Origin of the sequence: Janthinobacterium sp. SUN211, from assembly GCF_030587315.1 — a bacterium.
In the GTDB taxonomy this organism is placed as follows: domain Bacteria; phylum Pseudomonadota; class Gammaproteobacteria; order Burkholderiales; family Burkholderiaceae_D; genus Janthinobacterium; species Janthinobacterium kumbetense.
Window position 1 is genome coordinate 631,678 of sequence record NZ_JAPWIC010000001.1, and the last position, 57,047, is coordinate 688,724.

General features: G+C 63.6%; 50 protein-coding genes (2 of these 50 only partly in view). 21 read left to right on the top strand and 29 right to left on the bottom strand.

What is annotated here, in order from left to right; all coding sequences use genetic code 11:
* Nucleotides 1-321: the 3' end of a 2-hydroxyacid dehydrogenase gene (locus O3301_RS02625; RefSeq protein ID WP_305055443.1), read on the top strand. Its footprint begins 630 nt before the window's first position; 321 of the gene's 951 nt are visible here — the last part of the coding sequence; its start codon lies off the left edge, out of view; its stop codon occupies nt 319-321.
* Between the two features lie 15 nt (nt 322-336).
* Here the strand turns inward: O3301_RS02625 and O3301_RS02630 are convergent, their stop codons facing one another.
* From O3301_RS02630 to O3301_RS02650, 5 genes are all read right to left on the bottom strand, one after another.
* A complete protein-coding gene (locus O3301_RS02630; RefSeq protein WP_305055444.1) occupies nt 337-10,875 on the bottom strand; it encodes a LysM peptidoglycan-binding domain-containing protein in 10,539 nt (3,512 codons plus the stop codon).
* A 67-nt stretch (nt 10,876-10,942) separates the two neighbouring features.
* Complete coding sequence (locus O3301_RS02635) at nt 10,943-12,442, bottom strand: hypothetical protein (protein ID WP_305055445.1); 1,500 nt, start codon at nt 12,440-12,442, stop codon at nt 10,943-10,945.
* On the bottom strand, nt 12,439-16,104 hold the full coding sequence (locus tag O3301_RS02640; protein ID WP_305055446.1) for a hypothetical protein: 3,666 nt from the start codon (nt 16,102-16,104) through the stop codon (nt 12,439-12,441). Before O3301_RS02640 ends, O3301_RS02635 begins: the two co-directional genes overlap by 4 nt.
* A 180-nt stretch (nt 16,105-16,284) precedes the next feature.
* Entirely contained in the window at nt 16,285-16,662 is a 378-nt protein-coding gene (locus tag O3301_RS02645; protein WP_251348792.1) for a hypothetical protein, read from the bottom strand.
* Nucleotides 16,663-17,122: 460 nt separating this feature from the next.
* Nucleotides 17,123-17,581, bottom strand: coding sequence for a hypothetical protein (locus O3301_RS02650; protein WP_289905018.1), 459 nt, complete (start codon nt 17,579-17,581; stop codon nt 17,123-17,125).
* Nucleotides 17,582-17,749: 168 nt separating this feature from the next.
* On the opposite strand from O3301_RS02650, the gene O3301_RS02655 reads away from it, so the two are divergent.
* The gene (locus tag O3301_RS02655) at nt 17,750-18,940 is read left to right on the top strand and encodes a low temperature requirement protein A (protein WP_305055447.1); all 1,191 of its coding nucleotides are present in this window, start codon (nt 17,750-17,752) and stop codon (nt 18,938-18,940) included.
* 13 nt (nt 18,941-18,953) lie between these two features.
* Here O3301_RS02655 and O3301_RS02660 read toward each other — a convergent pair whose 3' ends face one another.
* Nucleotides 18,954-19,484, bottom strand: coding sequence for a GNAT family N-acetyltransferase (locus tag O3301_RS02660; protein WP_305055448.1), 531 nt, complete (start codon nt 19,482-19,484; stop codon nt 18,954-18,956).
* 80 nt (nt 19,485-19,564) lie between these two features.
* Between O3301_RS02660 and O3301_RS02665 the strand changes: the two genes are divergently transcribed.
* Nucleotides 19,565-20,134 (top strand): XRE family transcriptional regulator, encoded by a 570-nt coding sequence (locus O3301_RS02665; protein WP_305055449.1) that lies wholly within the window; start codon nt 19,565-19,567, stop codon nt 20,132-20,134.
* A gap of 2 nt (nt 20,135-20,136) precedes the next feature.
* Here O3301_RS02665 and O3301_RS02670 read toward each other — a convergent pair whose 3' ends face one another.
* A complete protein-coding gene (locus tag O3301_RS02670; RefSeq protein ID WP_305055450.1) occupies nt 20,137-21,012 on the bottom strand; it encodes a LysR family transcriptional regulator in 876 nt (291 codons plus the stop codon).
* Between the two features lie 84 nt (nt 21,013-21,096).
* Between O3301_RS02670 and O3301_RS02675 the strand changes: the two genes are divergently transcribed.
* The 3 genes from O3301_RS02675 to O3301_RS02685 all read left to right on the top strand — a co-directional run bounded on the left by O3301_RS02675 (nt 21,097) and on the right by O3301_RS02685 (nt 24,604).
* A complete protein-coding gene (locus O3301_RS02675; RefSeq protein ID WP_369812163.1) occupies nt 21,097-22,593 on the top strand; it encodes an MFS transporter in 1,497 nt (498 codons plus the stop codon).
* A gap of 92 nt (nt 22,594-22,685) precedes the next feature.
* Nucleotides 22,686-24,254, top strand: coding sequence for an EAL domain-containing protein (locus O3301_RS02680; RefSeq protein WP_305055451.1), 1,569 nt, complete (start codon nt 22,686-22,688; stop codon nt 24,252-24,254).
* On the top strand, nt 24,251-24,604 hold the full coding sequence (locus O3301_RS02685; protein WP_289914959.1) for a hypothetical protein: 354 nt from the start codon (nt 24,251-24,253) through the stop codon (nt 24,602-24,604). Before O3301_RS02680 ends, O3301_RS02685 begins: the two co-directional genes overlap by 4 nt.
* A 3-nt stretch (nt 24,605-24,607) precedes the next feature.
* On the opposite strand, the gene O3301_RS02690 is transcribed toward O3301_RS02685, so the two are convergent.
* Complete coding sequence (locus O3301_RS02690) at nt 24,608-25,960, bottom strand: serine hydrolase (RefSeq protein WP_305055452.1); 1,353 nt, start codon at nt 25,958-25,960, stop codon at nt 24,608-24,610.
* Nucleotides 25,961-26,097: 137 nt separating this feature from the next.
* The gene (locus tag O3301_RS02695) at nt 26,098-27,006 is read right to left on the bottom strand and encodes a DUF535 family protein (RefSeq protein ID WP_289905011.1); all 909 of its coding nucleotides are present in this window, start codon (nt 27,004-27,006) and stop codon (nt 26,098-26,100) included.
* A gap of 188 nt (nt 27,007-27,194) precedes the next feature.
* Here O3301_RS02695 and O3301_RS02700 point away from each other — a divergent pair, with 188 nt between their 5' ends.
* From O3301_RS02700 to O3301_RS02715, 4 genes are all read left to right on the top strand, one after another.
* Nucleotides 27,195-27,803 carry a hypothetical protein gene (locus O3301_RS02700; protein WP_305055453.1) on the top strand — a complete coding sequence of 203 codons (609 nt, stop codon included), beginning with the start codon at nt 27,195-27,197 and terminating at the stop codon, nt 27,801-27,803.
* Nucleotides 27,804-27,850: 47 nt separating this feature from the next.
* Nucleotides 27,851-28,285 (top strand): DUF1801 domain-containing protein, encoded by a 435-nt coding sequence (locus tag O3301_RS02705; RefSeq protein WP_305055454.1) that lies wholly within the window; start codon nt 27,851-27,853, stop codon nt 28,283-28,285.
* Nucleotides 28,282-28,842 carry a hypothetical protein gene (locus O3301_RS02710; protein WP_305055455.1) on the top strand — a complete coding sequence of 187 codons (561 nt, stop codon included), beginning with the start codon at nt 28,282-28,284 and terminating at the stop codon, nt 28,840-28,842. Before O3301_RS02705 ends, O3301_RS02710 begins: the two co-directional genes overlap by 4 nt.
* Before the next feature lie 411 nt (nt 28,843-29,253).
* Nucleotides 29,254-29,751 carry a hypothetical protein gene (locus O3301_RS02715; protein ID WP_305055456.1) on the top strand — a complete coding sequence of 166 codons (498 nt, stop codon included), beginning with the start codon at nt 29,254-29,256 and terminating at the stop codon, nt 29,749-29,751.
* 282 nt (nt 29,752-30,033) lie between these two features.
* Here the strand turns inward: O3301_RS02715 and O3301_RS02720 are convergent, their stop codons facing one another.
* Complete coding sequence (locus O3301_RS02720; protein WP_305055457.1) at nt 30,034-31,056, bottom strand: DNA-binding protein; 1,023 nt, start codon at nt 31,054-31,056, stop codon at nt 30,034-30,036.
* A 284-nt stretch (nt 31,057-31,340) separates the two neighbouring features.
* Here O3301_RS02720 and O3301_RS02725 point away from each other — a divergent pair, with 284 nt between their 5' ends.
* Nucleotides 31,341-32,297 carry a site-specific integrase gene (locus O3301_RS02725; protein WP_305055458.1) on the top strand — a complete coding sequence of 319 codons (957 nt, stop codon included), beginning with the start codon at nt 31,341-31,343 and terminating at the stop codon, nt 32,295-32,297.
* A 67-nt stretch (nt 32,298-32,364) separates the two neighbouring features.
* Here the strand turns inward: O3301_RS02725 and O3301_RS02730 are convergent, their stop codons facing one another.
* The 7 genes from O3301_RS02730 to O3301_RS02760 all read right to left on the bottom strand — a co-directional run bounded on the left by O3301_RS02730 (nt 32,365) and on the right by O3301_RS02760 (nt 36,638).
* Nucleotides 32,365-32,736, bottom strand: a complete 372-nt coding sequence (locus tag O3301_RS02730; protein ID WP_289914942.1) for a hypothetical protein — start codon at nt 32,734-32,736, stop codon at nt 32,365-32,367.
* 82 nt (nt 32,737-32,818) lie between these two features.
* Complete coding sequence (locus O3301_RS02735) at nt 32,819-33,232, bottom strand: hypothetical protein (RefSeq protein WP_305055459.1); 414 nt, start codon at nt 33,230-33,232, stop codon at nt 32,819-32,821.
* Between the two features lie 74 nt (nt 33,233-33,306).
* Nucleotides 33,307-33,831, bottom strand: a complete 525-nt coding sequence (locus O3301_RS02740; protein ID WP_305055460.1) for a hypothetical protein — start codon at nt 33,829-33,831, stop codon at nt 33,307-33,309.
* 137 nt (nt 33,832-33,968) lie between these two features.
* A complete protein-coding gene (locus O3301_RS02745; protein WP_305055461.1) occupies nt 33,969-34,406 on the bottom strand; it encodes a GNAT family N-acetyltransferase in 438 nt (145 codons plus the stop codon).
* A complete protein-coding gene (locus O3301_RS02750) occupies nt 34,403-34,861 on the bottom strand; it encodes a PaaI family thioesterase (RefSeq protein WP_099668007.1) in 459 nt (152 codons plus the stop codon). Before O3301_RS02750 ends, O3301_RS02745 begins: the two co-directional genes overlap by 4 nt.
* A gap of 43 nt (nt 34,862-34,904) precedes the next feature.
* Nucleotides 34,905-35,396, bottom strand: coding sequence for a MarR family winged helix-turn-helix transcriptional regulator (locus O3301_RS02755; RefSeq protein ID WP_289909908.1), 492 nt, complete (start codon nt 35,394-35,396; stop codon nt 34,905-34,907).
* A gap of 45 nt (nt 35,397-35,441) precedes the next feature.
* A complete protein-coding gene (locus tag O3301_RS02760; RefSeq protein WP_305055462.1) occupies nt 35,442-36,638 on the bottom strand; it encodes a citrate synthase in 1,197 nt (398 codons plus the stop codon).
* A 76-nt stretch (nt 36,639-36,714) separates the two neighbouring features.
* Here O3301_RS02760 and O3301_RS02765 point away from each other — a divergent pair, with 76 nt between their 5' ends.
* Entirely contained in the window at nt 36,715-37,257 is a 543-nt protein-coding gene (locus tag O3301_RS02765; RefSeq protein ID WP_305055463.1) for a GNAT family N-acetyltransferase, read from the top strand.
* Nucleotides 37,258-37,279: 22 nt separating this feature from the next.
* The gene (locus O3301_RS02770) at nt 37,280-38,332 is read left to right on the top strand and encodes an FAD-binding oxidoreductase (RefSeq protein ID WP_305055464.1); all 1,053 of its coding nucleotides are present in this window, start codon (nt 37,280-37,282) and stop codon (nt 38,330-38,332) included.
* A 31-nt stretch (nt 38,333-38,363) separates the two neighbouring features.
* Here O3301_RS02770 and O3301_RS02775 read toward each other — a convergent pair whose 3' ends face one another.
* From O3301_RS02775 to O3301_RS02800, 6 genes are all read right to left on the bottom strand, one after another.
* Nucleotides 38,364-38,822, bottom strand: a complete 459-nt coding sequence (locus O3301_RS02775) for a hypothetical protein (protein ID WP_305055465.1) — start codon at nt 38,820-38,822, stop codon at nt 38,364-38,366.
* 4 nt (nt 38,823-38,826) lie between these two features.
* Nucleotides 38,827-39,444 carry a hypothetical protein gene (locus O3301_RS02780; RefSeq protein ID WP_305055466.1) on the bottom strand — a complete coding sequence of 206 codons (618 nt, stop codon included), beginning with the start codon at nt 39,442-39,444 and terminating at the stop codon, nt 38,827-38,829.
* Between the two features lie 117 nt (nt 39,445-39,561).
* Nucleotides 39,562-39,981, bottom strand: a complete 420-nt coding sequence (locus O3301_RS02785; RefSeq protein WP_305055467.1) for an NTF2 fold immunity protein — start codon at nt 39,979-39,981, stop codon at nt 39,562-39,564.
* A gap of 471 nt (nt 39,982-40,452) precedes the next feature.
* Nucleotides 40,453-40,824 (bottom strand): hypothetical protein, encoded by a 372-nt coding sequence (locus O3301_RS02790; protein ID WP_305055468.1) that lies wholly within the window; start codon nt 40,822-40,824, stop codon nt 40,453-40,455.
* A gap of 68 nt (nt 40,825-40,892) precedes the next feature.
* Complete coding sequence (locus O3301_RS02795) at nt 40,893-42,110, bottom strand: hypothetical protein (RefSeq protein ID WP_305055469.1); 1,218 nt, start codon at nt 42,108-42,110, stop codon at nt 40,893-40,895.
* Nucleotides 42,111-42,408: 298 nt separating this feature from the next.
* The gene (locus O3301_RS02800) at nt 42,409-43,290 is read right to left on the bottom strand and encodes a LysR family transcriptional regulator (RefSeq protein WP_152280983.1); all 882 of its coding nucleotides are present in this window, start codon (nt 43,288-43,290) and stop codon (nt 42,409-42,411) included.
* 97 nt (nt 43,291-43,387) lie between these two features.
* Here O3301_RS02800 and O3301_RS02805 point away from each other — a divergent pair, with 97 nt between their 5' ends.
* The 4 genes from O3301_RS02805 to O3301_RS02820 all read left to right on the top strand — a co-directional run bounded on the left by O3301_RS02805 (nt 43,388) and on the right by O3301_RS02820 (nt 47,593).
* Nucleotides 43,388-43,972 carry a GNAT family N-acetyltransferase gene (locus O3301_RS02805; protein WP_305055470.1) on the top strand — a complete coding sequence of 195 codons (585 nt, stop codon included), beginning with the start codon at nt 43,388-43,390 and terminating at the stop codon, nt 43,970-43,972.
* Nucleotides 43,973-44,100: 128 nt separating this feature from the next.
* A complete protein-coding gene (locus tag O3301_RS02810) occupies nt 44,101-45,579 on the top strand; it encodes an MFS transporter (RefSeq protein WP_289905585.1) in 1,479 nt (492 codons plus the stop codon).
* A 793-nt stretch (nt 45,580-46,372) separates the two neighbouring features.
* Complete coding sequence (locus tag O3301_RS02815; RefSeq protein WP_305055471.1) at nt 46,373-46,768, top strand: hypothetical protein; 396 nt, start codon at nt 46,373-46,375, stop codon at nt 46,766-46,768.
* A gap of 174 nt (nt 46,769-46,942) precedes the next feature.
* Nucleotides 46,943-47,593: a hypothetical protein gene (locus O3301_RS02820; protein ID WP_305055472.1), complete on the top strand. Its 651-nt coding sequence runs from the start codon at nt 46,943-46,945 to the stop codon at nt 47,591-47,593.
* 264 nt (nt 47,594-47,857) lie between these two features.
* Here the strand turns inward: O3301_RS02820 and O3301_RS02825 are convergent, their stop codons facing one another.
* From O3301_RS02825 to O3301_RS02835, 3 genes are read right to left on the bottom strand one after another with little or no spacing between them, the layout of a single operon-like run.
* Entirely contained in the window at nt 47,858-48,241 is a 384-nt protein-coding gene (locus O3301_RS02825; protein WP_305055473.1) for a cupredoxin domain-containing protein, read from the bottom strand.
* A gap of 3 nt (nt 48,242-48,244) precedes the next feature.
* Nucleotides 48,245-49,141, bottom strand: a complete 897-nt coding sequence (locus tag O3301_RS02830; RefSeq protein WP_305055833.1) for a metallophosphoesterase — start codon at nt 49,139-49,141, stop codon at nt 48,245-48,247.
* A 58-nt stretch (nt 49,142-49,199) separates the two neighbouring features.
* On the bottom strand, nt 49,200-49,598 hold the full coding sequence (locus O3301_RS02835; RefSeq protein WP_305055474.1) for a cytochrome c family protein: 399 nt from the start codon (nt 49,596-49,598) through the stop codon (nt 49,200-49,202).
* A 234-nt stretch (nt 49,599-49,832) separates the two neighbouring features.
* On the opposite strand from O3301_RS02835, the gene O3301_RS02840 reads away from it, so the two are divergent.
* Nucleotides 49,833-50,324, top strand: a complete 492-nt coding sequence (locus O3301_RS02840) for a sigma-70 family RNA polymerase sigma factor (RefSeq protein ID WP_305055475.1) — start codon at nt 49,833-49,835, stop codon at nt 50,322-50,324.
* Nucleotides 50,311-51,120 carry an anti-sigma factor gene (locus O3301_RS02845; RefSeq protein WP_305055476.1) on the top strand — a complete coding sequence of 270 codons (810 nt, stop codon included), beginning with the start codon at nt 50,311-50,313 and terminating at the stop codon, nt 51,118-51,120. Before O3301_RS02840 ends, O3301_RS02845 begins: the two co-directional genes overlap by 14 nt.
* 14 nt (nt 51,121-51,134) lie before the next feature.
* On the opposite strand, the gene O3301_RS02850 is transcribed toward O3301_RS02845, so the two are convergent.
* From O3301_RS02850 to O3301_RS02860, 3 genes are all read right to left on the bottom strand, one after another.
* On the bottom strand, nt 51,135-52,184 hold the full coding sequence (locus O3301_RS02850; RefSeq protein WP_305055477.1) for an alpha/beta fold hydrolase: 1,050 nt from the start codon (nt 52,182-52,184) through the stop codon (nt 51,135-51,137).
* A gap of 9 nt (nt 52,185-52,193) precedes the next feature.
* Nucleotides 52,194-53,651 (bottom strand): alpha/beta fold hydrolase, encoded by a 1,458-nt coding sequence (locus O3301_RS02855; protein WP_305055478.1) that lies wholly within the window; start codon nt 53,649-53,651, stop codon nt 52,194-52,196.
* 85 nt (nt 53,652-53,736) lie between these two features.
* The gene (locus O3301_RS02860) at nt 53,737-56,022 is read right to left on the bottom strand and encodes a heavy metal translocating P-type ATPase (protein ID WP_305055479.1); all 2,286 of its coding nucleotides are present in this window, start codon (nt 56,020-56,022) and stop codon (nt 53,737-53,739) included.
* A 99-nt stretch (nt 56,023-56,121) separates the two neighbouring features.
* Between O3301_RS02860 and cadR the strand changes: the two genes are divergently transcribed.
* Nucleotides 56,122-56,553: a Cd(II)/Pb(II)-responsive transcriptional regulator gene (gene cadR / locus O3301_RS02865; protein WP_034787498.1), complete on the top strand. Its 432-nt coding sequence runs from the start codon at nt 56,122-56,124 to the stop codon at nt 56,551-56,553.
* Between the two features lie 10 nt (nt 56,554-56,563).
* On the top strand, nt 56,564-57,047 hold the beginning of the coding sequence (locus O3301_RS02870) for a hypothetical protein (RefSeq protein WP_305055480.1). It continues 599 nt past the right edge of the window; the window shows 484 of its 1,083 coding nt (coding positions 1-484); it begins with the start codon at nt 56,564-56,566; its stop codon lies beyond the right edge, outside the window.

The following is a 57,047-nucleotide window of genomic DNA, read 5'->3' on the forward strand; positions in this document are numbered from 1 at the left end:
GCCACGCGCAAGATCGTCGAGCGCAGCGTGCTCGACGCGCTCGGCCCGCAAGGCACGCTGATCAATATCGCCCGCGGCGCGCTGATCGACGAAGATGCGCTGATCGCCGCCTTGCAGGATGGCCGCCTGGGCGCGGCCGGCCTCGATGTGTTCGCGGACGAACCGCGCGTGCCAGCCGCCTTGCGCGCCTTGCCGAACGTGGTGCTCACGCCGCACGTGGGCAGCCTGACCGTGGAAACGCGGCACGCCATGGGCCAGCTGGTGCTGGACAATCTGCAAGCCCACTTTGCCGGCTTGCCGCTGCTCACGCCCGTGCCCTGACGCCGCGCCGCCGCGTCAGGGCCGCACCACCCAGCGCACGTCTTCGAGCGCCAGCAGCAGTTGCTCGGGCGCGCCGTCCGTAAAGAAGTTCAGGCGGAAATCCATGGCGGCGCCGCCATCCGTGGTCGGCTGCTGCGTGTCATACCATTGCTGCACCTGGGCCACCAGGGCCATGGGCGCGGCGGGAGGCTGGGCCGCATCGATGGGCGCGAGCACGGCCGGCAGCAGGCTGACCGGCAGCGAGGTGCGGGGAAAGCCCGCCACGGCCGGCATCACGCTGTAGGAATAGCTGCCATCCATGGCGATGCGCACGCTGCCCGAGGCGCCCGTGAAGAGGGCGTTGAAGAAGCCTCGCATATAGGCCGCCACATCGCTGCCGCCCACCGGTGCGACTTGCCGCAAATCATAGCCTTGCCAGCTCAGGCGTGGCAGGATGGGGTCGCTGAACTTGACGACCGGCGTCTGGTACAGGAAGGCGTGCATGGTCGACACCTGCGTCTGGCTGGGCGGGCACAGGTAGCGGTTGCGCTGCACGTACAGCGAAGCCTGGGCGTTCTTGTACACCATCACGTTCAGCCCCGGCATGCGCACCTCGCGGCCGGTATTGGCCAGCGCGGCGGCAAACGACAGGTCGGGCGCGTCGGCGGCGATGGCCGCGTAGCGGTAGGCCAGCAGCGCATCGGGTGGCGTGGGCGTGGCCGGCGTGGCCCGGTACTGCTGCGCATCGATGTCGAGCACGGGCACGGGCACGCTGACGGTGCCGTTGCTCAGGGTGCCGGACAGCGGGTCGTAGGTGGCGGGCGCGCCGCCGACGGTGACATTGAGCAGCGCATACCAGGCGTCGCCGCCATGGTCTTCCAGGCGCGCGTCGAATTCCACGGCCACGCTGGCCTCGCCTTGCGCCGCCGCCAGCCGCGCCGTGCCGAAATGCTGGCCATAGCTGGCCGCCACCTGGGTCACCAGCTGCTGGAAGGCGGTGGTGGCCAGTGTTGCCTTGGCGACACTATCGGGCGTATCCTGCTTGCCGTCGAGGGGCGCGAGGAAGGCGTCGAGGTCAGCCGAGATCAGCGGATAGTTGCTGACGAAGGCGGCCAGCGCCGTGAACAGGTCGGGACCGGTCGCCGCGGACAGCCTGGCTACCTGCGACGGCACGTTGAGCACGACGCTGACGTGCACGGCATCCTGCGCCGCCTGGCGGTAGGTATAGCTGAAGCCGTAATCCCACTGGGCCAGCTGGGCCGGCTGCAAGCCACCGGCGGCCAGGCGCATGCGGCCGCCCTGCGGCGCGGCGGACGCGGTGGCGGTCTGCCGGTTGACCGTGGGCGGCACGGGCAGGGCGCGGTTCAGCACGGGGATATATTGCGTGCCATTGCCCAGCGGTACCTCGAACGGACCGGTGATGAACAGCAGCCACTGGCTTTGCAGGTATTTTTCGATGCCGGGCACGGGGCGCTGGTCGAATTCCATGTGCGTGATCTGATAGCGCAAGTCCAGCGGCACATAGGCCTGGCCTTCGACGTTCTTCGAGATGAAGTTGAATGACAGCCGGCTCTGGTCCTGCGCGGCCGTGCCTAGCAAAGGCAGCCGGGTCGGGAACAAGGTGTAGTTCTGGTTGCCGTCGCCGGCCGCGCCGTCGGCTGTGCCTGCGCCGGCGGGCTGGCCGTACAGCGCTGGCGGCGCGCCCTCGTCTTCGTCGTCCGCGCCCGTGACCTGGTCCACGCCGTACACCACCACGGCGCCGGCGGCAAAGGCCGGCCCCAGGGTGGTCAGCAGCTGCTGCCGCATGGTGGCGGCCGCGCTGACGCGCGTGGCTTCGTCCCCGGCGCTGCTGCTGAGCACGGGGCTGACCGTGGCGCTGATGACGTCGGCCAGCGTCTGTTTCGCCTTGAGTACGAGGCCCAGCTGGCCGCTCTGCAGCGGATCGGCGACGCCGTTGAGGCGATCGAGGATGTAGGCGGGCGGCGCATAGGTGGCCGAGAGGAACTTGTCGATGGCGTCGAGACAGCTTTGCAGCCACAGGTTCAGGTCGACGCTATTGAGCGTCAGCGCATGCGGCGTATTGGTTGGATAGGCGTCGATGCTGACCGTGCGGCTTTCCAGCGAATTGGCGACGGGCAACGGCGCGTAGTAGCTGGCTTGCTGGCCCAGGCGGAAATGGATGCCCTGGCCGGGCGTGTTGCTGAAACGCACGGCGAACAACTGCTGCGTCTGCTGGCCGGCGCTGCCTATGCGCGTCAGCCCCGCGCCCGCGCGCATCGACCATTGCGGCGTCTTCAGGCACGCTTCGAGCGCCTTGGCAAACGTGGTGAAGCTGGACGCGCCGCCATTCGTGTCGGCCTGCGGCAGCACGGCGCTGACCACGCTGGCGCCGTCCGGCAGGGCCGCCAGCGCGGGATCGAGCAGGATGGCCTGGCGCGTCAGCACCAGCGCAACGTCGAGCGCGATGCGGTTGGCGCTGGCCAGTTGCGCCAGCGGCACCGGCACCGACAGCGTGGCGGCGGGCGCCGTGGCACTGCCGCCGCCGGCCAGGGCTTGCAGGTAGATGACGCAGGCGGCGGCGAAGTCGCGCACCTGGCGCGACCGGGCCTCGTCCAGCGGCTGCAGCGGCGTGGCCAAGAGCGAGTTGCTGAGGGAGATGCTCACCGCATTTCCGCTCAGTCCGGGCACGCCCAGGCCCGTATAGTCCTGGTGCAGCTGGAAGTACAGACGTTGATAGAAAGGCAAGTCTTGCGCCGCGTCGGCTGGCGTGGCGTAGGCCAGGCCATCCATGCGCAAGGTCAGCAGCAGCGCGGGCGCGCCGCCACCATCCGTGCCATACAGGTAGCTGGCCTGGACTTTCGGCCAGGCGGACAGGCCCAGCAGGCGATCCGTGTAGCGCAGCGGGGCGGGGGCCTGGTCCAGCGCTCCCGTGTAGCCGGCCGGCGGCGCTTCGAACGGCGTGACGGTGGTGTTGCCGAACAGGTCTTGCCAGCGCAGGGCCAGCGACGCATGGCCGCCCACGCCCAGGTAGGGATTGTCGGCGGCGGGCGGCAGGCCGGCCGGCGGATTGGCCGGCGCCGCATTGAGCGTGGCGAACGGCCGTCCCTGGCTGTTGTTGCCCAGGTAGCCCAGCGCCTGGCGGTAGTCGTAATCGGCCAGGGCCGCGGCCGCATAGCGCCGGCGGTGAGTTTCGCCATCGTCGCCATTGTCGCCGCCATCGCTGTCGTTCGCATGGTCTTGCGGTCCGAAAGGCAGGCTGTAGGGACTGGGCAGGAAGAACGGGTTGCGGCCCAGGCCGGCCGACAGCGTGTTGTACAGCGCGGACAGGGTCGCCTGCGCATATTGCTGCTGTTGCTGCGGCGTGGGATTGGGCGGCAGCACGGGCACGCCGTCGTTGGTGCGCTTGAGCTGGAACGACAGGTTGCCCGGCGCCAAGGTCGCTTGCGCATCGAGGGCCAGGCTGTCGACGTCGAGCACGGCGCCATCGGCGTACAGGCCTTCGGTGGCGGCCGCGCCCAGGGCCAGGGCGTCCACCGACAAGCCGTAGTAGGCGGCCAGGGCGGCGAAGGTATTGCCGGGACCGCCAGAGGCGGCGGGCACGCGGTAGACGAGCGGCGGAATGCGCATGGTCGCGCCCAGCGCCACCGTCACGCCGGGATTGTAGGCGGCGATCTGTGCCGCGCTCAGCGGGGTGGCGCCGGCCGAGTAGTACGCGGCCAGCTGCTCCAGCGCTTGCGCGGGCGCGGCCATGTCTTGCTGGTTCAGCTGGTGCAGGATGCCGGCCACGGGCACGCTGGCGCCGGCGCGCAGCGGCCGCGCGGCGTTTTGCCGCGCCAGCTGTCCCACGCCCATGCCGTACGTGGCGGCCACGGCGCTCAAGGTGCGCGTGGCGGCCAGGGCCAAAGGCTGGCTCTTGGCCGGCTTGCTCAGCGATTCGAACACCAGCACGTCTTGCTGCGGATCGATCGCTTGCGTCGTCAGCAGGGCGTTGACGAAGTTCGGCACGGTGTCGGCGGCGCCCGCCGCCTGGCGCGCCTGCGGCACCACCAGGGTCAGCGTGGCCGTGCCCGTGGCGTCGAAGACGGATGGGGGCAGGCCGGCGCCCGACACCATGTCCTCGAAATACAGATAGTAGCCGCCGCCGCGCACCACCGATTGCTCCCACAGCAGCTTGATGAATTGCGAGGGGCTGTTGGCTATGCCGCGCGGCAGGACCGTCCCCGCCGCGTCCAGCAGCATGCGGCTGGCCGGCGGATGGCTTTCCGTGGACAGATTGGTTTGCGTCAGGAAGCACAGGTAGTCGGCATCGGCCTGGCCCGTCAGCGCCACCTGGTCGCTTCCGCCTTCGCTATACAGCAGGAACAGGCCGGCCACCAGGGTTTCGCCCACGGCGGCCATGCCGCTCAGCAAGTATTCCAGGCGCTGGGCGTCGGCGGCCGACGGTCCCACCAGCTCGTATACGTGGGCCAGGGTGGCGGCGCTGGCCAGCGCGGTGCCGCTGGCGTCGTTGGTGGCCACGGTGGCGGCCGGCATGCGCGTGATCTGGAAGTCCACGCGCGTGGCATAGGCATAGCCGCTCAAGTCCTGGAACACCGTGCTGCTGCTGTTGGGCGGCGTGTTGCCGATGCGGGGACGATAGGCGGGCATCAGGGCCAGTATGTCCGCGTATGGCGCCTGGGGGTACAGCGTCTGCAGCGTATCCTGGCGCTGGGTGATGCTGGCCAGCATGGCGTCGGGCAATTGCCACAGATACGGCGCGGGCGTGGCCTGGCTGGCGGCGGCGCGCGCCCCTGGCGCGGCGCCGGACGTCACGGCCGTCAGGCGCGTCAGGTCGGCGGTGATCCAGGCGGCGTAGCCTGCCGCAGGGAACTGGCGCGGCTGCAAGGACGCCAGCGGCAGGATGTGCAGCGCAGGCGACGGCACGAAGTTGCCTGCCTGCGCATACGCCAGCACGCCCGACAGCAAGCCGTATGCGGCGCCCAGGTCGATGGGCAGGCTGGTGCCGGGCGCGCCGGCGAAGGTGATGAAATCGAGGGCGACGCCATGCGAAACGGCATTGCGTCCCAGGCCGATGCGGTAGCCTCCGGCGGCGCTGGCGGGCGTGGGGAATTGCTGGCCCGTCAGCTGGTACAGCGCGTAGTCGGTCTGCGTCTTGCTATACAGGAAGGATGGCGACAGGCTCAGGCCCGCCGCCACCGGCAGGCGCAAGCCATAGGTGATGAAGCGCGCGACCTGGCCGGCGGCCTGGGCCACGGCGCCGCTCGCCTGCACGCCGCTCCACAGCTGCTCCAGCGGCAAGGCGTCGAGGTGGGCGATGGCCAGCCGGCCCGGAGCCGCGGCGAACAGATTGGCGACGCCGGCATTGTCGCGCCCCAGCGCGGCCGTCGTGGCGGCGAAGCGGCTGGCGATGCCGGCCAGGGTGTCGCCGGCGACGGAAGTATAGGCCAGCGGCGGCACGGTGAGAATGGCCGTCGGCAGCAGCAGGTCGGCGCGCGCATACAGCGATGCCTGCTGCGCCAGGGTGGCCAGCGGCACGCCCAGCGCGGCGGCGATGGCGCCGAAGCTGTCGCCGGGCGCTGTGACGTGGCTGACGGCGCCGGCGCCGAAGTCGAAGACCAGCGTCACGCCCGTGCGCAGCGCGCGCGGTTCGGCATTCGCGCCGATGAGCTGGGCCGCGGTGGTTTGCCAGCGCCCGCCGGCGCCGGCCGGATCCGTGTAGCGGGCGGCGATGGCCGCCAGCGTATCGCCGGCCTGGATCACGGCGGACAGGCCGCCGACCTGCAGCGGCAACGCGCCGTTCAGCGGATACGCGGCATTCGGCAGCGACACGTCGTCCGCGTCGATGGCGTTGCCGGCCCGGTTGAAGGCGGCGACGATGCCGGCGATGCTGTCGCCCGGCTGCAGCGCATAGCTGTAATTGTCGAAGGCATCGATGGCCGATTGCAGCAGCGCGCGGCCGATCAGGCTGAAGACGTCGACGAAGATGAAGGCCGCCATCGATTCGGGCTCGGCGTCGTCCTGCGCCAGCAGCGCGGGCTTGGCGGGCGCCTTGCCCACCTTGGCGGCCACCTGGCGCAGCACGCCGGCCACCGTGCTGCGGTACTGTTCCGTCGCCGTCGCGTAGGTCTCGAGGTCGATAGCTTGGGTGCCGGCGCCGCCTTGCGGGTCGGGGACGTCCAGCCGCAGCCCGTCGAACAGCGGGAAGAGCGTGGCGCCGTCCATATTGGCTCCCGGCGCGCTGATGTTCACGATGAAGCTGTCGGCGAGGAAGTGCAGCAGGTCGCCCATGCCGAATGGCTGCATGGCGGGGTCGGCCAGCACCTGGATGCCCGCCACCAGCTGCGCCAGCGTGACGCTGGCGGTCGCGGCGGCTGCCAGGTCCAGCGCCTCGGCGTCGGCCCGCACCGCCGGCTGCAGGGCGTCGAGCAGCCACGGGAAATACGCCTTGCACAGCAGGTCGAACGAGGTCGTGCCGGTGCGCGCGCCGCCGGCGGCCGGGTCCGGCGCATCCATGGCGAACAGGCAGACGAACGCGCCTTGCTGCGCGCTGCTGGCCGTGGCGCCCTGCGGCGCCAGCACCGTGAATTGCGGCGCCGTCACCAGTTGCAGCACCGGCTTGGCATCGGTGCGCAGCACGCGTCGCGGCTGGCGGCGCGGTCCGGCACGCAGCATGGCGGCCTGCAATTCCATCGGCAGGGTGCGCGCACGGCCGCGCGCCAGGCTGTCCAGGCGCAGCGCGCCGCCGCCATCCCACGGCGCGCGGCTGTCGTCGCCGATGCGGAATTGCGCGCTGACGGTGGCGGAAAAGCCCACGGAAATGGTGAAGCTGAAGATGCCCAGGTCGATCTTGACGCGCAGGCTGATGCGCACCGAGGCCGTCACGGACAGGGGGATGGCGCGGTAGGATTCGTAGCCGATCTGCACCGACACGGTGATATTGACGAGCAGCGAAGCGCTGATGATCTTCAAGTCCACTTCGCCGTACAGCATGCCGATCACGCCGAACGTGCCCGTCAGCTTGAAATAGCTGCTTTCCTGGACGCTGCCGGACGCGCCCGCGTTGGCCAGCGCGACAGCGTTGCTGCGGTCGTACGGATGGTAGGTGGCGATCACGCCTTCGATGATGCCGAACACGGTCAGCGCGAAGCCGGCTTTCAGCGGCCCCTTGACGAAGTTGTAGCCCAGGCCCAGCTGCAGGCCCAGGCCGAAGACGATGACGGGATTGAAATACCCGAGATCGGTTTTCGGCACCTGCGTCGCCGTCGCGCCCGACAGCTTGCCGAAATACACGCCGCCCGAGCCCAGCACCGGCACGCCGTAGACGATGGCGCTGAAGCTGAACGAGCGCGTAAAGTCCATATTGTAGGGAAAACCGATGTCGATCAGGAAGTCGCCATTCGTGTAGATCTTGATGCCTATCATCGGCAGCACCACGCTGACGGCGCCGAAGTTCAGGTTGCGGATGCTGTCGGGGAAGGTGAAGTCGATCTGGAACAGGCCCACGTCGTCGCTGATTTTCTTGTACAGGATATCGACCACCAGGCCGGCCAGGCCGCCCATCTTGGGGCTGCCCAGGGTCAGGCGCAAGCCGTACAGGTTGGGATCGTTGAAGACGATCTGGACGTCGACGGCCCACACGCCGGCCGTCTGCAGCACGCCGAAATGCGCGGCGATCAGCCAGTTGCTGTCCGGCTGGTAATACGGCTGGCCGTGCACGCCGCTGCCCGGGTTGACGGGATTGTTCTTGCCCGTGGTGGGCGGCACGCCCGCCAGCGCATCGATGACGGCCTTGGTCGAGCTGAAGTCGGACGCGCCGTTGATGGCCACGCGCTGGCCCAGCATCAGCAGGAAGACCTTGAAATAGCTGGAACCGGCGCCCGGCACGCTGGGCATCTCTTCCACGTCCTGTCCCTTGTCCGGGTCCAGCAAGTCGCCCATGCTGCCTTTGAGCAATGGCGGCACGGTGGCGTCCAGCGCCAGGGTCACCTTGCCGTCCGTATTGCGCTTGAAGACGATGCTGCGGATGACGATGAAGCCCAGGTTGAGGGGTGAACTGAGCGTGTAGGTGGCGCTGAGGCGGTTCTTTTCGCCGGTTTTCAGCGACACGTTGACGGACAGGCCGTCCAGCGTGACCTGGTTCAGCAAGTCCCACGGCGACGGCAGCACGAAATACGGATCGCCCAGCGTGCGCACGAGCGCCTGGATCAGGCTGCCCAGGGACCAGCCCGCCAGGGTGAAGCTGAGCATCTCGTTGCCGCTGGTATAGGTTGCCGTGAAGCCTTCCCAGCTCACGTACAGCGTGTGGTTCGGCCCCTTGTCCGTCGGCTGGAACGCATAGCCGAAGCCCAGCTTCAGATTGATGGCGGTATAGATCCATACGGCATCGGCCTTGCCCGAGAATTGCTGCGCGGCCGGCTTGGCGCCGTCATACTGCACCGAGAGCGTGGCTTTCTGCAAGCCGATCTGTTGCTGGCCAAGCAAGAACAGCCAGGTAAAGGTGGTGTCGACCGTGTAGCTGGTGGCCAGGTCCGTGCTGGGCTTGCCGCTGGGAATGACCGCGTCGATGGCGAACGCGGAAATCTTCAGGTTGCCCGGCAAGAAGACCGGGAAATCATAGATGCCGCCGGCGGCAAAGAATTGCTTGATCATCTCGCCCACGTCGAGTTCCTGCGCGAGCGAGGCGGAGAGGGTCCAGCGGGGCGGCGTTTCCTGGCTGCTGTATGCCACGCTGACGGCCGCCTGCAGGCTGGGGCCCACGCCCAGCAAGCCGGAAATGGAACCGGCCCAGGCCGTACCGGCGCCCGCCTTGCCGGCCTCGACAAGGGCCAGCGCGCCTTCCTGCTTGTCCGCGGCCACCGTGGCGCTGATGCCCGACAGGCTGATCTGGCCATCCGAAATGCTCAGGATGGGCGCGCCGCCCACCGTCAGGAAGGACAGGCTGATGGCGTAGTCGCTGGAAAACGCGAAGGACTGGGCCGCGCCGTCTATGCTCAGCGCGATATTCGACACCTCGGCCTGGATGGTGTCGGGCAGGCTGACGAGGCCGTTCGAGACGACGGACAGGAAGTCCGACAGCGTGGCCTTGCCGGGAAAGCTGGCCTGGAACAGCTGCGCCGAGTTGAATTGCACGTCGAATTCGCCGCCCGGCGTGCCGTCGAGGTTGCGAAATACCGTGGGCAACAGGGTGAAGGTGGTGCCGAACAGGTATTCATAGCGCGACTTTCCGCTGGCCTTGCTCGCCAGCGGCTGGTAAGCCGTCCAGTCGAGGAAGAACGAGGTGATGGTAAAGCTCAGCGCGGGCGTGGGCGCCGGGATGGGCTGCCAGCTGAGATCGCGCACGCTGCGCAGCTGCAGCGTGACCTGGTCCACCGTGGGCGCCGCCTTGGGCGGGATGCTGCCGCTGATGGTCATGCCGCCGAGGCCGAACGACGTCAGGAACTCCTGCAGCACGGCCGGGGTGGCGCGGAAATAGCTGGCGCCCCCGCCGATCAGGCCGATGGCGGCGGCGGGACTGAGGGGCGGCCCGTCGCTGCCCGCTTCCAGGCTGACCGCGTAGTTGCCGTCGCCGTCGGCGTTCGATGGCTGCAGCAGCAGCGACAGCGTGTAATCGGCGGCGCCGGCGCCTTCCACGCTGAGCGTGGCCGTCAAGGCAAGCGTGGCGGCCTGGTCGCCGTCGGCCGCTTCCTCGTCGTCCGCTTCGCCGGCGCCGCGCAGCAGCAGCTGCATGCCGCCGTCGAGCAGCAGGGCGTCGGGCGGCGGCGCATCGACGGGCGGCGGGATCGTCACGGTCAGGCTGGGCGCCGCCACGCGCAAATAGCCGGCGAACGTGCAGTCGAGCTCGCTGAGCGTGGCCGACAGCACGCCGCTGGGCATCAGGCCGCCCAGTTCGAACGTCTTGCCGTCGTACAGCGCCATGTCCAGGTAGCCGCCGATCTGCAGCTTGCCCGGCGGCGCCGCCAGGTCGGAAAACAGTTCCAGAAACGGCGTCACGAAGGCGGGCATGGCCACACTGGCGCTGAGGTTCTGCTTGGCGCCGCCCGTGACGGACAGCGCGCTGTCGCCGCCCCATGGATAGACGCCGTCGGCGCTGGAAAACACCAGCAGCGCGCCCGACAGCGGCAACTCGCTGAACGGCCAGCCGCCCATGAAGGGAAAGCTGCTGTCCCAGTTCCAGTCGGCGGGACTGGCGGCCACCTGCACCACCAGCACGGCCGCGTCATCCCCGCCGTCATCCCCGTCGTCGGCCGACGAGCGCGCGGCGGCAGGCTGCGTGGAAAACACCAGCGTGGCCGGGGTTTGCAGCAGGCCGCCGATGAAGGGCAGGCTCGCCTTGCTGACCGTAAACACGCCGTCGCTCACGGCGCCCACGTCGGCTGCCGCGCAGCTGATCAGGAACTGCGCCGCGTCGATCTGGAATGCCTGGCCGATGATAGCGTCGAATTTTTCGGGCGGCGCGACGTCCGGGTCGGCCAGGCCCGCTTCCAGGAAGGCGGCATCGAGGGCGAACGGGCCACTACTGGCGGCGTTGACGATGGCTTGCTGCAGGTTTTCCAGCGCGGTATCGGTGGTGGCCATACGAACTTGCTCCTTGAATCAGTCATGATGTCCGGGGCGGACGCTCGCACCCGCCCGGACGCTCTGTCTACAGCACGGCAAACAGCGCCAGGTGGTCGCTGGTGCTGCGCAGGTAGCCGTAATTGGCCCAGCCGTTCAGGGTGCGGGCCTGGCCTACGGCATACACGGCCGCCGGCGATTGCGGCCAGGCCATGCCGGCAGGCACGTTCGGAAATTGCGCGGGCAGCGGGCGCGTGCCGATGGGTACGCCCGGGGGCATGCCGCCCGCCACCGTGAACGGCGTGCCCGACACGGGGTTCATCACCGTGAACTGGTAGTTATTCGCCGCCACCAGCGGGTTGACGAGCATATTGTCGATCGAGAAAAAGTTGCTCACCATATCGCTGCCGATATAGTTATAGCCGGGATACGGCGCCGCCACCAACGCGCCGCCGGCCGTATTGTCGGACCACAGGAAGCGCGATTGCTGCGTCAGCTGCTGCTTGGTGCGCTTGGGGCGGATATGCGTGGCCAGGTAACCCTGGTACGCGTCCAGCGTCAGGTTCGGCGCCACCGGCATGGCAGGCGGCGGGTCCAGCAGCGGTATGTAGTTGATCGCGCGCAACTGGTCGTAAGCCGTCGTCCGTCCGCCCGCGCCGGGCGGCTGCGCGTAGATGGCGTTCAGGTTGAAGTCGCCGCAGATCAGCTTGACTTCATTGTGCGGCGCGCCGGCGGGCGGCGCCGCCACGTCGAGCACGCCGCGCAGCAAGATGTTGATGAAATTGGTGGCGCCGCCGTGGTTGGGCGGCGCATGCACGGCAAACAGGGTCAGGTTGCGCGTGATGACGTCGGTCCGGTTGGTTTCCACGAAAGTGACCATGAAGGGCTGGCGCAAGCCGTTGAAATTGACCAGGCCGCCAACGACGGGCGGCACGGCCGGCGCCGGCGCGGGGGCGAAGGCGATGCGCGCCGCCGCCATGCCCTCGGCCAGGCCGCCGTTGTACTGCGCGCCGGCCGGGATGGTGCGCGCCGGCTGGCCTTGCGGGTTGAGCAAATCCTGGATGTCGGGCGCGCCGGCGCCCCCGGCCGGGTAGGCGGCGGGCACGGCGCCGGCCGCCACGGCCGACACGCCGCCGCCCGTCCACACGTTCGGCCCCGTGAAATAGCGCCGCACTTCCGTGGGCGTGCCAACCGTGCCCGATATGCCGCGGTACAGCACGGCGACCGATTCCGTGCGCCCGCCCGTGCCCACTTTCAGCGGCGGCACCATGCGCCAGGCAGCGCGGTTGGGGTCGGCGGGATCCGTGCGCAACTGTTGCAGCAGGAAGATCGCGCCCTGCAAGCCGCCCGTGTCGGGCGCGAGGTCGCCGGCGCCGGCCGCGCTGGCCGACACCTCGATCAACACGAAGATATCGGGCTGCGTGGCGCGCAGGATGGTCAGGATGTGATTGCGGCGCTGCAGCGCGGCCACGGCCGGCAGGTTGCCGCCGCAGCGGCCGCCTTCGCCATAGCGGGGCCGCTTGCGGCTGGGATTGTTGACCTTGTTGATGCCGAAGTTCTCGATATTCCAGTACACGACGTTGGTCATGCTGCGCTCCCCAGTGAAATGGCAGGCAATGGCAGCGCGGCCAGTGCCTGCTCCTGCTGGGCGGCCGCATCGGCGATGTACGCGGCATACCAGCCCAGGCTGCCCGTATTCTTCGGGTCGCCAAACAGGAAGAACTGGATGTTCGCGTCGGGCGGCAGCTTGGCAATGCCGAGGAACTTGATGGCGATATTGTCGAGCCGCAGGCAGTAATAGTAGGAGTCGCCGTCGGGCACTTTTTGCCGCATCAGCCCGATATTGTCGATGGCCAGCTTGAAGATGCCTTGCAGGCTGATCAGCCTGGCGCCCGGCGCCGCGCCGGGCAGCGACAGGCCGACGAAGACGGCTTGTTCGTCGTCGTCGGCCGTGCTGGCGGGCGACCAGGCCAGCAGCAGGGTCGAATGGAAGCCGGCGGCCGAGACGAGCGCGCCCGGCCCGCCCATGGTGACGTCGTACACGATGCCGTGCCATGGCCCGTCGAGCGTGCCCAGGTTCAGCGCCGTGCTGACGGGCAGGAAGCCGAAATCGGCCGGCTTTTGCCCGTCCGCGGCCGCGATAAAGCCCGACAGTTCCAGGCCGAAGCCCTTGAACAGGCTGTCCGGCCTGGCCTGGCTAGCGTCGAGGTCGTAGGCCAGGTTGGCCGTCACCTCGTCGAAGCGCACGGCCGACGGCGTCGTCTGCGGATAGCGCATGTCGATCACCAGGTTGGAAAAGGCCAGGCCTGCGCCGTCCGGCGGCAGGTCCGGCGCCAGCGCGCCGAACGACAGCAGGTCCAGCACGGCGCCCGTGCGGTCGTCCAGGCTGGCGAAGTCCAGCGTGCCCCAGACGGAAAAACGGTTCAGCACGGTCGCGCCCGCGTCGGTGGTGCCCAGGCAGTTGAACTGGATGCGCTGGAACGCCACGTGGCGCAGCAGGTTGCTGTCGAGGCTGAATATCGACGGCGTCGCTTGCTCGAAGATGTAGATGCCGGTGCCGTTCTGGTCGATATAGCTGCCGTCGAGCACCACGCCGTTGTTCGGCATCGCATTGCCGCCGAAGGTGGTGGCCGTCACGCGCGAGCCGAGCAGGCCGTTGACGGCCAGCTGCACGTAGCTCTTGAAGGTCTTGATGACGGCATTGTCGAACAGCACCTGCAATTGCAGCACGCGGAATGCATAGTTGTCGGTGTCGGGCAGGGCGATGGGGGTATCGGGCGGCAAGCCGTTGCGCTGGCCGGCAGCGAAGGCCGGATCCTGGTAGTCGACCAGGCCGAAGGTGCTGGAATTGCCGTTGAGGGTGATGCTGCCGTCGCCATGCACCGTCACGCGGCTGGCCGTGAAGCCGAAATGGTGGGCGATGAAGCGCGTCAGGTCGAGGCCGGCCGCGATGCCTTGCAGGCCGGGCGGCAGACTGGACGGATCCAGGTCCGCCTGCAGCACCAGCACGCCCGTCCAGGTGGGATCGCTGACCAGTTCCAGGAAATGCCGGTACGGCGATTCGGGCTTGTCCGCCGCCAGCACCTCGGCCGCTTCGATGACATCCTGCAGCCATTGCGACAGCCCCGTGTAGGCGATGCCCTGGACGTCGGGGCCGGCGTCGGCGGCCAGCGAAAAATCGGGCGCGCCCGACCAGGCGTTCGGATTGGCGACGCGTTCCCTGACGCTGCCGCTGCAATACTTGAGCAGCATCACGTTGCGGTAGGACGTGGGCGTCACGCCGACGCCCACCTGCGCTTGCATGGTCCAGCCCGCGATGCCCACGGTATTGTCGAAGTGCGCGGCGCCGTCCGACAGGTGGGCCGCGTTGACGGCCACGAGGAACAGCTGGTTGGTCTGCAAGGCATCCTGCAAGGTCGCGTCCGGGAAGCGGAAGCCGAACGGCAAGACCTGGCCGCCGCCCAGGGTCTGACCCAGGGTCACTGACAGGAAGGCGTCCTGGTCCTGCGCCTGGCTGGACACGGTGGCGACCGCTCCCTGCGGCGTGGTGCGGTAGTGCGGCGCTTCCGCCACCGCGTCGCCGGCGGCCAGTCCGCGCACGCGGCGGCTGGCGGCCGCACGCGCATGCCAGGTGGCGCTGGCGCCGCTGGAAATGACGGCCTTGCGGGTGGCGGCCACGATGCTGCTTTCAAAGCTCGACAACAGGGCGGCGCTGACATCCAGCGGGCCGCCGCTGACGGCGCCTCCATACGGCAGCAGGGGAAAGGCGTGCGCGGCGCCCTGCGGCACGGGCAGCGAGGGCGGGGTCGAGGCGAGCACGGTATCGGCGGCCACGGCGCGCAGCAAGGCGGCGGCTCGGGCGGCCGGCGGCAGACCGTACATTGGACTGCCCGCCGGCTCCGCATGGTATTGCGGCATGGCCGCGCCGCCCTTGAGCACGCTGGCCCAGCAACTGAGGTAATCGGCCGTCAGCGGCGTGGCCACGTTACCGGAATCGGGCAAGTCCAGGGTCGCTGCCTGGAACGGAAAGACGGACGCGTAGGCGGGCGAGGCGGGCACGAACAGCAGGCTGTCATTCTCCGGCGCGGCGCCATCATAGGTGGTCATGCTCAGCTGTTCAGAGCCGAAGATGCCGCATAACAAGTTTGTCTGCGCCCCGTCAGCCTGGCCGATGGCGCTCAGGGCGAAGCGCCCGGCCGGCGTCAGCAGGGCCTTGCTGGTGGCGGGCTGGGAAGGCGACTGCGCGGCGCAGCCGAAGGCCAGGGCGCCCGACTGTAGGCCGATCACGGGCGGCTGCCCGCTGGCGGCGCCCAGCGGCCGCAAGATCGTCGCATGGCCCAGCGCCGTGCGGTAGGTGGACGGCAAGGCGGGCCGGTCGGCCGGCAGCAAGCCGCAGCGCAATACGCCTTCCAGCCTCGCCTTGGCGGACAGCTTCTGATTGTAGGGATCGAGCGGGTCGACCGTGCCGACCCAGGCCAGGCTGGCCGACAGCTTGGCAGGCGCGCTCAGCGCCGGGTAGAGCAGCTGCTGCAGCTGGCCGCTGGCCGTGTCGCGCGCGGTCATGGGGAAGCCGACGGCCAGGCCGCTTGGGCCGAAGGTGACGGGAGGGTTGACGGTGGCCGTAAACGTCAGGCAGCCCGCATTCGCGCCCGCCAAAGGCACGAACGTGCGGATCGTGCTGCCGCTGCCCGTGACGCGTATGCCGATATCGCTGGCATTGCGCTGGAAGGCCAGCGCCGGCGGCGTAGCCAGCGGCGCGGCCAGCCGCAGACTGCCGCTGGCGGCGTCGATGGACAGGCCGACGCCGGACAGCACGTTGAACAGCAGGTCCTGTCCCAGGCGGAAATTGACGTTGGTGCTGGTGGCAAAGCCCTTGGTCAGCTGGTTATAGGTGTAGCTGCAGCCGTAGCTCTTGAAGGAATCAGTCGGCGCTGCATCGGTGTCGCGCAGCCACAGCAGCGCGTTCAGGTTCAGTCCCGGCGCCGATGACTGCCGGTCGATATACGCGACGAGGGCGGCGATGAAGGGGCCGGGCGCCGCGTCCAGCGCCGCCGGACGGGCGCTGGCAAACACGTAGCTGCCCATGCGCTGCGGCGACAGGCTGTCGGCATAGCTGATGCTGTCCGGGGGCGTGGCCGGCGGCGCGACGGGCGGCAGCAGGTAGCCGGCCCACGCATGCTCCGCCTGCGGCGGCGATTCATACAGGCTGACCTTGCTGGCGGGATCGGTGGCGACGAAACTGAAACCCATGACAACCTCCACTCAAGACGCGACTCGGGCTGCGATGCGGCGGCATGGCTGCCGCGCGGCAACGCAATCGTTTACAACGGGTGGGCTCGGAAGGGCGTCGGATGGCCAGGCGGCTTGCCTGGATGCGGTGGCGGGCGGCCATCCGGAGCGCCCGCCCGCAGGCGGGCGCGGAACCGCCGCTTACTGCGAGTTGGAGGTAAAGGTGGCCAGCACGAAGCCCGTGTAGCTATACAAGGTGCCGCTGTCGACGATGTCGCCGGAGAGCAGCACGTTATACAGGCCCGTGCTTTGCGGCGAGTAGGTGACCGTCAGGCCGGCTTTCCACGTGACGACGCCGTTGCCCGTGTCGCTGGCCAGCTTGGCCGTGGTAAAACCCGTGGTGACGCTGGGATTCCAGTACGTGGTGCGGCCCTGGAACTGGAAGGCGATGCCGGTCTGGTTGTTGCTGTCGCCGCTGGCGATGGACAGCGCGATGCTGTTCGGCGTGGTGTTGGTGGTGACGCTTTGGCCGGAGGCCAGCGTATGGTTGGTGACTTCGACGCGAGGTAAGTTAGACATGACATTCTCCATGAGGTGATATCGGCCTGCACTTGCGGTGGGCGCCCCGTGGCCGACAGGTTCGGGGCAGTTGGGTAAGTCGGTAGAAACGGTATAGCGACGGCTTTGCGACCATGCCATAAAAATATGGCGGGACAATACGCAATTTCAAATAAAGACAAGACATTTGATATTAATCAATCCGGAATTGATTAATATTTTTCTTATTTGCTTATTCAAAAAAGTAGTTTCCGGCTATTCGTAATATAACCATGCCGGCTCTTGCGCATGACGAGTAGCGATTCTATGCCTATTTTTTTGCGCGATTCTCTCGAATTGTCGCGAAGGCAAGAATAATGCGGCTTCCGGACGCGGTGCGGGAATGCGCCGCCGGCCATTTTGCGCGGCGGCAGGCAAGCGGGATAGGAAATGCAATTGAATATAAACGGTTTATTGATTTAAATAGATGGCCTGTGCGGCTTTATTGCGCGGCCGGCGCGGGCGGGGCCGGACAGCGTTCAAAAACGGCTACCACCTTGCCAGTCAGCGTGTATTGCGTGCCGTCATCGAGGATGGGGCCATCGATGAGGATTTGATATTGCTGCGGACCGAGCGCCTGGAAACGCAGGGTCAGTCCTTTCTGGAACGTCACGATGGTATCGCCGCGGTCGGCGCCCAGCTGCAGCAGGATATTCGCTGTCGACAATAAAACCGTCCAGTACGCGGTGCCGTTGGCGCGCAGCGCCACCAGGGTGTTGTCATTGATATCGTTGCTGGCCGTGGCGATGGCGTCGCTGTTGACCGTCAGCGCCATGGTTTGCGGCGCCCGGCACGCGGGGGCCGGTTCGGCCAGCTGGCGCGCCAGCGCCGGGGCGTCGCCACCGAGCGATAGCAGCAGCACGGCAGCGAGCCAGGGGCCGCGCCAGTTCAGCTGATACATGGTGGAGGTGGTGTCCCGCGCATGCGACCCATCGTAACGAAATTCGGCCGGAAGAGCAAACGCATGCCGACCGCAGGGCGTCGCCATGGCCGCCAGCCCCATCTGCTATCATCGTGCCGTTTTGGCCAGCGCCGCGGGCGCCGGTCCGGTATTTATGCAAGGAAAAAAATGAATAATCGCATTTCCCTGCTGCGCCAGCGCGGCGTGCAGGACAGCGGCAAGGTGGGCATGATCGAGCTGTTCTTCGACCTCGTGTTCGTATTTGCCGTCACGCAACTGTCGCACGGCTTGCTGGCGCACCTGAGCGCCATGGGCTGGCTGCAGACGGGCCTGCTGTTGATGGCCGTCTGGTGGGTGTGGATTTTTACCTCGTGGATCACCAACTGGCTCGATCCCGAACGCATCCCCGTACGCATCAGCCTGTTCGCCATGATGCTGGGCGGCTTGCTCATGTCCGCCTCGATTCCCGAAGCGTTCGGCACGCGGGGCCTCGGTTTTGCGGGCGCCTACGTCGCCATGCAGGTGGGCCGGCCCCTGTTCGCCTGGTGGGCCGTGCGCCATGAAGAACTGTCGCGCCGCCGCAATTTCCAGCGCATCGCCCTGTGGGCCGTGCTATCCGGCATATTCTGGATCGCCGGCGGCATCGCGTCGCCCGAGCAGCGCATCTTCTGGTGGGGCGCGGCCCTGTTGATCGACCTGGCCGGTCCCTGGATGCAGTTCGGCATGCCGGGCCTGGGCCGTTCCTCGACGGCCGACTGGGATGTCGACGGCGGCCACATGGCCGAGCGCTGCGCGCTGTTCGTCATCATCGCCCTGGGCGAATCGCTGCTGGTGACGGGCGCCACCTTCGCCGGCCTGGAATGGACGGCCGCCAACTGGCTGGGATTCCTGTCGGCCCTGGTCGGCAGCATCGCCATGTGGTGGATCTATTTCGACACGGGCGCCGAGGCGGGCCACCACCGCATTGCCCACTCGAAGGATCCGGGCCGCATCGCCCGCAAGGCTTACACGTATATCCACGTGCTGATCGTGGGCGGCGTGATCGTTTCCGCCGTGGCCGACGAACTGGCCCTCGTGCATCCGGACGAAGCGAGCTTCGCCGGCATCAGCGCCTTGCTGGGCGGCCCGATCCTGTATCTGCTGGGCAATGCCTTGTTTAAATGGGTCAGCAACGACCGCGCCACGCCGCCGCTGTCGCACCTGCTGGGCATCTTGATCATCCTGGCGCTGATCCCGATGGCGTATGGCCGGCTGTATTCGCCCCTGACCCTGGCCTGCATCACCAGCTGCGTGCTGGTATTGGTGGCCGTGTGGGAACATATGGCGCTGCGTCGCCCGCCGCCGGATATTGATCCTTGATATTTGTTTGACCTCAACCGGGCGGCGCGACGCCGTCCGGATCGCTGCGCGTATCGAGTTGCAGCTGCAGGAACGCCAGGTCCAGCCAGGCGCCGAACTTGGTGCCCACCTGGCGCATCAATCCCACCTCTTCGAAACCCAGCTGCTTGTGCAAGGCGATCGAGCCGGCATTGCCCGCTTCGATGCCCGCCACCATCACGTGCTTGCCCAAGCCGCGCGCCCGCGCGATCAATTCCCCCATCAAGGCCTTGCCGACCCCGGCGCCGCGCCGATCGGCGCGCACGTACACGGAATGCTCGACCGTATGCCGAAAACCTTCGAACGGGCGCCAGTCGCCGAACGAGGCGTAGCCGGCCACATTTTCTTCCGCATCGATGGCGACGAGCACGGGATAGCCGGCCTTTTCGCGGTCGGCCAGCCAGGCGGCACGGTTGGCCGCATCGACCGTCCGTTCATTCCAGATGGCCAGGGTATTGCTGATGGCATCGTTGTAGATGGCCGTGATGGCCTCGATGTCGCCCGCGTGGGCATCGCGTATCTGCATGTTGCTCTCCTTGCTAGGCGTCTACTATAATGGACAAATCATAGATTGCCGCCCACGCTTTTGTCCAATAAATCCTGATTATGTCCACTAAACCAGACGAATTGAACCAGCGCATCGGCGCCAGGGTGCGTCTCGAGCGGGAAAGCCTGGGCTGGTCGCTGACGGAGCTGGCGGCCCGCTCTGGCGTGTCGCGCGCGATGGTGCACAAGGTGGAGCGTGGCGATTGCAGCCCCACGGCCACCTTGCTGGCGCGCCTGTCGGGCGCCTTCGACCTGAGCATGTCCGAATTGATCGCCCGCGCCGAAATGCGCGCAGGGCGCTTGCTGCGCCAGGTCGACCAGCCCGTGTGGATCGACCCGCAGAGCGGCTATGTGCGGCGCCACGTGTCGCCCGCGTCCGACATGCCGCTCGACCTCGTGCATATTACCTTGCCGCCCGGCGCCGTGGTGGCCATGCCGGCCGCCGCCTACGCGTCGCGGCGGCAACTCATCTGGTCGCTCAGCGGCAGCCTCGTCTTCCTCGAAGGGGAGACCCGCCACGTGCTGGACGAGGGCGACTGCCTGGAACTGGGCCCGCCGGCCGACTGCGTGTTCAGGAATGAAACGGCCACGGCCTGCACCTACGCCGTGGCCGTATTGAAGGGCGTTTGACCTTAAGTCAGCGCCGCCGCGCGTAGCTGGGCGATGAAGGCGCGCGCGGCGGGCGCCTGTTCGTGGCGGCGGAAGGCCACGGCGATTTCCGAGCTGATCTGCGGCCCTTCCAGCTCGCGGAATACGACGCCGGGCAATTGCACGCTGGCCATCACCGAGTGGGGCACGATGGCGCAGCCCACGCCCAGCGACACTTCCGTCAGCACGGCCACCAGGCTGCCCGGGCGCGACACCACCTGGGCCGCAAAGCCGCCGCGCCGGCTCGCTTCCAGGGTTCCCAATTCCTGTTCCGGCACGATGAACGCCTGTTGCGCCAGCGCGGCCGGCCCCGCCACGCCGAGGCGGGCAAGCGGGCTGTCCGCTTGCACGGCCAGCACGAAGCGGTCGCGCAGCAAGACCACGCTGTCGAGTCCATCCGGCAAGTGCAGGGGCGGGCGCACGAACGCCAGGTCCACCCGGCCCTGGTCCAGCAAGCCGGGCAGGGCATCCATCGCGTATTCGCGCGCACCGATGTGGATGCCGGGGTGGCTGGCGCGAAAGCGGGCGAACTGGTCCTGCAGCACGCCTGAGTAGGCGGCCGAGGCCACATAGCCGACTTCCAGCCGTCCCAGCTCGCCCCGTCCCGCCCGCCGCGCCACTTCCTGCGCCTGCGCCAGCTGCCCCAGCGCGCGGGTGGCTTCGATGACGAACAATTCGCCGGCCGCCGTCAGGGCCACGGCGCGCTTGCTGCGCTGGAACAGGCGCGTGCCGAGCAAGCTTTCCGTTTCCTGCACCTGCTTGGTCAGCGCGGGCGGCGAAATGCCGAGTTCCGCGGCGGCACGCGCGAAGTGCAGGCTGTGCGCGACGGCCAGCACGCAGCGGAAATGCCGCAATTCCATGTCTTTTTCTGTATTCACCATGGGTGAATTATAAGGCGATCATCTTATAACAGGAAATAATACAAGCGTGCTTACAATCGGGGCATGAAGAATACCAACTGGACCTTATATACGTGCTCGGGCGTGTGCGCGCTGATCATGCTCGACACCAACGTGGTGGCCGTTTCCCTGCCGTCGATCGCCCGCTCGCTCAACGCCAACTTCGTCGACGTGGAATGGGTGGTCAGCGCCTACATGCTGGCGTTCGCCTCGTTCCTGTTGCCAGCCGGCAGCATCGCCGACCGTCTGGGACGGCGCAGGGTGATGCTGTTTGGCCTGGCTGTGTTCGCGCTGGCGTCCCTGCTGTGCGGCCTGGCGTGGACGCCGTTCGTGCTCAACGTGGCGCGCGCCGTCAAGGGACTCGGCGCCGCGCTGCTGCTCACCTCCGCGCTGGCCGTCATCGGCCACACGTTTCATGCGGAAAAGGAGCGGGCGCGCGCCTGGTCCGTGTGGGGCGCAGCCATGGGCGTGGCCATGACGGTGGCGCCGCTGCTGGGCGGCCTGATCACGAGCGCCATCAACTGGCGCTGGATTTTCTACCTGAACCTGCCCGTCGTGGCCATCTTGATGTGGCTGGTTAGCAGGCACGTGGATGAATCGAAGGATGCATCCAACGCCAGCTTCGACCCGGCTGGCGCGCTGCTGTTTTCCGCCGGCCTGTTCTGCATCATCTGGGGCTTGATCGACGCCAGCGTGGCGGGCTGGTCCAGCCGCGCCACCCTGCTGCGCTTCCTGGCGGGCGCGGCGCTGCTGCTGGTGTTCGTGCTGGCGGAGCGGCGCCAGCGCGCGCCCTTGGTCGATTTATCCCTGTTTGGCCGGCGCGTGTTCGTCGGCGCCGTGCTGGGCATGTTCGGCTACGCCATCGCCGCGCAAGTGATGATGACCTTTTTACCGCTGTATCTGCAGAACGCCTTCGGCTTTTCCGCCGTGCTGGCCGGCTGCGCCATGCTGCCGTTTGCCGTCGCCATGGTCGTGCTGTCGCGCCTGGCGCCGCGCGCCATGCATTACCTGGACGACCGCGGCATCCTCGTGACGGGGCTGCTGGTCGTCGCCGCGGGCAACGTGGCCACGGCCTTTGCCGCCGCCAGCCTGCAGTATGGCTGGGTGGCTGCCGGCATGGTCGTCACGGGGGCGGGGGCGGGATTGCTCAACGGCACCACGCAAAAGGCCATCCTCGCCTGCATCCCCCGCGAACGCACGGGCATGGGCTCCGGCATCAGCACCACCACGCGCTTCGTCGGCATCGTGCTGGCCGTGGGCGCGCTGGGCGCCGTGCTGGCCATGCGCACGGCCGCCTCGTTCGAGCAACTGGCGTGGCTGCACGGCTTGAAGGCTTCGCCGGAAATGATCGGGCGCATCGTCGCCGGCAACGCATCCGACGCCTTCGGCCAGCTGCCGCCCGCCCTGCAAGCCGTGGCGCAGGAAGCGGCGCGCCACGCCTTCATCGACGGCTTTGCCAGCGTGCTGTACCTGGCTGGCGGCCTCGCGGCCGTGGTGGCGGCGCTGGTCTTCGTGCTGGCAAGGCCGCTGGAAAAAGTGTAACTGTTCAGCAAGTTCTGCGTGCGCGGCCTCTGCTTGTAATATGATGCCATCAGGAAATACATGGCATTCATATAACTACCGCAGGTAATCACATGCGCAGAAAACGCATCATCATCACCAGCGTACTGGTGGCCGTCATCGGCGTGGCCGCTCCCCTGAGCCTGGCATTTTACCTGTCGTCCGTGCGGGCCGAGCAGGGCGAGCAGGAACGCCTGCGCCTGCTGGCCGGTTACGCGCTCGAGCGCGCCCACCGTTCGATCGCCTCGGCCAGCATGGCCCTGCGCAGCGCCGATGCGCTGGAGCTGGCGCCGTGTTCGGAAGCCCATGTCCAGCAATTGCGCCGCATCACCATCACCACGCGCAGCATTGACGATATCGGCTATGTGGAAAACGGCTTGCTCAAATGCACGTCCACGGGCATCGAGGAAGAGCGCATCGCCGTCACGCCCGCCGACTTTACCCTGGACAATGGCATGGGCCTCGATTTCGACCTGCGCCCCGTCGTCAGCGGCGGCAAGCGCATGGTGGGGCTGTCGTATCGCGCCTACAAGGTGCTGATCGATCCTGTGCGCTTTTCCGACGTCATCGTCGACAGCGACATCCAGATGGCCGTGGCCATCGGCAAGCGGGGCGTGCTCGACACCTTGCACCATCCGGACCCGGCGCTGGTGCAAGCCTTGCTGGCCGGCCAGCCGGCGGCGGCCGGCGCCGTGCCGGACGGCAGCATCCATGCCATGCTGTACCGCGATGGCTTGACGGCCGTCATGATCGAACCGCGCAGCAAGCTGAACGACAGGCTGCGGCGCGAGCAGCTGCTGCTCTTGCCGCTGGGCCTGCTGATGGCTGCCTTCCTCGTCGGCATCGTCGTGTGGCTGTCGCGCCGCCGTTTGTCGCTGATGGGAGAGTTGCGCATCGCCATCGACCGGCGCGAATTCTTTGTCCATTATCAACCGATCATTGCCCTCGACACGGGCGTGTGCGTGGGCGCCGAAGCGCTGATACGCTGGCGCCGTCCCGATGGCAGCATGATACGGCCCGACCTGTTCATCCCCGTGGCCGAGGAAGGCAATCTGATCTTGCCCATCACCGACCAGGTGATCGATTGCGTCATCGCCGACATGCGCGCCGCGCTGCTGGCCGACCGCGAATTGCACATCGCCATCAACCTGTGCGCCAGCGATATCGAAACGGGCCGCGTGCTCGACGTGCTGGAGCGGGCATTGGCCGGCACGGGCATCGAGGCGCAGCAGATCTGGCTGGAAGCGACGGAACGGGGCTTCATCAACGTGGAAGCGGCGCGCGCCACCATCGAAAAGGCCCGGGCGCGCGGCCATGCCGTGGCCATCGACGACTTCGGCACCGGCTATTCCAGCCTGTCGAGCCTGCAAAACCTGCCGCTCGACGCCTTGAAGATCGACAAATCGTTCGTCGACACCATCGGCACGGACGCGGCCACCAGCAGCGTCACGCCGCACATCATCGCCATGGCCCGCACCTTGAACATGCTGATCGTGGCAGAAGGCATCGAAACGCAGCAGCAAGCCGATTATTTGCTGGAACGCAAAGTCGAATTCGGCCAGGGCTGGCTGTTCGCCAAAGCGCTGCCGGCCGCGCAATTCCTTGCCTTTTATCAAACGCGCCGCACGCCGCCGTCCCCATGAAACCGCCACGCTTTCCCTATCCCTTGCAGCCGCTGCGCGTACCGGGCGGCTGGCACATCACCGTCAACACCCTGTTCGAAGTGGAGCCTGGCCCGGACACCATGGAATGGTTCAGCAGCGCATTGCTGCTGTGGGGCAGCTGCCGCGACAGCGGTTACTGCTTCAATTCGCACTTCGAGCCGGAAGACGATCCGCAGGGCGAATTCGTGCTGGAGATGGGCAAGGTGGCATACGACCGGGACGGCAAGATCGTGCAGGGCAGCGACGCCTTCCTGGGCGAGTTTCGCACGCGCAGCAAGGCGGCGTTTGTCGCGCGGGTCGAGCAATTCATGCAAGACCCGGCAGCTTGATCGCTACGGTTTGCGCGGCAAGACGGTGTCCTGTCCGCTTTGCTTGAGCACGGCGCTGGCGATCTTGCCCGCCGCATCGCGCGTAAACGCCAGTTCCGCATCGATGGCGCGGAAGAAGAATTGGTCTTTCGCGCTGGCAAACAAGGGGGCGGATCCCATGCCCGTGCCGGCCGCTTCCAGACCTTGCTTGCCCAGGCTCACCGTCAAGGTGAAATCCTTGTCCAATGGATACTCGCCTACATACTCGGCGAGTGCGGCGCGCGGCACGTCGATGGCCGCTTGCGGCTTTTTCAACGGCGGCAGGGGCGTGCCGGGCAGCAAGGTGGACAAGCCCAGTGCATCGACGTCGCGCGCCGTATTCGTCAGCACCACCACGCCCCGCTTGCCGTCCGTCGTGAACGCCGCATAGCTGCTGTAGCCGCCCGTCTGGCCGCTGTGCCAGGCGTAGGCCTGGCCCTGTCGCTGTTCCAGCAGCCAGGACAGGCCGATTTTCGTGTCGTCGCCGGACGCCACCGGACGCTGCGGCTGGATCGCCAGTGCATACGGGCGCAGCGGCTTGAACATATATGCCTGCAGGTAGGCGACCATGTCGCGCGCGCTGGAATACACGCCGCCGGCCGGCGCCACCACATTCAAATCCCAGGCGGGCGTGGCTTCGCCCGACAGCAGATGGCCGGGCGCCAGGCGCGCCAGCATGCCGTGCGTGGGCTTGTTCGAGGTGGAACGCATGCCGAGCGGCACGGCGATGCGCTTTTGCAGCAGCGCTTCATAGCTGGTGCCGGCCTGGGCCGCCAGGGCCGTGCCCAGCACGGCGTAGCCGATGTTCGAGTAGTCAAAGGCCGTGCCTGGCGCGCGCGGCAGGTGGTAGGCGGCGAGAAACTGCCGCTGCTTCGCTTCCGTGTAATCGGCATACGGATTGGCCGGGTCCTTGGGCGCGAAGTTGTCGGGCAGGCGCGGCAGCGAGGAATAATGCGTGGCCAGGTCGAGCAGGCTGATCGTTTTTCCATCGAAGGCAGGCACGGTATAGCCCGGCAACAAGGCCGCCACGGGCTCGTCGAGCTTGACCTTGCCATCGACGACGGCGTTGGCCAGCAGCAAGGCCGTCATGGTCTTGGTGACGGAACCGATCTGGTAAACGGTGTCGGCGCCAGGCTTGGCGCTCTTGCCTGTCTGGCTGCTGCCAAAACCATACACGGCGCTGTCCTTGCCTTCGATCACGGCGATGACGATGCTGGCGTGCAAGCCCGTGCGCGTGAGTTCTTCCGCGCGCTGGCGCACGGCGTCGTCCAGCGCGGGGGCGGCCAGTGCAGCGCTGCCGGCGAGGCAAAGGGGGAGGAGGGCGAAAGTGGGTGTCATGGGTAACCTTGTCCAGAGTGGATCGAAGGCACGCCGGCGCATGGGGAAGGTGGCTGGCATGCCTGGTGAAGGATACGGGCCCAACATGAAGGTTGCCTGAGTTTTATGTTTGCCGGTATGGCAAGGCTTGCGTTTGCTCAATGTTCAGCCATCGGCGCTTCCAGCAGGCACGCCAGCTGCGCGCGCATGTCGGCAGACATGCATTGCAGCAATTCACCGCGCCGGCGCGCATCGGCGCGTTTCTTCGATGGCACGTCGGCCAGGTCGGGCGCCCGGTAGGGCGCGCAGGGCAAGTGATAATTACCGTCGCGCATGCGCAAGGCATGCAATTCCTGCCACGCCAGGTCGTAATCGGCGGCGATATGGCGCCGGCGCCGCGCATTCAGGGCGATGCGGTTGTCATTGCTTATCAAAAACAGGTTATTGCAGGCAAAAAAATCGCCGAAATCGCGCAGGGCCGTCACCATCAGGTTTTTCGGGCGGCAACCGTGCAGCGCCCGCGTGGCCGCCTTCACGGCTTGCGCGCCCGCTTCCGAGCGCAAGCCTTGCAGCGCGCCCAGTTGCAGGGACACGCCATCGGCGCGCGGCAGGAACAGGAAGCTGGCCAGGTAGAACGGCTGGCCGTCGCGCGTCAGGCGCAGGCACAGTTCGCCTTCGCGGTAGCTGTCGTGGATGGCCGTCAGCTGCAAGCGGTACAGCGCCCCATCCTTGCCTTCGAACGCGGCCAGCACCACGGGCTGGCGCGCGGCCCGCTCGACCAGGGCGCGCGCCCCCGCTTGCCACAGGAAACGGTAATGCCCTTCCAGCAAGGCCAGTCTGTCCGCGCAACCGAGCCGGCGCGACGCGTAAGGGCGGTAAATCTTGAAGCGCAAGCAAGGATGCAGCTGCGCCAGCGAATTCAGGCCGGGCATGCTGCCCAGGAAAGCTTGCCAGCGCGTGCGCTGGCGGGGAAAGAAGAGGGCGCCCAGCGCCGCTTTCAAGCGGTGGCCGCTGGCGGGGTGTGGCACGGCGGCGCCGTGGTGCAGGGGTAAAGCGATGTCATTCATGATTCAGCCGGAAAAGGGCAGGCGCTGCACAATGAGAGCCTTGCCAATCTGAATGCTACGCGGGCCAGGTGAATTTCCTATTAAGAAGCCACGCAAGCGGGCTTTAGAGGATGGCAACTAAACATTTGCCTTCTGGCAATATGGACGGTTATGCTCGCGGCACCTTCACTCCTGGACTGATGCCGCTCATGAATCACCGCCCATTGCTTGCCATTCCCATGCTCGTTGCCGCCCTGGCCGCCCAGGCGCAAGACCGCACGGCCGATCCCCTGGGGCCGTTGGCGCAATGCATCAACCGCAGCGAGTTCCAGTTCCGGCAGCAGGACCGCTTGCCCGCGCACGTGACGACGCGCAGCGTCAAGCTGGCGACGGGAGAGGGGCAGGTATCGACGGCCGATGGCTATCGGCTGATGCTGTTCCGCAAGGGTAGCTTGCCCCTGGTGAACCTGAAAATCGAACGCAGCGCCGCAGGCAGGTTTGCCGCCGACCGCGACACCATCGTGGCGCAGATGCAGCAGATGGCCGCCAACAGCAAGGCGCCCCAATTGGTGTCGCTGGAAACGGACACGCGCCAGGGCGTGGAAGTGCTAGGATTGAACAATCCCAATGTCACGCAATCGGCGGGCATCATCAGTTTATACACCTTGCTGCATGCCGCCAGCGGGACGGTCGCCACCGCCTATCTGCTCAACCAGCCGGCGGACAAACGGGAATTCGCGACGGATGCGCAGTACCAGGCCTTGCGCGACCAGTTCATCAGCTCGCTGGCCGCTTGCATGGCCGATCCCGCGCCGTAAGGCAGGCGCACACAGGCACAGGCAGGCCAGGAAAGGAGATCACCGCCATGAAAAAAGCAGAGCCAAATACGCAGTCCCAGGATGGCGCGGTGAGCGCCGAGTCCGCTACTCGCCTGATCGACGCGAAAATCGCCGCGCTGGCCGACTGGCGCGGCAAGACGCTGGCCACGGTGCGCGCACTGATACGCCAGGCGGACCCGGACGTGGTCGAGGAAGTCAAATGGCGCGGCGTGCCCGTCTGGTCCCACGCGGGCATGATTTGCACGGGCGAAACCTATAAACTGGCCGTGAAACTCACCTTCGCCAAGGGCGCCGCCTTGCCCGATCCGGCCGGCCTGTTCAATGCCAGTCTGGACGGCAACACGCGCCGGGCCATCGACCTGCACGAAGGCGCGCACCTCGATACGGCAGCATTCAAGGCGCTGATACGCGCCGCCGTGGCGCTGAATACGACACCGAAACCCAAACGGACTCCGACTTGAGACATTATCTGTATCTGTGGCACGATCCGGCCGAGCGCATGCTGGTCGCTTCCGGCATCGAATTCAAGGATTTTCTTCCCACCCTGGGCGAGTCCGGCGGCATCGTGCTGCGCAAGGGCAGCGCCGGGACGGCCAGGAAGCCGGCCGGCTACCAGACCCTGGCGCGGCAACAGTTGCCGGCCCTGGCCGGGGAAGACCTGCACGCCTGCGGCAGCCATGCCTGGGCCGACTGGCGGGGCGCGGCGCCGGCGCCCCAGGATGGGGACGTGGCCGCGGCGCTGGCCTATCACGCCGCCGCGTCGCGGCGCACGGGGCTGGCCGCCTTGCAAAACCGCTTCCTCGCCTTTGCCCACGACGACGGCTGGTACCTGAAACTGTTGTATGCGGCCTGGGACGATGCAGCGGCTGTTCTCGCCGGCGCCATCCCGCCAGCGCTGGGCACGCTCGATCTGGATGCGCTACGCCAGGGGGACGACGGTTACTGGCTGCAAGACGGCACGCTCGAAGTGGAATTGAAAACCCACGATATCGACAGCGTGCTGAACCGCCGTTTATGACCTGTGAGCGCACCGCCTGAGAATGGTGGAAATGTTGAACTGAGATAGATAAGGGAGAATGGTTTGGAGCAGGTTTGGATATTTTGCGGAGCGGGATCGCGATTTCCTGCGGGAGTCTTTACGGATAAAGATGCGGCCCTGGATTGGATTTTACGGCATCAGTTATCTGGCGTCCTGAGTGCCTATCCCTTGAATGCCGGCGTATACGATTGGGCCGTACTGCAAGGTCATTTCACGCCGACCAGCGAGCATCAGCGTACGCCAGGCTTTGTTCAGAAATTTACTTCGGCATCTCAAGAACACTACCATGTTGAAAATGGGGTATTGGATTAATGTCATGGTCTGGTGGTGAGGTCAACATGAGAAGGCCCGCCGCTTTGGCGTTGTGAAAAATTATGAGTAAGGTAGGCGATGAGATTTGATATAAAAATTACCTCGGGAAAAGAAGTCAGGCGCGCCTGCTTTTCTGAGAGTGGCCTGATCTATTTTGGCGGGGCCTCTGGCGAAACTGGAGCATGGCAAATCGACATGAATCGACTGGAGGAATATCTCGATACAGCGTTGCAGGAGGTCAACTGCGGCGATTCCATCGAGACCTTTGTGCTCGGCTTTGAAATCGCCGATCTGGCGAAATGGGGAGATTTCTTTACTTCGATGAACGAGTATGCAAGCTACCGGCCAAAGATGAAAATGGTTATTTCAGTTGTCCAGTTCAACTGGCCTGAGGTCAAGGATCTTGCCCCGCGCGAGCAATTCAAAAGATTGCAGGAATCGCTGCAAGAGGCGATTCTGCGTATTGCCGCGATGAAGCGCAAACCGAAGAACTTTGACGTCCACGCCTTTGCCGCAGCCGTGGCCCGGGCGCTCGAGCAGTTCCCAAGTCGGCAAATACTTGTCGATAGTCAGTAATTATTCACCGTATGCGCTTGCCCAGCCGCATGAGCATCTGGCAAAGGCAATTGCAGATGTTAACGTAGCGCCCCTAGTCTTACCGCCGTTTTCCCTCGTTCAGGGTATCGCTTGCTGGCCAGCGCCAGCAGCGGCGCGCCGACCGGCGTCAGGGTGAAATGCAGTGCATACTCGCCTCCGTCGGCCGTCATCGGGCAGGCGAAATAATGGGGGCAAGCCTTGATAGCTGGCGATGCCCTTCCTGGGGCAGTGGTAGATATCCCGTTCCACATGTGGAGGGGGTCAAACCCGACGTTGCTCCTTGCTCTCGGTGAGCAGGGCCAGCCTGGCCGCCATGCCGGCATTGTCGCGCAGCAAGCCGTCGCGCTCCTGCGCCAATGCTTCCATTTTCTGCTGCGATAGTTGTCCGTTTTCCGCCAGCATGTCGAGCTGGCGGTCTTGCGCGGCCAGCGCCACCTTGGCGTCGTTCAGCGCCAGCAAGGCCGTGTCGAGCTTGGCCAGCAGGGCGTCGGCGGAGGCGGCCGCCTGCAGATATTGAAATTCGAACTGGTCGCGCTCGGGGCGCACGGTAGCCAGGGCTTCGCGGTCTGCCGCGGCCTGGGCCGCCAGCGTCGCTTGCTCCGCCTGCAGCTGCGCCAGGCGCATGTCTTGCTGCACCAGCGTGGCTTGCTGGCCTTGCAGGCGCTGCTGCAACTGGGCGTTGTCCTGTTCCAGCCGACTGATCCGTTGCTGCGCCTGGGCCCGTTCCTCGCTGCGTTGGGCGGCCGCCGCTTCCTGGTAATGGTCGAACTGCGAACGCACCTGCGCCAGCTGGCGGTTCAGGGCGGCGATTTCCTCGCCCCGGTCGGCCAGGCGCTGCGTCAAGCCCGCGTTATCGCTGTGCAAGGTGGCCAGGGTGACGGCGCGGAAATGGTGTTCTTCCTTCAATTGCGCCAGCGCGTGCTGCGTGGCGCGCAATTCCTGGGTGAGGGCGGCGCGCGCCTCCGTCAGTTTCAAGCGTTCCGTTTCCGTCTTCTTCAGTTGCGCCAAAGCCGCATCGAGTTCGGCGCGGTTTTCCCGCATGCTCGTTTCCAGCTGCTGCGCCACGTCGCGCTGCTGCTTGTCGTACACGCCGCGCATCGCTTCCATCAGTTCGGCCGGCAAGCCTGATTCCGTTTTCACGGCGCCCACGCCCTGGAACTCTTCCTTCCAGCGTTTCAGCAGGGGAGCGATGGTGCTCTTGCTGCCCGTGCTGCCCAGCGCTTCGCGCACGCTGTCGACCGTGGGATTACGCCCGTCGGCAGCGACGATTTGGGCTGCTTTCATAACATCAGAGTACAGAATGCCGGTGCGGGCCATGAAATCACCTATGAGCGAAATTTAGTAACGTATTACATGATACGTAATATTTCATAATATTACGATATAAATTTTGATCGTTTTTAGAAAATATATATCGCGATAAGATCGCTTATCGCGGGTTATGGGGGTGGTTTGCATGGTATTCTGCGTATTTCCCAGTACACCAGCCCGATTTCAGCGATTCCATGCCCGATTTGCCCCTTTCGAAACGCCGTGTCGCCGCGCCCAAAAGCGCCGCCCTGGCTCCTGTGTCGTTACGCGGCGCCCTGATCGATGCCGAGCTGGCCGCGCGCCACCAGGCGTTTCTTGCCGCCGCCACGTCCGACAACACGCGCCGCACCTACCGTTCCGCCATCCGCCACTTCCAGGCCTGGGGCGGGGCGCTGCCCGCCGACGAGTCCACCGTCATCCGCTACCTGCTGGCGTATGCGGACAGCCTGAACGCCCGCACCCTGGCCCTGCGCCTGACGGCCCTGTCGCAATGGCATGTGTACCAGGGCTTTGCCGACCCGGCATCCACGCCCACCGTGCGCAAGACCCTGGCCGGCATCGCCCGCCTGCACGGCAAGCCGAAGAAAAAGGCCAAAGCCCTGCCGCTGGAAGACCTGGAGCTGATCGTCGCCAGGCTGGCCGCGCTGGGCAGCGTCAAGGCCTTGCGCGACAGCGCCTTGCTGCAGCTGGGATTTTTTGGCGGTTTCCGGCGCAGCGAACTGGCGGGATTGACTTTCGAAGACGTGAGCTGGGAGCCGCAGGGCATGGTGATCACCTTGTCCCGCTCAAAAACGGATCAGCTGGGGGAGGGCATCGTCAAGGCGATCCCGTTCGGCGACGGCGTCTGCTGCCCGGCCACGGCCTTGCGCGCCTGGCTGGCCGCAGCGCACATCCGCACGGGGCCGCTGTTGCGCCCCGTCAATCAATGGGGCCATGTCAGCGCGAAAGCGCTGCACGCGAGCAGCATCAACACGATCCTGGCAGGCTGCGCCAGGCTGGCCGAACTCGATTACGTGCCGGAATTGTCCAGCCATAGCCTGCGCCGCGGCATGGCCACCAGCGCCCACCGGGCAGGCGCCGATTTCCAGGCCATCAAGCGCCAGGGCGGCTGGCGCCACGACGGTACCGTGCATGGCTATATAGAAGAAGCGGGACGTTTTGAAGAGAATGCGGCGGGAAGTTTATTGAAGGCGAAGAAGAGGCCGGCGGGGTGAGGGCGCCCGGCAAGATCTTGCAGCGGCCGGTCAACGGATGCCCATGCGGGCGCAGCGCCCTGGGGGATTAAGCAGGGGCTACGTCGACACGCTCAATTTCCAGCTCGGTGGCGGAGCTTAATTGCGCCGCAATGAGAGAGCTCATATCCACGTCCGCACCGCCATCGGATACGTCCGCGCAGGTATCGATAATTAGCTGAAAACAGTTGTCGCGCATCTCCCGCGTGTCCAGATCCGGCGGCGGAGGCGCCAACAGAGCGATTTCCAGTCCAAGCGCGAAGGCGCGATACGCCGGATATTCCTCGTATTTCCCTTCCTCGTCAGGCGAAAATCTGATACCCAGTGCCGCAGCCAGAACGACAACCGTGGCTTCGAAGGGCAGCGTTGGCCGAATGTTCAGACAAGCCGTAAAGTAGCTTCCACTTTGACAATTGCGCATGCAACCTCTGGTATAAATTTAAAATAGATGATCTATTGTCATGTCACGTATGGACGCCCGCTCCTGGCCGGCTGAAGCCACTTCAAATGCCATACTTGTTGTGAACAGCGGCCTTAAGCTCAGCCTGCGGTAAGCCTCCTCGCCGCCAAAACTCAAAAAAATACTCCAATGTTTCGGCAGAAGCGCCAATATCCATAGGATGCAAGACGCAGATGGCAGTTCTTATTTTCAAAACGTCGGGCTCGTCCGATTGATCGCGCCCTTCAATTGCCCGCCAGAGGCGTACACGCTCAGCAATGACTTCCTCAGCCATTGCCGCGCCGGTGACGTATCGATTCGCCACAGCTGCGGCTGATTTAGCAGCCTCAGGCAATTGTGAAGTCACTCTTCCTATCGCCTCAATCATGAATCGCTGAGCTAAAAATTGTTCCGCAGGGTCATCCAGGTCCACCGCAGATGCGATAGCATCAAAAAGTCTCTTATTCAACATTTGCATTAAGTTTCGGTGATTGCTCTGGGCCGCTTCAGGTCGGCTGCGGTCGCTGGCGACTATCGCCCCATTGCGGACCTTTATTTGACATCATGTCCCTGGGAGATTTCGGCGCAATAATGTTGCTCAAACTCCGCGCGGCTGGAGACACTCCCCCATAGCGTCGAAATGTAGTGGAATTCAAGTTCGAACGGCTCTTCGAAAGCGCTTACGTCTGTCGCGTATTCGCAATTCCGACTCAGCATTCCTAGCCAATTTGGGTATCCCAATTTCGGATAGAGCGGTGTCAGCTTCATGTCGATTGTCCAGATCGTTTCTTTGCCTTGGAGATAAGCATTCCTGAGCTCTACAATATATTTTCCCGCCGCCAGCTGGTCATCGAGCCGCTCAGAACCTAGATATCGCTCAATGATCACTTCTACCAACGGCAGCACCTCATCAAGTCCTCTTGCACTTGCCAGCAAGATTATCTCTAAGTCATCGTCCTCTTCGTCCAAGTCCAGGCGCTCCACTGCCCAATCGACACATGCGGCACACACAGCACCGTTGACAAAGCCATGACGCAGTTTGAAATACAGGGTTTCGAGTTGAGTAATACTCTTCATGTTACCTTTGGATCTCAACATTTTTAGGCGAGAAAAACGGCTGCTTTTGGCTGAATCCTGGCCGATAGCGGACGGCCAGAGTGACTCAGTGTATGGCATTGTTGCTCTTTTAAAAAGTAGAAGACAGGAAAGTGATTTTACGAGGCGTTCTTGGACAATGCTTTGATGAAATGAATGCGCTCGCTGACGGGATCGCCAAAGTGTTCCACAAGCCGGATCTGGTATCCATTGCGGATCAGCAAGCGCAGCATGGCGGGATAGCGGTTCATCGATTTTACGGTGATGGCCGCAAAGCCGTGCTCGCTGGCCCAGGCTTCCTGGGTTTCCAGCAGCCGCTGCGCCAGGCCTGTCTTGCGGTGCGCGGGCAGCACGCCGCCGAGCCAGCTATACAAGGAGCCATCCTCGGCGGCATAGCCCAGCTTACAGCCGACGGGCTGGCCGTCCGCTTGCGCGATCAGCACCAGCGCGCAGGCAGGCAGGCGCTCCTGCAGCTGCGCCAGGCTGCGCCGCTGGTCGAACTCTGGGATGGCCTGCAGCACCTGCCAGGCTTCCTCGATGTTGCCAATACGGATCATGCGGCCGCTTGTTCCCGCTGGGCCGGGCGGATGATCATGCAGGTGGCCGTCGCGTGCGCATACACCTTACCGGCTTCGTCGCGGATCGTGCCTTCGGAAATGACCAGGTTGCGTCCCGCATTGATGACCTTTCCTTCCGCGTAGACCGTCACGTTGAAGGGCAGGGGGCGGCACATCTTGATGTTCAGGTCCGTCGTGCCGTAGCTTTCGCCGGCCGGCAAGACCGTGTGCGTGGCGCAACCCGTGACCGTGTCGAGCACGGTGGCGGCAAAACCGCCGTGCACGCCGCCCATGGGATTGGTGTGGTTTTCATTCGCCGTCGCCGTGAAGATGACCCTGCCGTGCTCGATCGTGTGGGCGTCCATGGGCATGGTCTTGGAAATGCCGGGCCGGGGAAACAGGCCTTGCGCGAAAGCTTGCATCAGTTGCAAGCCGGTCATGTCGTTGGGGTGCATGGTAACTCCTGTGGGGTGAGGGTTGGGTTAAACGTCTTGCCGATTAAACGTCTTGCTGGAAACGCAGGCGCGAGGCATGCAGCAGGAAGCGGGCGACGACGGCCAGTTCTTCCTCGCTGAAACCTTGCTTCAGTTGTTCATTCAGGCTGTCGAGCAGGGGCAGGGCGGCGGCCAGCACCTCGCCGCCTTTGGGCGACATGTGCAGCGTGCCGGCGCGCGCGTCGAGCGCCGACTGGCCGCGCACGATGAGGCCGTTTTCTTCCATGCGCGTCACGAGGCCCGTGACGGCCGAGTTTTTCAGCTGCAGCGCCCGCCCCAGATCCTTCAATTGGCAGCCTTCCTCGCCCTTCAGGGCAAACAAGGCGACCACTTGCGTGCCGGAAAACCCCAGTTCGCTGGTAAACACGGCATCGGCCGAGCGGAACAGGTTCTGGCGCGCCAGGTTGAGCAGATTGAACAGGCGCGGCGAACGCTCGCCCAGCGGGCAGGCGGCGGCATCGGGTACGTCTGGGGTGGGGGAGGTATTGGTACGCATGCGAAGTATACTACTACGTATGCGTAATAAATCAAGCGTGAATTTTCAGTCGCGCTGGTGGCGCCCGACATAGCGTGCGCGTGGCCGTATCAGAACCGCGCTGTCTGCCTGCTCGATGGCATGGGCGATCCAGCCGGCCGAGCGGGCCAGCGCAAACACGCTCATGCCCGCGCCCTCGGGCCAGCCGAACGCCAGTTCCATGGCCGCCAGCGCCAGGTCGGCATTCGGTTTTACTTCGAGCAACTCGGCCGCCGTGGCGCACGCGGCCAGGATGGCGTGCAGCTGCGGGGACCCGTGCGACATCACGGACAGGATTTCCAGCAGATACGCGGCGCGCGGGTCGCCGTGCGGGTACAGCGGGTGGCCGAAACCGGCGAATTCCGGCGCGATGGCTGTGTAAAAGGTAGCGATGGCAGCCCTGGCATCGGGCGCGGCCAGCGCCTGCGTCAACATGCACCTGGCTGCCGCGCTGCCGCCGCCATGCTTGTTTCCGGACAAGGCTGCCAAGCCCGCACCCAGCGCGGCCGGCAGGCTGGCGCCCGTCGAGGCGACGCAACGCACGGCAAACGTCGACGCATTCAATTCATGGTCGGCCAGCAGCACGAGGACGGCGCGCAGCAATTCAGACTGCTGCGCATCGGCTTGCCACGCCTGGGCCAGTTGCCGGTGCAGCGGCAAGGCGGACGGCGCCGTTTGCAGCAGGGCGGCGGCCAGGATGCGCATCACGGCGGGGCCGGATTGCAGCGAGTGCGGCATGTCCGCTGTCGTCAGCATGGCCATGGCAAGCATGGCGCGTGCCAGCGGCGGCGCGTCCGGCGCGCTGGCCAGCTTTGGCGGCTGGGCAGGCGCGTCTTGCTGAAAATAGTTACTCGCACCATCGTCCCACAGCAGGCTGGCGGTCATTTCCAGCGTCGCGTGCCGCGCCAGCGCCGCCGCATCGCAGCCGCGGTACAGCAAGCGGCCATCGAGGATGTGGGAAATGCGCGTCTCCAGCACGGGCAAGCCCCAGTGCATGGCGGCCACGGCCGTCTGGCCGCCCCGCTTGGCGTCATTTTTACGGGCCGCCAGGCGCAGCACGTCTTCCTGCGGATAGCGCTTGCGGCGCGACGCACCGTTGCTGACGGAAGCGAGCAAGCCCCGGCTCACATAGGAATACAGGGTGGGCAGGCTGACGCCCAGCAGGCGCGCCGCGTCAAGGGCGGACAGATCGTTGTTCATGGCGGCCATTGTAGCGTTTGTCACTTTATATTGATTCATGGAATCAAGATTGACGGGCCGGGCCACGCGTCACTAGACTCATGCCTTTCCAGGAGTTTCCATGAGCACCTTTGCCATACGCACCCTGCGCCCGGAGGACGCCGCGCCCTTGCTGGCCTTCGAGCAAGCCAACCGGGCATGGTTCGAGCGCCATATCGACCGGCGTCCGGACGCTTTTTACAGCATCGACGGCATCCACGCGCACGTCGCGCAATTCCTGGACGAGCACGCACAGGGGCGCATGCACCCCTGCGTCATCGTGGACGAACACGGACAATTGATCGGGCGCGCCAACCTCAAGGACATTGACCGGGAGCAAGGCATAGCCGAAGTCGGCTACCGCATCGGGGAACAGCAGGCGGGCAAGGGGCTGGCCACGGCCGCGCTGCAGTACCTGATTGCCCTGGCGCAAGACGAATGGCGGCTGGCCAGCCTGTGCGCTTACGCCATCGATGGCAACGGGGCGTCGATCCGCGTGCTGGAACGCTGCGGTTTCGCGCAGGGAATGGCTGTGCCTGATATTGCCATCGTGGAAGGCAACGTCGTCGATGGCCACCGGTTTGCGCTGGAATTGCGGGCGGCTGGGGTAGACTCTGCCCTATGATAAATATGCAAAGTTGCCAGATATGAATCAAGAAACCTCAAAACGCATCGTCGTCATCGGCGCCGGCATCGTCGGCGCGTCGCTCGCCTACCACCTGGCCAGCAAGGGGGCGAAAGTTACCGTCGTCGAGGCGGGCGGCACCGCTTCCGGCGTGACGGGCACCTCGTTTGCCTGGATTAACGCGTCCTGCGCGGGGATGGACCCCATCGCGGCCCTGCGCGGCGGCGCCATCGCCGCCTGGCGCCGGCTGGAAACGCAGGTACCCGGCTTGGCGGTGCGCTGGCATGGCGCCTTGTCGTACGGCACGCAGGATGGGCGCGTTTCTCCCTCGTGCATGGCGATCGACCGCACCCGCATCGCCCAGCTGGAACCGCAGCTGCGGCAGCCGCCGGAACAGGCGCTGTACGAGCCGGAGCAGGGCGCCCTCGACGCCGTCGCCGCGACGCACGCTTTGCTGGCAGCGGCCCGGGCCCTCGGTGCGACGGTCCGCACGCACACGCCCGTGCTGGACTTTGCCGTCCAGGACGGGAAGGTGAGGGGCGTGGAAACGGCCGCTGGCCTCATCGATGCGGACGTGATCGTGTTGGCGGCAGGCACCGCCACTGCCGCGCTGGCGGAGCAGCTGGGCACCAGCCTGCCCATCCACGCCTCACCCGCCATCTTCCTGCGCTACCAGGCGCCGCCCGGCGTGGTGCGCGGCATTATTTCCAGCCATGCCATGGAAGTGCGGCAAGACGAAGACGGCGCCATGCTGGCGGCGGAAGATTACGTGGACGACGCGCCGGAAAACCAGCCGGCCGCCATGGCGCAGCGCGTGGCCGGCGCGATCCGCAGTGAACTTGAGGGCGCCGAGGCCATCGCGCCGGAATTTGCCTGCATCGGCCTGCGCCCCATGCCCGTCGATGGCGTGCCCATCATCGGCTATTTGCCGCAGGTCGAAGGCGCGTACGTGTGCGCCATGCATCCGGGCGTCGTGCTGGCAGGCATCGTGGGTCAGCTTGCCAGCGGGGAAATTGTTGACGGCCAGCCAGCGTCAGCCCTGGAAGCTTGCCGGCCCGCACGTTTTCAGGCGTAAATGGAGTGAAGACCCGGCGCCGCGCCGATTCCTACGGCACGGGCACGACAAATACGGGCAGGATGAACGGCGGCGCCTCTTGCGCATCGCCTTCCTCCGACGGCGCCTGCATAACATCCTCGTTGCGCCAGTCCCCGTTCACCACGCGGTCGGCGATCAGAGATAAATCCTGCGTTTCGCGCACCTCGCGGCGAAACGGCAGCCGGCCATGCGAGCGCGACACCAGGCTGAAGCGCAACTGGCGGCACTGCACATCGTGCCAGCAATAGAACAACATTTCCTCGCCAGCGAGCGCGTCGCTGCGTGCCGCGATCAATTCCTCGATGAATGCAACGATATCGGCCGCATGAATCTGCGGCGTTTCCTCATCCGTGGGCGAAAAGCTCCACATGTTCTCCATCGCTTCGCGGTTGATGTCGTCGGCATCAATGAACACCTCATCGTCTTGCGCCATTTCCAGCCATGCATTGACTGTCCTGCAATTCATCATGTCGTCATGCATCCCATGTTTTAAAAGCCGTCCATACCGAGCGCCATGCGCCATGCGGAAGTTTGGCCTGCATGGAAAGTGACAGTCCGCCGTCGCCCATACGATCGCCTGGCTTCCATTGTTTATTCTTCAGATTAAGTGCCCGTGCTCTTCCCATGTCGACAGTTTTCATGTCTTTGATGTCATAGCCGACTTCCAATACGGGATGCAGCACTTCTCCATTAGCTGTCAAATATAAAGTATCGACATGGACCTTGGGTTTGTCAAAACGTTCGTAAAGCCTTGTTGCAGCGGATTTAAAACCCTGGCCAATGGCGATGCTGATGGTCGTTGGACCATTGCAGCCCAGAAGCGCGGCAAGCGCCCAATAATCATGATCAGCAGTGACAAGCCTGGCCAAACAGCGTTCTATCCATGCCAATTCATCAGTTCTGAATTCTTTCCAGTATGGAGCAAACGAATTCTGCAGGTAGCCGACTTCGTGCAGCGCGCCGACCAGGTTAATCTGCTTGTCCACGCAGCCAATATCGTGCAACAGATGGGCTGCAGCTGCGGCGACTGCATACTCGCCTTTGGCCATGGCCTTATCTTCGAGTTTTTTCAGTTTGGTGTTAATACTCATTATTTTCCTGGTGCGGACAATACCGCGCTCGTTGTGATTGCTGGCGTCTCTCGGAAGCGGGGACTGCGTTGATCGTCGTCGCGTGGCCCGCATTGGCGCAAGCTTGAGCGAACGCGACTAAAGATACGCCGGTCGCCAACGCTCCATGCCTTCCTCTTCATCATGCCATTCTTTTTTATCAATAAACCATTGCTGGTTTTTAAGACCAAATGTATATCTGTATCTATTCTTGAATCCCGAAGTCTGCTGCGTGGAAATGACAGCTTTACTTCCTGAGATGCATGAATTTAAAAATATTTCGGTGGGTGAGTATTCAGGAGGATCGCTGCAGAGCAATGACATCTGGCGACCTTGTTTTCTTTCTTTTTTGGTGCAAAAGCAATCAAAAATAGCATCAAGATCCTGCTTCATTTTTTCTTTGAGAGTAATCAGCCCTTTCTCTCGCACCTCGGGGTAGTAATGAAGTTCCCAACCATTCATGGCCAGAATAAAATCCTTCAATACATTTTCCACATCAACTATTTCAATACTCATCATTTCCCTTGGCTAGCAAATGTCGCTAGTGTCAATAAAGATGCCAGCGCCCGTCATTTTATGCTGCCATCTTTGATCATTCAAGTTCAGACCATTCAGGATTGTGCCACACCTCGGCATTTAACTCTGCTTCCTTGTCGCACCGGATCAGCACCCAGGAACTCGCCATTAAAAACATCCACATTTCTACATGGACTTGCATGCACTCACCCCCGCGGCCCATCCAGCAACAACTCCGCCAATCTGGTCGTCAGCCAGAAACTCGTCTCGCTGAGTTTCTTTCCATGTATCGATAGCCGCCGCACGGGCAGGCGCGACAAGGCCAGGGGACTTCCTGAGTTGTGGCTTCCCGCTGATTCACAGCAAAATTCTCGGCTGAATCGGGCTTGCGATGACTGCGACTGCAAAGCGTACTCCGTCGAAAAGTAATTCTTGAATTCAGGCCTGGGAAGTACATCAATGCTCAGCTCAGCTTCACCCGACTGCGGATTGCGGATAGACCATTCTAAAACCATGATGCTGAGATTGCATTTTAATGCATAATCCTTGATGGAAATTCTCCTGAGTCAGATCATCCACAATGCAGTGCAAGTTAACACCAGGTGGTTGAACGATCAATGTCAGTTGATAACTTAGGATTTCCGCATTCTCCGCGGAGTAATACGTTTTCATTGCCTTGTTTTTTACATATGCTCCGGCTTTTCTCAATGCTTCATTAATCAGGTATGTTATATTATCGTCCAGCGTCACATCCAAATTGTCAGGACCATTATATTTGCATAGTATTGAAATTGGAAATTCCACCGCTATTTCAACTTTTCTTGCATGGTCGCAGTCTATTTTCATTATTTCATGTCCTGCTGGAAATTTAATTTTAAATAACTTTGGTTAATATCAATGGCTTGAATAAAATGCTACAACTCAAAGGCTGGCGCCGACTCAAGATGCTGCGCGGCAGGGAATGCCTGTACCCGATAGCGCACTGGATAGCAATCGACTTCCTGCATCAGTTCACCGCAGATGGCCAATGCATTATTCCATGCCAGCATCTTGGTGGTGCTTTCGCCGCCGGCATCGTCAAGCTCCACCATGGCCACTACATCAGTGCGCGGCAGCAGCGTGTTGACACCGCGGGTCCAGCTTGCCGCAGATGTAACGCGCTGGCCATCTTTTGACTTTATCAACATGCAAGTGGCCACGAAAATATCCTCTCCAATGCTGTCGTTGACCCGATCCCACTGCTCTTTCTGCAGCTCGTAGTGATGTGCGCGCATTAACTGTTGAAAGTGCGCCAAGGCTCCGGCCACGGCCGCGTCCGATGGCTGGAACACGACGATTTTTCCCTGTTCAATGCGATACATGGTGGCCGAGACCAGGCGTCCCTCGTCCTGCACCAGCTGGTCGGCCAGGGAGATCATGCGCAATTGCCCCGCTACATTATGTGACGATGCCAGCAGGAAACGTCCACGCGAGGGAATCATCGCCAGCGGTTCGGCGTCTTTGCAGACGCGACTCAGCAAGTCAGGCAGCAGCAGGCGCGATGAATCATAGTCGTCCTGCCATTCGCCCATCAGCAGTCCATCGCCCAGATCCGTAAAGCTGTACGGCGTGCATTCGCGCAGATTGTCCATGGCCGCCGTCAGCGCTGCATCGAACGTCACGCCCCATTGCGCCAAGACGGCCTGGCCGACGATTGCCATGTGCGAGTCTGTGTTGTAGGCCAGCATGATGATCGTATCGTCGTCCAGTGAGCGGTAGGCATCGTTCACTTGCTGGCGCTCTGGCTGGGCCAGCGCCACCAGGCGCAAGTAGTCGCCTTGTGCCCGGCTGCGTACCACCGGCATCAGGCAGGGTTTGGCTTCGGCAAAGCTGGCAGGCAGGCCGGGCACGACCATGCTGGCCAGATAGTTTTGCAGCACTTGCGCACGCATCTTGCGCGGCGCGGCGCAATAATCGTGATAGGCATTATCCAGATTGAAGATATGCTGACTGTTTTCACCCATTAGAATGCGAAACTGCTCCGCATCGTAAATCAATTTCTGTACCTGGCCGTCGGCGCGCGCTTGGCGCATGACTAGGGAGGCAAAAGAATCTGGTGAGGGACGCGTTCGGAAAAAATCGAGTAGATTCATGGAATTTTTAATTGAAAGATAAAAAGATCATGGCGGATTATAATCGTGATTAACAATGATTGTAATGCGCACTGTTCTTTCAATAAACGGGATAAATTCAAATTATATTGTCATGACCAAGGCCAGTGAATTTGTCGATCAATAGTGACTTTGTTGCACAAATAAACTCAGTGACTGCTTAAAAACTTCGTAGCAACTTTCCAGCCAAAGCATCTTTGATGTTTTGGGGCGAGTGGCGATGTGGACGCAAGTCTATCGGGTGCTTGCGCTTCCAATGTTCTGTATTAACTACATGACCTCACCCCCGCGGCCCATCCGCCAGCAACTCCGCCAGCCTCGTCGTCAGCCACAAACTCGTCTCGCTGAGTTTCTTGCCGTGGATCGATAAGCGCCGCACGGGCAAGCGCGACAAGGCCAGCGCAGGGCAGGGCACTTCCTGCAGATATCCCTTGTAGTTGTCGTAATTGGCAATATTCAGGGGCAGAATCGCCCAGCCCAGCTCGTCCGCGACCATTTCCGCGATGCTGTAGAAACTGTCGGAAAACCAGACGGCGGGGCTGAACGCGTGTTCGCGGTTCAGTTCTGAATCCATGATCAGCTGGCGGTAGCGGGTCAGCTCGTTGCGGCTCACTTCCTGGCCGTGGGCCATCGCGTGGCCCTTGGCCACGAACACGCCTTGCGCCACGCTGCCGATGTGCTGCTGTTCCAGCACAGGGGAAATGGGGCCGCGGTCGAAGTGGAAGGCCACATCCGCTTGCTGCTGCTCCACGTATTGCGCCACTTCCGACGCCGTGGCGTTGAGCATCACCAGTTCCAGCGCCGGGTAGCGCGCCGCCAATTCCTTCACCAGGGTGCTGATGGCCAGGTAGGGCAGGGCTTCGTCCAGGGCCAGGGTCAGCTGCGCTTCCGGCGCCTCGCTCAGCAACTGGGCGCGCAACTGCAGCCGCTCAGCCTGGCGCAGCAGTTCGCACGCTTCCAGGTGCATCACCTTGCCCGCTTCCGTCAGCACGGCGCTGCGGCGCGAACGGTCGAACAGTTCCACGCCGAATTCCGCTTCCAGCAAGCCGATCGAGGTGCTGACCACCGATTGCGCGCGGCCCAGCCGGCGCGCCGCACCCGAAAAAGAGCCGGCCGCGACGGCCGCCTCGAAGTAGCGCATTTGTTCCAAAGTCCATTGCATGGCATCCACCTATCTGTTTTACAGATGGATTTTAACTTGAATGCCATTCAAGAGCGACATAAAATGCATTTATATTTTCAACAACACGAGATCCGCCATGAAAAACGCTCAAGCCCATACCCCCGTCATCAGCTTCAGCTGGTGTCACGACGCCACCGCCGAAGATGCGCTGTGCCAGCTCTACCTCGATAACGTCAGCGCCGACTACATCTCCCATTCGGAGCTGCAGGGCGAGCGTGCCGATGCGCCCGGCAACTGGCGCGCGGACTTGCCTGAGGTCATACGCGGCGAAATCCGCGCCGCCCTGTCGCACGACTGGGCGCATGGCGATTCGACCCTGCTGGCCGTCGCCACGTCTGGCGAGGCCATCGTCGGCATGGCCTTGGTTTCCATCGACACGCGCCAGCGCGCCTCGAAATCGTTCGCCGCGCTGGACGACCTGGTCCTGCTGCCTTCCGTGCGCGGCAGCGGCATCGGCAGCCAACTGGTGGAGTGGGTAGCGAGCGAATTGCGCAACCACGGCATCGCCCGCCTGTTCCTCGAATGCGGCGCGCACAACCTGACGGCGCAGACCTTCTTCCAGGGACGCGGCTTCAAGCAAGTCTCCGTCGTCATGCTGCGCGAACTCGACGCGCCGGAAGTGAAGGCCGCCGTGGATGACAAGGATGGCGACCGTGGCTGACGCCCGCCGCCCCCGACCAGCCCAGGCCCGTGGCAGCCTGGAACGTAAATATTTGCGCAGCACCAAATTCATCCATACCGATAGTTGTTAAAAGTTACACTAAAATCCATGAGTTGTTTATGCATCCAATGAAAAAATGGCTGACGCTGGCCATCGTCTCCAGCGCCTTGTTCCTCATCGTGGTCGATATGACCGTGCTCTACACCGCCTTGCCCGCGCTGACGCGCGACTTGCAGGCCACTTCCTCGCAAAAACTGTGGATCATCAACGTGTACGCGCTGGTCGTCTCAGGCTTGTTGCCCGGCCTCGGCACCCTCGGTGACCGCTTGAGCCACAAACCCGTTTTCCTCGCCGGCCTGGCCGTGTTCGGCGTCGCCTCGCTGTGCGCCGCGTTTTCGCCCGCGCCGGAGTGGCTGATCTTTGCCCGCGTGCTGCTGGCCATCGGCGCCGCGCTGATGATGCCGGCCACCTTGTCCATCATCCGCCTGACCTTTACGGATAACCGCGAGCGCTCGTTCGCCATCGGCGTGTGGGCGGCCATCGCCTCGGGCGGCGCCGCATTCGGCCCCGTGCTGGGCGGTTTCCTGATGGAACACTACTGGTGGGGTTCCGTCTTCCTGATCAACGTACCCATCGTCCTGCTGACCCTGGTGCTGGCTGCCGTCGTCCTGCCGAAGCGGGCCGGTAACCGCGACAAGCCGTGGGACTTGAAGGGTTCGCTGCAAGTCATGATGGGCCTGCTTGGTGGCGTGTATGCGATCAAGGAACTGGGCAAGTCGCAGCCGTCGTACGCGCTGGCCGCCGCCTCGTTCGCCGTGGGCGCCTTCTTCATGCTGAAGTTCGTGCGCCGCCAGAAGCGGCAAGCCCGGCCGCTGATCGACTTCGCCCTGTTCCGCGAACTGCCGTTTTCCAGCGCCGTGGCCGCCGCCATGGTGGCGTCCGCCGCCCTGATCGGCATGGAACTGGCGCTGAGCCAGCACATGCAGCTGGTGCGCGAATTGTCGCCGCTGGAGGCGGGCTTGCTGCTGTTGCCGCTGCCGCTGGCGTCCGTGTTTGCCGGCCCGCTGACGGGTTTCATGCTGCCGCGCGCCGACAAGGCCAAGGTCTTGTGGGGTTCGTTGTTGCTGTCCGGCATAGGCATGGCATCGTATCTGCTGCTGCATGACGCCGCCGTCTCGGCCCAAGTAGCCAGCCTGGTGATCCTGGGCCTGGGCCTGGGTGCCGTCATGACGGCCGCGTCCAGCGCCGTGATGCTGAACGTGGCCCCGCAACAGGCCGGCATGGCCGCCTCGATCGAGGAAGTGTCGTATGAACTGGGCGCCGTGATCGGCGTGACCGTGCTGGGCACCATCTTGTCGGCCGTCTACAGCGCCACGCTGGTGATCCCGGAAAGCGCGGGCCTGCTGCCGAATGCCCATGACACGCTCGACGCGGCGCTGCTGGCCGCCGAGCAATTGCCGGCCGAACTGGGCTTGCAAGTGTCGGAACTGGCCCGCTCGGCCTTCGACAAGGCGTTCATTGTCGTGCTGGCCACGGCTTCCGCCATCCTGATGGCGGCCGCTGCCACCATCCGCCACCTGCACCTGCGGGCGCGCCGCGCCGCCTGATTACCCCCTTGGGGGGCAGGGAAAATGCTGGCGCCGCCATGAGTGGCGGCGCCAAGAGGATTCAGTTTTGGACGACCGGTCAGACGCACAGCAGTAGCGTCAGACACAAACTAATAGATTTGACACGAGTGAGCCTGGCGGCCATGCTTTGGGAACGGCCGCAGCCAGAAGTGGACCGTGACCTATCAAGTTAAAATATGGAAATTCATTTCAAGAATAAATTTAACGAAGAACAATACGACCGCATCATTGCTGTAGGCGGTGATGGGGCTGATACTGCCGTTGCCACAAGCGTTGCCATTTTGGATAATGAAGGTCTACGAACCCGAGTGAACGTGCTATCCAGCGCGGGAGCCTCGTGCTTCCAAGACGTTCGATGTGTAGGCAGCCTCGTCTTTATAGGCTTTGGTCAATATGTATTTATTTTTAAATATGAAGGCCGGTGCGGTAGTTGGCCATCGACTCGACGGCTATTTTGGTCATATGTACGATAGTGGCGATTTCGAAAATCTACCCATAAAATATTCCGTACTCGTTACATCCGCCTCTGAGGCGCTAGCGTTCTCAAGGAAGGGGGATTTGCTTTGGGTACGGAAAAATCTCGGCATTGACGGAGTGCTATTGCATGCCGCAGACTCGAGACAATTCGACGGCGAGGGCGAGTGGGACCCTCCTGATGGATGGCGAAAATTCTCAGTGTCGGCGGATTCGGGCACCGTCCTATAACGGCCAACATCGGACGTTGGTGCGTAGCGGAAGTCTAAGCCTCAGCAATCAATTTACCGAGGTAGTCATGGGAAAATATGGAGTGGCAGCAATCGCTGCGGTTCGTGCATACACCGAAGGAAAGGCGGCAACGGTAGAGGATGCTTGGGCCGTTGCTGTCCAGGAGATTTTTCCAAACAGCCCATCCTCGCAGGCAAAGAGTTGTCCTAGGGGAACATTTCTTGGGATTTGCGAGAGCGGAAAAATTATTGGGATTCCCAGTGGCGAATACACTAGGTCTCAGAAAAATAAAATCTATGGACTGAAAGCGCTTGAATTGCTTCACGCCACGCCTAGCCTTGCCGACGATGAAGCGACCCTTTGGAAACTGGTGCTAGCTGGTCAAAGCAAGGCTCCAAATCATCAAATGGAAGTCACTTCTTCGCTTTGGAAAGCGGGATTAGTAAATAGAATAGTAGGATAGGAAGGCCATAGGGTAAAAGCTTTCTGTCGCTGAAATGGAAATCGCCTCGTATATTCAGGATGGAGCTGGCGCGCCAGGTTCACGAAAGCGGCGCAAACTAAACGATTGGCTTTGTCTGGTTATATGAGGGCAAAATCAGGTCGCAGAGTCCTGTCCATATCGGAGTCTTTTGCAATGGATATTTCTGAACTTTGGCACTCATCTAATTCCTCGGCTTGGGGGCAGGCATTGCAACGCTACTGGCATTTTGTTAAGTTACAAAATGTCGAATTGGAACATGCGCTGAACGCATTGGATAAAAATAGGCTTCAGCGGTTCACGCCACAAGAATGGTATGACTTCCTACGTGACGAGTACTTCCGCTGGAAATACACTGCGGACAATCGCTACGCCACAACCACTAGCCACCTCAGGAAGTACACTGAAACCAATGAACTGAGCGCATTGGACAGCGTCCGGAAAAAACTTCTGAATCTGGACCCCAGCGATATTCACTTGGGCCTCAGAACCGCGACAGAAATAAAGGGACTTGGAATAGCCGGCGCATCGGGGCTACTTTCATTGATGTACCCTGAGCACTTCGGAACTGTCGATCAATTTGCTGTTAAGGCCTTGGCGCAAATAGAGAGCCTACCAGAGGCGGGCGCTATATCGAGAATGAACCAAAAGAGCAAGAAGGGCAATCCGAAACAACTGCGCTTACCTGATGGAGTACTGTTAGTCGATATCTATGCCCGAAAGGCTAAAGAATTAAATCACTTACTTGGCTCTACGGAATGGACGCCGCGTAAGATCGATATGGTGCTTTGGGTTGGTGGTAGATAGTGCATGAACGTCCTGCTACCCAACTGATTGGACAAGCTGCTGACGCCAACCTTATGTTTCCTCCCACCTCAGTCGCAGTGCCCCTGGCCCGGCGCAGCTTGCCTCGGAGGAGGTAAATGTACGCTTCGGAAAAAATCCCATGACTCCTTAGAGGAAAGCAGCCACTCGTATAGGCCCAAGGTGCTATAGCTTGTGTTAAATATTGCAATTATGGCCTCGGCTTGCTTCATGGGGGCTTGCGTCGAACTTTATGGTTCGCCCACCTTACTCCGTGACGATGATTTTCCCATTCATCTCCTCATGGCCAGTACCGCAAAAGTTGTCGCATAGAAAGGCGTATTCACCGGCCTTGCCGGGCGTCAGCCTCACTTCGGTGACCTGGCCCGGCAGCAGGTCGGCGCGGATGCTCATGTCCGGGATGAAAAAACCATGGATGAAATCGATGGCCGTGAACGCCAGCACGACCGGTTCATCCTTCTTCAAGGTGATTTCGTTCGGCGTGTAGACGAATTTCTTCGCCTGGATGGCGATGACTCTTTCCTTTCCGGCAATTTTTTTCACGCCCTGAGCCTCGATGGCGGCTACCGTCAGCAGCGCGCCGATACCGCAGGCGCAACGGATACCAAACTGTCTTCTTGCACGGTCCATGGCTCAGCTCCTTGTGACGGGAAATTCCGTGAGCTTGTAGTCCTTGTTTGCTTCCGCCTCCACCTCGCGCAAGCCCAGGCCCTTGTTCGGCGCGGCCGGGTCCCAGGGCAGGGGTGTGCGCTTTTCCTGCGATCCCGGCGCCGGCAAGGGAAAAATCATGGACTTGGCGGCGTGGTGCGCGATCTGGCCCGTCATGTGGTGATGTTCCTGGTGAATATGGCCATAGAACACGGTCACATTGCTGTACGGCATCAATAGCGCCATCGCCTTGTCGCCGTCGCGCGTGGCCCAGTCCCATTTGGGCACGAGGTCGAACAGGGGGCGGTGGGTGAAGACGACGATGCGCGCATCCTTGGCCTGCTTGTCCAGGTCGTCCTTCAGCCATGCCAGCTGCGTGTCGCCGATGCGCGCGCCGGGGTCGGAGACGTTATCGAGGGCAATGAAATGCACGCCCTTGTGCTCGAACGTGTAGTTGGACGGGCCGAAGTTTTCCTTGTAGGCGGCGCCGTTGTCGAGCGACGCGTCATGCTCGCCGGGGATGAAACGCACGTTTTTCACTGTCAAGCCCGCCGCGATGTCCTTGAATTCGGCCATGCGCTGGCGGCGCTCCTTCGGGTCGTCCGTGGTATGCGTGAGGTCGCCCGTAAAGATGATGAAATCGGGCTGCACTTCCAGCGCATTGACGGTGGCGACGGCCTTCCTGAAGGTGTGGAGGGCATCGGGGTTGGCGGCGCCCGTGAAACCCCAGTGCACGTCGGACAACTGGACGAAATAGAAATCCTCGTAGGGAGCGGCTGCCGTCTTTCCGGCCGCCGCCGCCGGCGCATGCCCGTAGAGTCCGGACATGAACACGGCGCCGCCGCCGACGGCGGCCAGTTTCATGAAGCTTCTGCGGTCCATCATGATGTTTCTCCTTGAAATGCCTGGCAATGGCTGGCAGGCGGTTGCACAACTGTCTCTATTTGCTGGCCTGGGCCCCGCTGGCCCGAGCGGACTCCTGCTTCAGATAAGCGATCAGGTCGGCGCGGTCCTGCGCGGACGGCACCAGGTAGCCCATTTTTTGGCCGGGAATCAGTTTTTCCGGACCCGACAGCCATTGGTCCAGCGTTTTCTCGCCCCACACGATGGTGGACGCCTTCACGGCGGGCGAATAGTTGTAGTCGGCGACACTGCCGGCTTTCCTGCCGAACACGCCCTTGTGCGCGGGTCCCACGCCGTTGTAGTCGATCGAGTGGCAGGATATGCACATGGTTTTGTAGAGCACCTGGCCGTGCATGGCGTCGCCGGCGGTGGCGCTCCCGCTGAACGCCATCAGCGTGGCCGCGGCCAGGCCAGGGAGGAAGCGGGGATGTTGCATGTTGAACTCCTTTCGCTTTGCGGTTGCCAGGCCCCGATGCAATCGGGGCCTGCACATGCTATAACTGCGAAGGCGCGGCAAATATTCCCGCCTGTGCCGGTTTATTTTCTGCCGTAAAAAAACCGCCATATCGGGAATAAACGGCAGGCAAAGCGAGTCTTGGGAGTTGAGACGCCAGACAGGCGGATGGGTGTTGATTTGAACGACATCGATAAAACCCGGTTCTTTGAAAAAATGGCCTTGCCTCACCTGGACGCCGCCTACAAGCTGGCACGCTGGCTCACGCGCAATGACCAGGATGCCCAGGACCTGGTGCAGACGGCTTTCCTGCGCGCTTACCGCTACATGGACGGCTACCATGGCGACGGCGCGCGCGCCTGGCTGCTGACGATCGTGCGCAACACGTATTACACGTCGCTGCGCGATGGTCGCGCAGAACACGCTGACATCGGCTTTGACGAGGAATTCCATGGCCACGACGAGCATGGATGCGGCAACCCGGAAGACATCCTGGCCCGCGCCGACGCGAAGGAGGCGGTCAACCATGCCCTGGATACGCTGCCGCAGCCATTCAGGGAAGTGCTGGTGTTGAAGGAGATCGACGATTTGTCCTACAAGGAGATTGCGGACATCGTCGGCATCCCGATCGGCACGGTGATGTCGCGCCTGGCGCGCGGACGCAAGCTGCTGCTGGCGCGCCTGAAACAATCTGATGGTGAGAGCTGACATGGAGTGCAAGGAATCACAAGACAGGCTGTCCGCCTATGCCGATGGCGAGCTCGATGCCCCGGCCATGGCGCAACTGGCGCAGCATCTGGCCCAGTGCCAGGACTGCGCCAAAGCCTGCGAACAGCTGTTTGCCCTGCGCGCGGCGGTGAAACAGCATGCCGTCGGCCATGCCGCGCCCGCTTTCCTGCAGCAGCGCCTGCGCCAGGCGCTGCAGGAAGAGGGCAAGCAGGCAAGGAAAACCCTGCGCGGCCGCAAATGGGCGCAATTGCCGTGGGCATGGATCAATTTTGGCGTGGCAAGCGCCAGCACGGCGGCCCTGGCCGTCACCCTGGCGCTGTATCTGTCTGTACCCTCGGACGCGGAACGGCTCGACCAGGAGATCGTCGCCAGTCATTTCCGTTCGCTGATGCCCAATCATCTGGCCGACGTGGCGTCCTCCGACCAGCACACGGTCAAGCCATGGTTCAGCGGCAAGCTCGACTTTTCTCCACCCGTGGTTGATCTGGCGCAAGAAGGTTTTCCCTTGATCGGCGGGCGCCTCGACTATATCAACGCGCGTCCCGTCGCCGCTCTCGCGTACCGTCGGCACCAGCATGTGCTGAACCTGTATGTCTGGCCCGACGGGGCACAGCGCGATGCGCCGCCGCGCCTGGCCGTCAGGCAAGGCTATCATTTGCTACGCTGGAGCCGCTCCGGCATGCATTATCAGCTCATCTCGGACCTGAATGTGGCGGAACTGATGGACTTCGAGCGGCGCTTCACGGCACAGATCGACAAGGAAAGTGTGCCGTGAATGCGCCGTGCGCTTTACTTCAGCAGCGGCGCCACCTTGTCGCGCAAGACCGTCCATTGGGCGTCGTGCACGGCCTGGTTGGGGTCGTGTCCGGCCCGTTTCACCACGGTAAAATCCTTGGCCGGCGCCGTGATGCTGTCGAAGTAGCTGCGCGCGATGGCGGGCGAGGTCAGCAAGTCCGCTTCGCCCATGATGAAAAACACGGGCAAGTCAAAGCGCGTGCCCAGCGCAGGCAGGTCGACCTTGGCGAACATGCCGTCACCGCGCAGGCCGATGAACTGGATGTACGAGTAGTCATCGGCCGCCTCGGCATCGGCCAGCGCTTGCGGCGTGGCATAGAACGGCGCCGGCTGCCACCAGTGCTTGGGCGGCGCATCCGTTGCCAATCCCTCATATTTGCGGTCGAAGCGGCGCAGGATGCCGAAGTTGCGCGGATCGCGCCATGGCGGTGCGCCGAGCGCCGTCAGCTTCTCCACCGTGGCGGTATCGCCGGCCGCTTGCGCCAGCGCAAGCACTTCCCGGTACATGCCGGTTTCGTTGGCCCGCGCATTGACCACCTGCGCCGTGCCGATATACGCGTGGAACAGCTCTGGCTGCGCCTTGGCCATGTGCACACCGAGGATCGAGCCCCAGGAACTGCCCATCAAAATGACTTTCCGTTGGCCCAGATGCTGCCCGATATAGCGGGCCACGGCGATGCCGTCGTCGCGCATCTGTTCCAGCGTCAAGGGCAGCTCTTCCGATGGGCGCTGTTTGCCATACGTCATGCCCGCGCCGCGCTGGTCCCACTGCACCAGCGTGTAGTGGCGTTCCCAGCCCGCATAGATGGCGTCCGCGTAGGGACTCAGCGCATTGCCGGGGCCGCCGTGGATGAACAGGATCACGGGATTGCCGCAGGCGGCGCCCTTGATTGTGATCCATTGCTCGATGCCATTGATGGGCACATAGCCTTGTTCGCGGACGGACTGTGCGGGCGAAGCGCAGATGGACGGCGAAGCGGGCGGCGCCGCTTGTGCCGCGCCGAAACAAGATAACAGCAGCAATGCCAGGCCTGTGATGCGCATATCGTCCTCTTAGTTAGTTGGTGGGAATTGCAGCGTGCAATCCTGCGCCGGCTTGCCGGCGATAAAGCGGCTGCTGGCCTGTTCAAAACAGGCGGGCGCCGTCCACAGGAGGAAATGCGGGGCGTTGTGCACGGTGGACATGGCCACCGTGCCGGCCTTGTTCTGCGTCAAAGCCTGCACTTGCGCCTGCGCACCCGCGTAGGGCGTCTTCGGGTCCAGGGTACCCTGCAGTACCAAAGTGGGCGGCACTTTCGCCGGCAATGCGCCGAAATAGGCGTCGCGCGGGTAAGTGGGCAAGCCGCCGCCCAGCAGGATGCGGGGCAGGGGACTGGTAAACAGCAGCTCCGCCTCGTCGCGGTCGATGTCGGCAGCGGCCCAGCCGGGGCGCCGCGACGCTTGCAGATTGTTTTCCGAATTGCTGATGATATTGACCAGCGGAATCGACAGCGGCGACTGGGGATAGCTGCCCAGGCCGGCCGCCGCCTGCGTCAACGTGGCGCGCACGGACGCCAGTTCCCCATCCTTGCCCTGGTCCAGCTCCTGCAGCAGATAGGGGATGCGGGCGCGGGCGGCAGGGACGTCGAGCATGCCGCCCAGGAAGTGCTTCAGGTTCTTGCCGGGGATCTTCGCCAGCAGCGCGGGATCGGCTTGCGCCTTGTCCAGCACGCGGAGGTACAGGGTTGTTGCCGGCTCGCCCAGTGCCGCGTGGCAAGCGGCATCCGCATCGCAGCGGGCGAGCACCTGCATGCCGACCGTGTTGACCACGTGCGAGCGCTGGCTCAAGTCCCAGCGCGCATCCGTCTGCGGCGGCACCAGCGAGTCGAGGATGACGCCCTTGACGGGCAGCGGTCCCAGTTGCAAGGTGCGCAAGACCAGTTGCGTGCCGTACGACACACTGTATACATACATCGGTGGTTTGTTCTTGCCCTGTTCGCCTGCGATCAAGGCTTGCAAGTCGCGCGCCGCCATGGTGATGGAAAACTGGCCCGCGTATTCCGGCATCAAGTTGATGCCGGCAAAGCAGCTGCCCCATTCGGCACCCGCCAGGGCGCGGCCGCCGGGACTCTGTTCCGACTCTTCCACCTTGCACAGGCGCGATGAGTGACCCGTGCCGCGGTGGTCGGGGATGAGGAATTCAAATCCGGGAAAGCTGCGGCGCAAGGTGGGCAGCAAGCTGTAGAACGAGGCGCCCGATTCGCCGGGGCCGCCCGCCACCAGCCACAGGGTGCCTTTGGCGGGCTTGCCGGCAGGCACGTCGGCGGCAATCTTGCGCACGAAGACGTGCATGGCGTCCGGCTCGCCCACGGCGCGGCCCTGGGCATCGTAGCTGCCGGGCACGTTCAAACCCGAGCACAGGCTGCCGGGCACGACCGTATCGGAGCAGGGGGTGAAGTACATCGGTTCGGCATGCAGGGAGGCAGCAGCCAGCAAGGTGGCCAGCAGGGGGAGGCGGGGCAGAACGGTCATCGGCTACTTTGGCGAAGGTGGAGATCAAGCGCCAAAGTAGCGTTTTTTACAGCAATTGTCCAGATGGAAATATTTCTATAGGAACTTAATTAGGCTTGCTGCCACGCAGCAACCTGAGTCCGTTGGCCACCACCAGCAGGCTGGCGCCCACGTCGGCGAACACTGCCATCCACAGGGTCGCCATGCCGGCCAGCGCCAGGCCGAAGAACACGGCCTTGATGCCGATGGCAAAGCTGATGTTTTGCACGAGGATGCTGCGCGTGCGCTGGCTCAGGCTGATGAATTCGGGCAATTTACCCAGTTCATCGTCCATCAGGGCCACGTCCGCCGTTTCGATGGCCGTGTCGCTGCCGGCCGCGCCCATGGCAAAGCCGATGTCGGCCTGCGCCAGGGCGGGGGCGTCGTTCACGCCGTCGCCCAGCATGGCGACCACGCCGAATTGCTGCTGCAAGGCCTTGATTTCATCCAGTTTATTCTCTGGCAGCAATTCCGCCTTGACCAGGCTGACACCCACTTCATCGCCGATGCGCTGGGCCGTCAGCAAGTTGTCTCCCGTCAGCATCACGGTGGTCACGCCCAGCGCATTCAGGCGGGCGATGGCGGACGCCGCCGTCGGGCGCAGCACGTCGGCCACGGCGATCACGCCCAGCGCACCGGCCGAGGTGGCCAGCACCATGGCCGTGTAGGCTTGCTGTTCCAGCCGCGCCAGGATGGCTTGCAACTCCGGCGTCAGGGCGTTCAATTCCGTCATCAGGCGGGCATTGCCCAGGTAATACGTTTGTCCATCGATGCTGCCGCGCACGCCGCGCCCATGCAGGGCGGCAAACTGGGTGACGGGCAAGTGGCTGCTCGCGGGCGGCCCCGCCTTGACGATGGCGGCGGCCAGCGGGTGAGCGGAATTGGCGTCCAGGCTGGCGGCCAGCAGCAGGATAGTATCGCGGTCGCTGCCTTCCAGGGCCACCACGTCCGTGACGGCCGGTTTGCCCATGGTCAAGGTGCCCGTCTTGTCGACGGCGATGGCCTTGATGCGGTAACCCGTTTCCAGGAATTGCCCGCCTTTCACCAGTATGCCGCGCCGCGCGGCCGCCGTCAGGCCGCTGACCACGGTGACGGGAGTGGAAATGACGAGCGCACACGGGCAGGCGATCACCAGCATCACCAGCGCCTTGTAGATCCAGGCCATGAAGGGCGCGCCGAAGAGCAGCGGCGGCAGCACGGCCACGAGGATGGCGAAGACGACGACGGCCGGCGTGTAATAGCGGGCGAAATTGTCGACAAAGCGCTGCGTGGGCGCCTGTTTTCCCTGGGTTTCCTCGATCACCTTGACGATCTTCGCCAGGGTGCTGTTGCCGCTGTTGGCCGTCACGGTGACGTCGAGCAAGCCCCGTTCATTGATGGTGCCCGCATACACGACGTCGCCCACAGCCTTGTCCACCGGCATGCTTTCACCCGTGATCGACGCCTGGTTGACGGACGATACGCCGCTTTGCACGATGCCGTCCAGCGCGATGCGCTCGCCCGGCTTGACGCGCATCAACGTACCGATGGCCACCGTGGCAACGTTCACCTGGCTCCAGGCCCCGCTGGCGTCGGCAACGGTCGCCGTGTCGGGCGCCAGTTGCATCAGGCTTTGCACGGCGTTGCGCGCGCGGTTCAAGGACAAGCCTTCGATCAGCTCGGCAATGGCGAACAGGAAGATGACCATGGCCGCTTCCGGCCACTGGCCGATGGCGATGGCGCCGAAAACCGCTAGGCTCATCAGGAAATTGATGTTCAGGGTGAACGTTTTCAGGGCGATCCAACCCTTTTTCAGGGTCGGCCAGCCGCCCGTGGCGATCGACAGCAGGGCCAGGGCGATGACGAGGGGGGAACTGTCCGCATGCGTGGTCCACGCCAGCGCTTCGGCGCCCGCCGCCGCCAGGCCGGAGACGACCAGCAAGCCCTTTTGCATGCCGCTGAGACTGCCTTCGTCCGGGTTACGGGAAACGGCGGCGTCCGCCTCCAGGGGAATGGCTTGCATGCCGATGCCGTGCAGGGCCGCTTCCACCGTGGCCAGTGTAGGCAGGGTGTGGTGCACGTCGAGCACGCGGTTCATCAGGTTGAAATCGAGGCCCACGACGCCGGCCATGGTGGCCAGCTTGTTGCGGATCAAGCGCTCTTCCGTGGGGCAATCCATGTTGGCGATGCGGTATTTGGCCGTGTTGGCGCCGGCGATGGCGGCGCTGGGCAGCGCAGGAGCGGACGCGGCGGCAGGCGTGGACGAGCACGCATGCTGGCTGGAACAGCAACTGGCCGCCTTGGGCGCAGGGCTGGGTTCGTGCGCATGCTTGTGGTCGTGCGCATGGGTATGGTTATGGCTATCGTGCGGCATCGCATCGTCCTTCCGGTTTCGTGTATGCTTCCATTAGAAACCCTGTAGCGGCTACAGGGTCAAGCGGAATTTGCATGTTGGAATGAAAAAGGGGATGCCATGCGTATCGGAGAATTAGCCAAACGGACAGATTGTGACGTGGAAACCGTACGTTACTATGAAAAGGCGGGCTTGCTGCAGGAACCGGGCCGCAACAGCGCCGGCTACCGCGAGTACCGGGAAGAACACCAGGAACGGCTGCAATTCATCCGCCATTGCCGCTCGCTGCAGATCGGCTTGACGGATATCCGCGCCTTGCTGGAATTTAAGAACAACCCGGCTGAAGGTTGTCAGAGCGTCAATGAATTGCTCGACCACCATATTCTGCGCATTGCCGAACAAATGGCGAACCTGCAAACCTTGCAGCAGCAACTGGTGACCCTGCGCCACCAGTGCGACCAGCCGCAGCCGTCGCAAGACTGCGCCATCCTGCAAAACCTGTCCGAGGCCGCCAGCGGCCACGACTGCGCCTGCCATACCGAACTTCATTGACGATTGCTGCATGCTGAAACTGTTACCTAAAAAAACTTTATTGACCTTATTCCTGCTGTCGCCGCTGAGCCATGCCGCCGATGCGCCGCCCGCAGCCGGACACTACCTGACCCTGTACGCCGTGCCGGGCGTGCCGCAAGACGATGACCCCTACACCTGGAGCACGGCCGGCGGCAAGCAGCTGGCGAAAGGCGTGACGAAGGCGGACGGCCGCGCCTATCTCAAGGGCGAGGAGGGCGAGGAAAACTATGTGCTGAAAACCGTCAGCATGCGCTGGCAGCTGAAGGTGCCGGCCAAGTGCTGGCAGGGCGCGCCGGAGGCTTTCCTGGACTGCGTGCAACTGGCCAAGACCACGAGCCGCTATGACGAAGAGCAGGAGGCGCTCAAGCTGGCGGAGCAGCAGAAGGAAGCCAGGATGCAGGCCAGGATCGCCGCCTACGCGGTGGAGGCCCGTGCCAACGACGATGCGCTGGCCTGGCTGGGGCGTTTGCCTG

Bases quoted from the DNA above. Each gene is read 5' to 3' on its own strand.
- O3301_RS02705 (WP_305055454.1), top strand. From the start codon at position 27,851: ATGAAAAAAGCAGAGCCAAATACGCAGTCCCAGGATGGCGCGGTGAGC.
- O3301_RS02635 (WP_305055445.1), bottom strand. From the start codon at position 12,442: ATGACCAACGTCGTGTACTGGAATATCGAGAACTTCGGCATCAACAAG.
- O3301_RS02815 (WP_305055471.1), top strand. From the start codon at position 46,373: ATGGGAAAATATGGAGTGGCAGCAATCGCTGCGGTTCGTGCATACACC.
- O3301_RS02655 (WP_305055447.1), top strand. From the start codon at position 17,750: ATGAATAATCGCATTTCCCTGCTGCGCCAGCGCGGCGTGCAGGACAGC.
- O3301_RS02790 (WP_305055468.1), bottom strand. From the start codon at position 40,824: ATGAAAATAGACTGCGACCATGCAAGAAAAGTTGAAATAGCGGTGGAA.
- O3301_RS02775 (WP_305055465.1), bottom strand. From the start codon at position 38,822: ATGATGAATTGCAGGACAGTCAATGCATGGCTGGAAATGGCGCAAGAC.
- O3301_RS02750 (WP_099668007.1), bottom strand. From the start codon at position 34,861: ATGCACCCCAACGACATGACCGGCTTGCAACTGATGCAAGCTTTCGCG.
- O3301_RS02835 (WP_305055474.1), bottom strand. From the start codon at position 49,598: ATGCAACATCCCCGCTTCCTCCCTGGCCTGGCCGCGGCCACGCTGATG.
- O3301_RS02780 (WP_305055466.1), bottom strand. From the start codon at position 39,444: ATGAGTATTAACACCAAACTGAAAAAACTCGAAGATAAGGCCATGGCC.
- O3301_RS02755 (WP_289909908.1), bottom strand. From the start codon at position 35,396: ATGCGTACCAATACCTCCCCCACCCCAGACGTACCCGATGCCGCCGCC.
- O3301_RS02740 (WP_305055460.1), bottom strand. From the start codon at position 33,831: ATGAAGAGTATTACTCAACTCGAAACCCTGTATTTCAAACTGCGTCAT.
- O3301_RS02670 (WP_305055450.1), bottom strand. From the start codon at position 21,012: ATGGAATTGCGGCATTTCCGCTGCGTGCTGGCCGTCGCGCACAGCCTG.
- O3301_RS02665 (WP_305055449.1), top strand. From the start codon at position 19,565: ATGTCCACTAAACCAGACGAATTGAACCAGCGCATCGGCGCCAGGGTG.
- O3301_RS02800 (WP_152280983.1), bottom strand. From the start codon at position 43,290: ATGCAATGGACTTTGGAACAAATGCGCTACTTCGAGGCGGCCGTCGCG.
- O3301_RS02715 (WP_305055456.1), top strand. From the start codon at position 29,254: ATGAGATTTGATATAAAAATTACCTCGGGAAAAGAAGTCAGGCGCGCC.
- O3301_RS02855 (WP_305055478.1), bottom strand. From the start codon at position 53,651: ATGACCGTTCTGCCCCGCCTCCCCCTGCTGGCCACCTTGCTGGCTGCT.
- O3301_RS02645 (WP_251348792.1), bottom strand. From the start codon at position 16,662: ATGTCTAACTTACCTCGCGTCGAAGTCACCAACCATACGCTGGCCTCC.
- O3301_RS02735 (WP_305055459.1), bottom strand. From the start codon at position 33,232: ATGCAAATGTTGAATAAGAGACTTTTTGATGCTATCGCATCTGCGGTG.
- O3301_RS02805 (WP_305055470.1), top strand. From the start codon at position 43,388: ATGAAAAACGCTCAAGCCCATACCCCCGTCATCAGCTTCAGCTGGTGT.
- O3301_RS02820 (WP_305055472.1), top strand. From the start codon at position 46,943: ATGGATATTTCTGAACTTTGGCACTCATCTAATTCCTCGGCTTGGGGG.
- O3301_RS02850 (WP_305055477.1), bottom strand. From the start codon at position 52,184: ATGCGCATCACAGGCCTGGCATTGCTGCTGTTATCTTGTTTCGGCGCG.
- O3301_RS02765 (WP_305055463.1), top strand. From the start codon at position 36,715: ATGAGCACCTTTGCCATACGCACCCTGCGCCCGGAGGACGCCGCGCCC.
- O3301_RS02840 (WP_305055475.1), top strand. From the start codon at position 49,833: ATGGCCTTGCCTCACCTGGACGCCGCCTACAAGCTGGCACGCTGGCTC.
- O3301_RS02695 (WP_289905011.1), bottom strand. From the start codon at position 27,006: ATGAATGACATCGCTTTACCCCTGCACCACGGCGCCGCCGTGCCACAC.
- O3301_RS02640 (WP_305055446.1), bottom strand. From the start codon at position 16,104: ATGGGTTTCAGTTTCGTCGCCACCGATCCCGCCAGCAAGGTCAGCCTG.
- O3301_RS02795 (WP_305055469.1), bottom strand. From the start codon at position 42,110: ATGAATCTACTCGATTTTTTCCGAACGCGTCCCTCACCAGATTCTTTT.
- O3301_RS02860 (WP_305055479.1), bottom strand. From the start codon at position 56,022: ATGCCGCACGATAGCCATAACCATACCCATGCGCACGACCACAAGCAT.
- O3301_RS02690 (WP_305055452.1), bottom strand. From the start codon at position 25,960: ATGACACCCACTTTCGCCCTCCTCCCCCTTTGCCTCGCCGGCAGCGCT.
- O3301_RS02825 (WP_305055473.1), bottom strand. From the start codon at position 48,241: ATGGACCGTGCAAGAAGACAGTTTGGTATCCGTTGCGCCTGCGGTATC.
- O3301_RS02700 (WP_305055453.1), top strand. From the start codon at position 27,195: ATGAATCACCGCCCATTGCTTGCCATTCCCATGCTCGTTGCCGCCCTG.
- O3301_RS02785 (WP_305055467.1), bottom strand. From the start codon at position 39,981: ATGATGAGTATTGAAATAGTTGATGTGGAAAATGTATTGAAGGATTTT.
- O3301_RS02845 (WP_305055476.1), top strand. From the start codon at position 50,311: ATGGTGAGAGCTGACATGGAGTGCAAGGAATCACAAGACAGGCTGTCC.
- O3301_RS02730 (WP_289914942.1), bottom strand. From the start codon at position 32,736: ATGCGCAATTGTCAAAGTGGAAGCTACTTTACGGCTTGTCTGAACATT.
- O3301_RS02630 (WP_305055444.1), bottom strand. From the start codon at position 10,875: ATGGCCACCACCGATACCGCGCTGGAAAACCTGCAGCAAGCCATCGTC.
- O3301_RS02675 (WP_369812163.1), top strand. From the start codon at position 21,097: ATGAAGAATACCAACTGGACCTTATATACGTGCTCGGGCGTGTGCGCG.
- O3301_RS02660 (WP_305055448.1), bottom strand. From the start codon at position 19,484: ATGCAGATACGCGATGCCCACGCGGGCGACATCGAGGCCATCACGGCC.
- O3301_RS02685 (WP_289914959.1), top strand. From the start codon at position 24,251: ATGAAACCGCCACGCTTTCCCTATCCCTTGCAGCCGCTGCGCGTACCG.
- O3301_RS02770 (WP_305055464.1), top strand. From the start codon at position 37,280: ATGAATCAAGAAACCTCAAAACGCATCGTCGTCATCGGCGCCGGCATC.
- O3301_RS02680 (WP_305055451.1), top strand. From the start codon at position 22,686: ATGCGCAGAAAACGCATCATCATCACCAGCGTACTGGTGGCCGTCATC.
- O3301_RS02745 (WP_305055461.1), bottom strand. From the start codon at position 34,406: ATGATCCGTATTGGCAACATCGAGGAAGCCTGGCAGGTGCTGCAGGCC.
- cadR (WP_034787498.1), top strand. From the start codon at position 56,122: ATGCGTATCGGAGAATTAGCCAAACGGACAGATTGTGACGTGGAAACC.
- O3301_RS02810 (WP_289905585.1), top strand. From the start codon at position 44,101: ATGAAAAAATGGCTGACGCTGGCCATCGTCTCCAGCGCCTTGTTCCTC.
- O3301_RS02650 (WP_289905018.1), bottom strand. From the start codon at position 17,581: ATGTATCAGCTGAACTGGCGCGGCCCCTGGCTCGCTGCCGTGCTGCTG.
- O3301_RS02720 (WP_305055457.1), bottom strand. From the start codon at position 31,056: ATGAAAGCAGCCCAAATCGTCGCTGCCGACGGGCGTAATCCCACGGTC.
- O3301_RS02830 (WP_305055833.1), bottom strand. From the start codon at position 49,141: ATGGACCGCAGAAGCTTCATGAAACTGGCCGCCGTCGGCGGCGGCGCC.